This window comes from Xanthomonas sp. NCPPB 1325, from assembly GCF_041477645.2.
GTDB classification, from domain to species: domain Bacteria; phylum Pseudomonadota; class Gammaproteobacteria; order Xanthomonadales; family Xanthomonadaceae; genus Xanthomonas; species Xanthomonas cannabis.
Genome location: NZ_CM192985.1, coordinates 1895721 through 1952310, shown reverse-complemented (window position 1 = coordinate 1952310; position 56590 = coordinate 1895721). Strand labels below are relative to the sequence as shown.

53 protein-coding genes and 1 tRNA gene (2 of these 54 only partly in view) are annotated in these 56590 nt (G+C 66.2%); 25 read left to right on the top strand and 29 right to left on the bottom strand.

Going from position 1 to position 56590, the window contains the following annotated elements:
• A protein-coding gene (locus tag ACCQ10_RS08225) for a hypothetical protein (protein WP_166743408.1) crosses the window boundary here: on the bottom strand, positions 1-104 show its 5' portion. The gene continues 766 nt to the left of window position 1, outside the view; 104 of the gene's 870 nt are visible here — the first part of the coding sequence; the start codon lies at positions 102-104; the stop codon falls past the left edge of the window.
• Between the two features lie 168 nt (positions 105-272).
• The gene (locus ACCQ10_RS08220) at positions 273-983 is read right to left on the bottom strand and encodes a hypothetical protein (RefSeq protein ID WP_372363083.1); all 711 of its coding nucleotides are present in this window, start codon (positions 981-983) and stop codon (positions 273-275) included.
• A 52-nt stretch (positions 984-1035) separates the two neighbouring features.
• On the opposite strand from ACCQ10_RS08220, the gene ACCQ10_RS08215 reads away from it, so the two are divergent.
• Positions 1036-1224, top strand: a complete 189-nt coding sequence (locus ACCQ10_RS08215) for a hypothetical protein (protein WP_372363082.1) — start codon at positions 1036-1038, stop codon at positions 1222-1224.
• 11 nt (positions 1225-1235) lie between these two features.
• On the opposite strand, the gene ACCQ10_RS08210 is transcribed toward ACCQ10_RS08215, so the two are convergent.
• The 5 genes from ACCQ10_RS08210 to ACCQ10_RS08190 are packed head-to-tail and all read right to left on the bottom strand — an operon-like array spanning position 1236 to position 3797.
• Entirely contained in the window at positions 1236-1709 is a 474-nt protein-coding gene (locus ACCQ10_RS08210) for a hypothetical protein (protein WP_372362731.1), read from the bottom strand.
• Positions 1710-1970: a hypothetical protein gene (locus ACCQ10_RS08205; RefSeq protein ID WP_104580055.1), complete on the bottom strand. Its 261-nt coding sequence runs from the start codon at positions 1968-1970 to the stop codon at positions 1710-1712. It abuts the gene before it with no gap.
• Between the two features lie 47 nt (positions 1971-2017).
• Complete coding sequence (locus ACCQ10_RS08200; protein WP_123137381.1) at positions 2018-2638, bottom strand: DUF2589 domain-containing protein; 621 nt, start codon at positions 2636-2638, stop codon at positions 2018-2020.
• Positions 2639-2687: 49 nt separating this feature from the next.
• A complete protein-coding gene (locus tag ACCQ10_RS08195) occupies positions 2688-3218 on the bottom strand; it encodes a DUF2589 domain-containing protein (RefSeq protein ID WP_039520615.1) in 531 nt (176 codons plus the stop codon).
• 42 nt (positions 3219-3260) lie between these two features.
• The gene (locus tag ACCQ10_RS08190; RefSeq protein WP_372362730.1) at positions 3261-3797 is read right to left on the bottom strand and encodes a glycoside hydrolase family 108 protein; all 537 of its coding nucleotides are present in this window, start codon (positions 3795-3797) and stop codon (positions 3261-3263) included.
• A gap of 155 nt (positions 3798-3952) precedes the next feature.
• Here ACCQ10_RS08190 and can point away from each other — a divergent pair, with 155 nt between their 5' ends.
• From can to ACCQ10_RS08150, 8 genes are all read left to right on the top strand, one after another.
• Positions 3953-4615: a carbonate dehydratase gene (gene can, locus ACCQ10_RS08185; RefSeq protein ID WP_039411402.1), complete on the top strand. Its 663-nt coding sequence runs from the start codon at positions 3953-3955 to the stop codon at positions 4613-4615.
• A gap of 210 nt (positions 4616-4825) precedes the next feature.
• Positions 4826-5356, top strand: a complete 531-nt coding sequence (locus tag ACCQ10_RS08180) for a 3-hydroxyanthranilate 3,4-dioxygenase (protein ID WP_039411400.1) — start codon at positions 4826-4828, stop codon at positions 5354-5356.
• A gap of 295 nt (positions 5357-5651) precedes the next feature.
• Positions 5652-7781 carry an FUSC family protein gene (locus ACCQ10_RS08175; RefSeq protein WP_039411397.1) on the top strand — a complete coding sequence of 710 codons (2130 nt, stop codon included), beginning with the start codon at positions 5652-5654 and terminating at the stop codon, positions 7779-7781.
• Between the two features lie 33 nt (positions 7782-7814).
• Entirely contained in the window at positions 7815-9089 is a 1275-nt protein-coding gene (kynU, locus tag ACCQ10_RS08170; protein WP_372362729.1) for a kynureninase, read from the top strand.
• A 171-nt stretch (positions 9090-9260) separates the two neighbouring features.
• Complete coding sequence (locus ACCQ10_RS08165; protein WP_166743213.1) at positions 9261-10628, top strand: FAD-dependent oxidoreductase; 1368 nt, start codon at positions 9261-9263, stop codon at positions 10626-10628.
• A 309-nt stretch (positions 10629-10937) separates the two neighbouring features.
• Positions 10938-12383, top strand: a complete 1446-nt coding sequence (gene sbcB / locus ACCQ10_RS08160; RefSeq protein WP_039566500.1) for an exodeoxyribonuclease I — start codon at positions 10938-10940, stop codon at positions 12381-12383.
• On the top strand, positions 12380-13066 hold the full coding sequence (locus tag ACCQ10_RS08155) for a DUF2461 domain-containing protein (RefSeq protein WP_372362728.1): 687 nt from the start codon (positions 12380-12382) through the stop codon (positions 13064-13066). Before sbcB ends, ACCQ10_RS08155 begins: the two co-directional genes overlap by 4 nt.
• A gap of 112 nt (positions 13067-13178) precedes the next feature.
• The gene (locus tag ACCQ10_RS08150) at positions 13179-13745 is read left to right on the top strand and encodes a DUF2939 domain-containing protein (RefSeq protein WP_372362727.1); all 567 of its coding nucleotides are present in this window, start codon (positions 13179-13181) and stop codon (positions 13743-13745) included.
• Positions 13746-13895: 150 nt separating this feature from the next.
• Here ACCQ10_RS08150 and ACCQ10_RS08145 read toward each other — a convergent pair whose 3' ends face one another.
• From ACCQ10_RS08145 to ACCQ10_RS08105, 9 genes are all read right to left on the bottom strand, one after another.
• Complete coding sequence (locus ACCQ10_RS08145) at positions 13896-14639, bottom strand: spermine/spermidine synthase domain-containing protein (RefSeq protein WP_372362726.1); 744 nt, start codon at positions 14637-14639, stop codon at positions 13896-13898.
• Positions 14636-15601 carry a 5'-nucleotidase gene (locus tag ACCQ10_RS08140; protein WP_047696635.1) on the bottom strand — a complete coding sequence of 322 codons (966 nt, stop codon included), beginning with the start codon at positions 15599-15601 and terminating at the stop codon, positions 14636-14638. Before ACCQ10_RS08140 ends, ACCQ10_RS08145 begins: the two co-directional genes overlap by 4 nt.
• A gap of 180 nt (positions 15602-15781) precedes the next feature.
• Complete coding sequence (locus ACCQ10_RS08135) at positions 15782-16558, bottom strand: NAD kinase (RefSeq protein WP_039412455.1); 777 nt, start codon at positions 16556-16558, stop codon at positions 15782-15784.
• A gap of 138 nt (positions 16559-16696) precedes the next feature.
• Complete coding sequence (rlmKL, locus tag ACCQ10_RS08130; protein ID WP_372362725.1) at positions 16697-18832, bottom strand: bifunctional 23S rRNA (guanine(2069)-N(7))-methyltransferase RlmK/23S rRNA (guanine(2445)-N(2))-methyltransferase RlmL; 2136 nt, start codon at positions 18830-18832, stop codon at positions 16697-16699.
• Entirely contained in the window at positions 18829-19020 is a 192-nt protein-coding gene (locus ACCQ10_RS08125; protein ID WP_082925879.1) for a hypothetical protein, read from the bottom strand. Before ACCQ10_RS08125 ends, rlmKL begins: the two co-directional genes overlap by 4 nt.
• The gene (locus tag ACCQ10_RS08120; protein ID WP_372362724.1) at positions 18999-20612 is read right to left on the bottom strand and encodes an ABC-F family ATP-binding cassette domain-containing protein; all 1614 of its coding nucleotides are present in this window, start codon (positions 20610-20612) and stop codon (positions 18999-19001) included. The genes ACCQ10_RS08125 and ACCQ10_RS08120 overlap by 22 nt, the downstream gene beginning before the upstream one ends.
• Positions 20613-20798: 186 nt before the next feature.
• The gene (locus tag ACCQ10_RS08115) at positions 20799-21305 is read right to left on the bottom strand and encodes a GNAT family N-acetyltransferase (RefSeq protein ID WP_372362723.1); all 507 of its coding nucleotides are present in this window, start codon (positions 21303-21305) and stop codon (positions 20799-20801) included.
• A gap of 40 nt (positions 21306-21345) precedes the next feature.
• A complete protein-coding gene (locus tag ACCQ10_RS08110) occupies positions 21346-21873 on the bottom strand; it encodes an alpha/beta hydrolase (protein ID WP_047696642.1) in 528 nt (175 codons plus the stop codon).
• Positions 21870-22361, bottom strand: coding sequence for an MOSC domain-containing protein (locus tag ACCQ10_RS08105; protein ID WP_039412437.1), 492 nt, complete (start codon positions 22359-22361; stop codon positions 21870-21872). The genes ACCQ10_RS08110 and ACCQ10_RS08105 overlap by 4 nt, the downstream gene beginning before the upstream one ends.
• 23 nt (positions 22362-22384) lie before the next feature.
• On the opposite strand from ACCQ10_RS08105, the gene ACCQ10_RS08100 reads away from it, so the two are divergent.
• Positions 22385-22960 (top strand): N-acetylmuramoyl-L-alanine amidase, encoded by a 576-nt coding sequence (locus tag ACCQ10_RS08100; protein WP_039412435.1) that lies wholly within the window; start codon positions 22385-22387, stop codon positions 22958-22960.
• A gap of 38 nt (positions 22961-22998) precedes the next feature.
• Here the strand turns inward: ACCQ10_RS08100 and ACCQ10_RS08095 are convergent, their stop codons facing one another.
• From ACCQ10_RS08095 to ACCQ10_RS08080, 4 genes are all read right to left on the bottom strand, one after another.
• On the bottom strand, positions 22999-23952 hold the full coding sequence (locus ACCQ10_RS08095; protein WP_372363081.1) for a DUF1684 domain-containing protein: 954 nt from the start codon (positions 23950-23952) through the stop codon (positions 22999-23001).
• An 88-nt stretch (positions 23953-24040) separates the two neighbouring features.
• On the bottom strand, positions 24041-24913 hold the full coding sequence (locus ACCQ10_RS08090; protein ID WP_372362722.1) for a sulfurtransferase: 873 nt from the start codon (positions 24911-24913) through the stop codon (positions 24041-24043).
• Positions 24910-25707 carry a CoA pyrophosphatase gene (locus tag ACCQ10_RS08085; protein ID WP_372362721.1) on the bottom strand — a complete coding sequence of 266 codons (798 nt, stop codon included), beginning with the start codon at positions 25705-25707 and terminating at the stop codon, positions 24910-24912. Before ACCQ10_RS08085 ends, ACCQ10_RS08090 begins: the two co-directional genes overlap by 4 nt.
• 118 nt (positions 25708-25825) lie before the next feature.
• Positions 25826-26524 (bottom strand): FKBP-type peptidyl-prolyl cis-trans isomerase, encoded by a 699-nt coding sequence (locus ACCQ10_RS08080; protein WP_047696647.1) that lies wholly within the window; start codon positions 26522-26524, stop codon positions 25826-25828.
• Between the two features lie 164 nt (positions 26525-26688).
• Between ACCQ10_RS08080 and ACCQ10_RS08075 the strand changes: the two genes are divergently transcribed.
• From ACCQ10_RS08075 to nth, 3 genes are read left to right on the top strand one after another with little or no spacing between them, the layout of a single operon-like run.
• A complete protein-coding gene (locus tag ACCQ10_RS08075) occupies positions 26689-27471 on the top strand; it encodes an enoyl-CoA hydratase/isomerase family protein (RefSeq protein ID WP_372362720.1) in 783 nt (260 codons plus the stop codon).
• An 8-nt stretch (positions 27472-27479) separates the two neighbouring features.
• Positions 27480-27860 (top strand): hypothetical protein, encoded by a 381-nt coding sequence (locus ACCQ10_RS08070; RefSeq protein ID WP_372362719.1) that lies wholly within the window; start codon positions 27480-27482, stop codon positions 27858-27860.
• A gap of 41 nt (positions 27861-27901) precedes the next feature.
• Positions 27902-28606 (top strand): endonuclease III, encoded by a 705-nt coding sequence (gene nth, locus ACCQ10_RS08065; RefSeq protein ID WP_372363080.1) that lies wholly within the window; start codon positions 27902-27904, stop codon positions 28604-28606.
• 170 nt (positions 28607-28776) lie between these two features.
• On the opposite strand, the gene ACCQ10_RS08060 is transcribed toward nth, so the two are convergent.
• The 3 genes from ACCQ10_RS08060 to ACCQ10_RS08050 all read right to left on the bottom strand — a co-directional run bounded on the left by ACCQ10_RS08060 (position 28777) and on the right by ACCQ10_RS08050 (position 31494).
• Positions 28777-30345 (bottom strand): SulP family inorganic anion transporter, encoded by a 1569-nt coding sequence (locus ACCQ10_RS08060; protein ID WP_372362718.1) that lies wholly within the window; start codon positions 30343-30345, stop codon positions 28777-28779.
• A gap of 11 nt (positions 30346-30356) precedes the next feature.
• The gene (locus tag ACCQ10_RS08055) at positions 30357-31037 is read right to left on the bottom strand and encodes a carbonic anhydrase (RefSeq protein WP_047696657.1); all 681 of its coding nucleotides are present in this window, start codon (positions 31035-31037) and stop codon (positions 30357-30359) included.
• Between the two features lie 115 nt (positions 31038-31152).
• Complete coding sequence (locus ACCQ10_RS08050; protein WP_047696658.1) at positions 31153-31494, bottom strand: hypothetical protein; 342 nt, start codon at positions 31492-31494, stop codon at positions 31153-31155.
• A gap of 317 nt (positions 31495-31811) precedes the next feature.
• Here ACCQ10_RS08050 and ACCQ10_RS08045 point away from each other — a divergent pair, with 317 nt between their 5' ends.
• From ACCQ10_RS08045 to rnt, 8 genes are all read left to right on the top strand, one after another.
• Entirely contained in the window at positions 31812-33062 is a 1251-nt protein-coding gene (locus tag ACCQ10_RS08045) for an OprO/OprP family phosphate-selective porin (RefSeq protein ID WP_372362717.1), read from the top strand.
• 196 nt (positions 33063-33258) lie between these two features.
• Positions 33259-34278: a phosphate ABC transporter substrate-binding protein PstS gene (gene pstS, locus ACCQ10_RS08040; protein ID WP_372362716.1), complete on the top strand. Its 1020-nt coding sequence runs from the start codon at positions 33259-33261 to the stop codon at positions 34276-34278.
• Between the two features lie 261 nt (positions 34279-34539).
• Positions 34540-35631, top strand: coding sequence for a phosphate ABC transporter substrate-binding protein PstS (gene pstS, locus ACCQ10_RS08035; protein WP_372362715.1), 1092 nt, complete (start codon positions 34540-34542; stop codon positions 35629-35631).
• A 112-nt stretch (positions 35632-35743) separates the two neighbouring features.
• Positions 35744-36718, top strand: coding sequence for a phosphate ABC transporter permease subunit PstC (gene pstC / locus ACCQ10_RS08030; protein ID WP_355608444.1), 975 nt, complete (start codon positions 35744-35746; stop codon positions 36716-36718).
• Positions 36718-37587 carry a phosphate ABC transporter permease PstA gene (gene pstA, locus ACCQ10_RS08025; protein WP_039412875.1) on the top strand — a complete coding sequence of 290 codons (870 nt, stop codon included), beginning with the start codon at positions 36718-36720 and terminating at the stop codon, positions 37585-37587. The genes pstC and pstA overlap by 1 nt, the downstream gene beginning before the upstream one ends.
• Positions 37588-37609: 22 nt before the next feature.
• Positions 37610-38440, top strand: a complete 831-nt coding sequence (pstB, locus tag ACCQ10_RS08020) for a phosphate ABC transporter ATP-binding protein PstB (protein ID WP_039412872.1) — start codon at positions 37610-37612, stop codon at positions 38438-38440.
• A 111-nt stretch (positions 38441-38551) separates the two neighbouring features.
• Positions 38552-39262, top strand: a complete 711-nt coding sequence (phoU, locus tag ACCQ10_RS08015; RefSeq protein WP_039412869.1) for a phosphate signaling complex protein PhoU — start codon at positions 38552-38554, stop codon at positions 39260-39262.
• A gap of 157 nt (positions 39263-39419) precedes the next feature.
• Positions 39420-40061 carry a ribonuclease T gene (gene rnt / locus ACCQ10_RS08010; RefSeq protein WP_184386992.1) on the top strand — a complete coding sequence of 214 codons (642 nt, stop codon included), beginning with the start codon at positions 39420-39422 and terminating at the stop codon, positions 40059-40061.
• A 235-nt stretch (positions 40062-40296) separates the two neighbouring features.
• Here the strand turns inward: rnt and ACCQ10_RS08005 are convergent, their stop codons facing one another.
• From ACCQ10_RS08005 to rnr, 4 genes are all read right to left on the bottom strand, one after another.
• Complete coding sequence (locus ACCQ10_RS08005; protein WP_372362714.1) at positions 40297-43329, bottom strand: diguanylate cyclase domain-containing protein; 3033 nt, start codon at positions 43327-43329, stop codon at positions 40297-40299.
• A gap of 260 nt (positions 43330-43589) precedes the next feature.
• The gene (rlmB, locus tag ACCQ10_RS08000; protein WP_039412860.1) at positions 43590-44339 is read right to left on the bottom strand and encodes a 23S rRNA (guanosine(2251)-2'-O)-methyltransferase RlmB; all 750 of its coding nucleotides are present in this window, start codon (positions 44337-44339) and stop codon (positions 43590-43592) included.
• 436 nt (positions 44340-44775) lie between these two features.
• Complete coding sequence (locus ACCQ10_RS07995) at positions 44776-45249, bottom strand: GFA family protein (protein WP_039412856.1); 474 nt, start codon at positions 45247-45249, stop codon at positions 44776-44778.
• Positions 45250-45375: 126 nt separating this feature from the next.
• Complete coding sequence (rnr, locus tag ACCQ10_RS07990; protein WP_372362713.1) at positions 45376-47922, bottom strand: ribonuclease R; 2547 nt, start codon at positions 47920-47922, stop codon at positions 45376-45378.
• Positions 47923-48042: 120 nt separating this feature from the next.
• On the opposite strand from rnr, the gene ACCQ10_RS07985 reads away from it, so the two are divergent.
• A tRNA-Leu gene (locus ACCQ10_RS07985) sits at positions 48043-48129 on the top strand.
• 269 nt (positions 48130-48398) lie between these two features.
• Here ACCQ10_RS07985 and ACCQ10_RS07980 read toward each other — a convergent pair.
• Positions 48399-49922 (bottom strand): platelet-activating factor acetylhydrolase IB subunit, encoded by a 1524-nt coding sequence (locus ACCQ10_RS07980; protein WP_372362712.1) that lies wholly within the window; start codon positions 49920-49922, stop codon positions 48399-48401.
• Between the two features lie 333 nt (positions 49923-50255).
• On the bottom strand, positions 50256-51404 hold the full coding sequence (locus ACCQ10_RS07975) for an acyl-CoA dehydrogenase family protein (protein WP_372362711.1): 1149 nt from the start codon (positions 51402-51404) through the stop codon (positions 50256-50258).
• A gap of 123 nt (positions 51405-51527) precedes the next feature.
• Here ACCQ10_RS07975 and ACCQ10_RS07970 point away from each other — a divergent pair, with 123 nt between their 5' ends.
• From ACCQ10_RS07970 to metH, 3 genes are all read left to right on the top strand, one after another.
• Positions 51528-52523 carry an ArsR/SmtB family transcription factor gene (locus ACCQ10_RS07970; protein WP_372362710.1) on the top strand — a complete coding sequence of 332 codons (996 nt, stop codon included), beginning with the start codon at positions 51528-51530 and terminating at the stop codon, positions 52521-52523.
• Complete coding sequence (locus ACCQ10_RS07965) at positions 52520-53659, top strand: homocysteine S-methyltransferase family protein (protein WP_184369996.1); 1140 nt, start codon at positions 52520-52522, stop codon at positions 53657-53659. The genes ACCQ10_RS07970 and ACCQ10_RS07965 overlap by 4 nt, the downstream gene beginning before the upstream one ends.
• Positions 53660-54200: 541 nt before the next feature.
• Positions 54201-56590, top strand: the 5' portion of a protein-coding gene (gene metH / locus ACCQ10_RS07960) for a methionine synthase (protein ID WP_372362709.1). The gene runs 364 nt beyond the window's last position; only the first 2390 of its 2754 coding nucleotides appear in the window; the start codon lies at positions 54201-54203; its stop codon lies off the right edge, out of view.

The following is a 56590-nucleotide window of genomic DNA, read 5'->3' as shown; positions in this document are numbered from 1 at the left end:
GATTCGCCGTGCAAGGAGGCGCCAGGCATCACGCGCAGCTCTGCCAGCCGGCCGGGCAGATCGGGAGACATTGCCATCCCTTGCTTCAGTGCATAGGACACCATCGCCCGGCATTCAAGCTCCAGTTGTTCGAATACGCTGCAAAATGCCGGCCCGCCGAATTCTGCCGGCGGGATGGGCTGGGCCACTGCGCGTCGCCGTAGGCCGGCGCGCCTGCTGGCTCGCTTCCACATAGATGACGTCCTTGCTGGCAGATACGCAGCTACGACACCTCAAGGCATCCGCTGGAACAGCGCCGTATCCCGCTGACCTTTCAACAGCAGTGCAAGCTCGGCGCTGCCATCAGCACGAACCTGCAGACTGGCCTGGACATCACTGAGCTGACGGCAATAGCCCCTATCGTTGGCCATGACCCAGGCATTCAACACGCCTGCCGCACGTCCGGCATAGCGCAATTCCACTTGGCAATCGCGCGGGGCACCGTAGCGCAGGCGACCGAGCACATCTCCCGGACGAACGGTGGTCGCCACGATTTCCAGCTGTGCAGACATCAGGCCCGCCGCGCGCCAGCGCCCGGCTTCGGCCAATCCGGCATTGCCTTGATCCAGGGCGACGACGAACGGCGAGGCGCTGCCAGACAACGTGAGCTGCATCCCAGGCGCGCCCCCATCGGCTACCTGGAGTTGGGCAAGACCGCCGGTCAGCGCCTCGCAAAACTTGCCGCCATTGCGCGACAGCAACGCGTAACCGTCCGGCTGCGCTCGTAACTCGAGCGCGCAATTGTACGGAGGCCCGAATCGCAGATCCGCCACCTGGGTCCCCTCGACTCCAGCGGCGCGCGCACTCAGACGGACGTAGACCGGGCCTGCGCTGCCGCCGGTGGACAGGATGCCGCGCCAGTCACCGGCCGGAATCCCCCCAGCGGGGGCTGCCTGCGCTGCAGTCAGCGACAGACACAAGGCCAGTGCCGAAGTGATGCGCAAAATGTGATGTTGATGACGATGTTGACCAGACATGAAAAAGCTCCGATAAGAAATTGGAAACGGTGGAAAGATCGATCACGCTGCCAATCAGCAGACCAAACGCAGCGGTGACCAGAACAACAACCAGGCAGATGATGAAGATGGATCGCCGCTCGCGCCGGGACTGCCGACAGAGATCCGCATGCAAGGTGGCCACATCAGTTCCCAGCCGCTCGGCGAGCGCGCGGGCATCGGCGTCTGACAGCAGCAACCTCACGGCACCACTCCGGAATCGGACGGTGGCACGTCCACGAACGGATGAAGCGTCCATTCCTTCAGCGCGATGCCATCGAACCAGAGCACGCCACGCGGACACTCGCTGCCCTGATACCCGATTTTCAGCGTGTGGCCCGACGTACGGCTGCGTGGCGGCGCAAGACGCAGCGCCAGTCCGGGAGCACCGTCGCTGTGCGTGACCGCCTCTATCTGCACTTCCAGCGTCAACGAAAACTCGCTGATTTGCGATAGCCGCAGCGCGCGCAAGTGGCAGACTGGAATGGACAGCATGGTTTCCATTCCACCTTGGGCCGTTCCTTCCTCATCCACGCAGCGAACCTGCATCCCGCAGGCAGCCACCGCAGCATCCACCAGTGCGGCGTGGCGCTGGTGGCAGCGCAGTTGCGCTCGTCGGACGGCCTGGTCGAGCAACTCCACGAAGGCGTCCAAGGAATAGCTCGCGTGTGCCATCTACGACTCCGTCAGCCAGATCGGCTTGCGCTTGAACCCAACGTGGTAGCACAACCATTGCAGCACCACCTGGTGCTCGCCCAGCTGCAGGATATTGAAGCTCTTCTCGATCCCGAGAATCGCTCCCTTGGGCGCTTCGCTGAGGCAGCGATTGAGCAGTTGCTGCGCGGCCTCGACCTGCTCAGCGGTCTGCATCTTTGCCGGGTTGTCGCTGCCGACGACGATGCGCTTGATGTAGCTCACTTCTGAAAAATCGATCATCGGCAACGACTCGGGTGATAGAAAGGTGCAGGACTCAGCAGCGCCGCTTACGGTACCTGCACAGGCGCTGAGACTTTGCGTGGCGCTGCGGCGGTCTGCAGGATGTCGAGCACGCGCGACAGCCCTTCAGGGGTACCGCGATCTTCGGCGTGCAATGCGACGTGATACTTGGCCGAGTTATCCGAAGAGCGCGTGTTTTCCTTGTGACTGGACACCGATCCCTGCACGTTGACCTTGGCCTTGAACACGCCCCAGCCGACGCTTGCCTCCAGATCCACCTTGAGGCTCTTGTCTTCGGCTTCCTTTTCCGAGAACGAGGATTTGACTTCCATGTCAAAGGTCACGTCCACGGTCTGAATGCTCAAATTGGGAACATTGACCAAGGTCAGCAGCGGCACAACGATCTCGACTTCCTCCTCGGCCATCCCGACACCGCTGGGGTCTTCGACCGGGCGTTTGAACTTGAACTGCGCGGTCCGTGTGCCGCCGTTTCCGTTGGGATCGGTAGCCGGGTCGGTCGGCGGCAGAAAACCGATGACTTTGATGAAGTCGGCGGTGGCGCGGGCTAGCATGACCTGCGCATCGCAGGCTGCACGTAACGGGGCGCCGATCAGGTCCGCCATCGGCAGGCCCTTGAATTGGTCGGACATATTGACAATATCGCTCATGGTGCTCTCCTGAAGAGTGATTGTTTAGAAGAATCGACGACGGCGGGAATCAATCTCCCTTGACCGTCTTGAACACGCCTTGCGACTGCGCAAGGCGATTGATGAGACGTGCCACGCCTTCGGTCGGCTCGCTGCCTTCCACGCGCAACACGACATGTACTGCACTGTGCCGCGCACTTTTTGCGTTGGAGCCAAGGTCGATGCCGATCTGGCCGGGCAGCGCCGGCGGCTTGGGATGCCAGTCATCGACGGCGGCTGGAACCGCCAGCGACGCCGGCAACGCTGCTTCGTCCAGTTCGCTGAGCTCGCCGAGTTGCGCATCGAAGCTGATCTCGACGTCCTTGATACGCAGGACGTTGGACGACACCAGCGGCAACAGCGGTGCGCGATACAGGTCTTCGTCGTTCTCGCCCGCTTCCGGATGCTGCGACGGCAAGCGGATCAGAACGCTTCTGGGACGATTGTCCTCGTCGAAGAACGCGCCCAGATTGGCCATCTGGTGCTGTTCGATCCGGTCCTGGGCGTCGATGACCGCCCCAGCCAGCGCTTCGATCAGATCATTGAGGGAGATTTGCGCCATATTGGGCTCGTTGGTCGGAGATGTCGCTGGGCCGGTACTGGCTCAGACCGCGTCGGGAAAGCTATCCACGCGTGCCAGCCATCCCTTGAGAAACCTGCCAAGCGCAGGTCGCGCGGCGACCAGTCGCTGGTAGTAGTCCTTGCGGCCGGCCTTGTAGCGTGCATAGAGGTCTTGCTGGTTGCTGGATGCCAGTGCGGCAAACGTCGCCGGTCCCATTCGCCCATCCGCCACCAGCGCGCCGCCGGTCTGCGCGTTGAGCACGGTCTGCAGCAGCTTGACGGCGTTGCTGCCGGCGTTGACATAGAAATCGAACAGGATGTTGGCCAACGGCTGCAGTGCGATCTGGTCGGCGCGCAGCCGGTCCCAGTACTGCGCCTTGTAAATGACCCCGGCCTGGGCATCCGTCAGGGCACGCAGGTTTGCCAGGCTTGGCTCCACGCCCAGCAGGTTCTGGGCGCAGGCCTTGAAGGTCAGCAGCGTGATGCCCTTGTTGGTGGCCCCACCCGGATCGGCGGGATCGTTGACGAAGCCGCCTTCGTGCTTGAGCAGGGTTGGAAAAAACACGTTGAAGTCAGCCATCGGCGCCACCTGTGGAATTGATCGGTGGCGCCAGTTTCCGCATCGGTGCAATAGCCGGGCATCGGCCGTTCACCGATACTACGCTGCCTGAAAGCTGATTCATTCCGGGTCCCGGCAGGGGCCACCAAGACCGCGTTTTCTGGAATACTGCCCCCATGAACGAGCTCAACCATCTGCTAGACAACAACCGTGCCTGGTCCGAGCGTATCCGCCGCGAAGACCCGGAATTCTTTTCCAAACTTTCCACCCAGCAGACGCCCGAATACCTGTGGATCGGCTGCTCTGACTCGCGCGTGCCGGCCAACCAGATCATCGACATGGCGCCGGGCGAGGTATTCGTTCATCGCAACATCGCAAACGTGGTGGTGCATACCGATTTGAACTGCCTGTCGGTGATCCAGTTCGCGGTGGACGTGCTCAAGGTCAAGCACATCCTGGTGGTGGGCCACTACGGTTGCGGTGGCGTGTTTGCCAGCCTCACCCAGAAGCGCATGGGCCTGGTGGACAACTGGATCCGTCACGTCACCGATGTGGCCGACAAGCACGAGGCCTGCCTGCACGATGCCGGTGATCTGCCGGTGCAACACGCGCGCCTGTGCGAGCTCAACGTGCTGGAACAGGTGGTCAATGTCTGCCGCACCACCATCGTGCGCGATGCCTGGGAGCGCGGCCAGGCGCTGTGTGTGCATGGCTGGGTGTACAGCCTGCGCGACGGGCATGCGCACGACCTGGGCATGTCCATCGATCGCCCGGAGCTGCTGCAGGAGCGTTACGACGCCGCGCTGGCGCAGATCCAGGCCGATCACGAAGAACGCTGAGGCCCAACCGGACGCGTTCACGGCGACGCAAGGAACAGTCGTCGCACGCGTCCGGACAAGGCGTCCGGAACCGGCATGGCCTCAGTGGTACGTGCCGGCTCTGCGCAGTGGCAGCGGGGACCTCGCCTTTCGCGATCGCGCCAGTCACCGCGTCACCCAACGGCGCCATGGGTTGGCTATGCTGGACGTCTTCTTTATCGAGGAACGTCGATGCTGGTCCCGCCGATCAACCTGCATGCCTGGATCGAGCAACACCGCCACCTGCTCAAGCCGCCGGTGGGCAACAAGTGCATCCAGCAGGACGGTTTCATCATCATGATCGTCGGCGGGCCGAACGCGCGCACCGACTATCACTATGACGAAGGCCCGGAGTGGTTCTTCCAGCTCGAAGGCGAGATGGTGCTGAAGGTGCAGGACGAGGGCGTCCAACGCGACATCCCGATCCGCGCCGGCGAAATCTTTCTGCTGCCGCCGAAGGTGCCGCATTCGCCGCAGCGTGCTGCCCGCTCGATCGGCCTGGTCATCGAACGTGAGCGCCTGCCGCACGAACAGGACGGCCTGCAGTGGTATTGCCCGCAGTGCAATCACAAGCTCTACGAGGCGATGTTTCCGTTGGGCAATATCGAAACCGATTTTCCGCCGGTATTCGATCATTTCTATCGCTCGTTGGCCTTGCGCACCTGCACCCAATGCGGGCACCTGCACCCTGCGCCCGAGCGCTACGCCGCAGTCGAGGCCTGAGGGGACAATGGCATGCCATTGCGGCGAGCACGTGGAGTGCGATGCGGTTGATTGTCTGTGCAAGGTCTGATGCTGCAGGGGCAGCGGGCGTTGCCTGCGCATACCGCGATGATGCTGCAGCGCTGCGACGATGGGCGCGGCCGGCAGGTTCTTCCTGCCCGCTGCCTGACAGGAGAACTGCCATGACCTGCCCGATCCGGCGCAGCGCAAACCGGAGCGCGTTTCGCGCGCGGCCGTATGCGCGCAGCGATCGCGCGCAAGCGATGCACCGGGCCGCTGCACGGAAACAGCCACCATGCTGCGCACCCTGATCGACCTCAAGCCGCGCGATGTGCCGCTGCGCGTGGCCCTGCGCAACACCGCCGCGGTGGTGCTGCCGCTGGCGATCGGCGTGGCCACCGGGCATGTCGCGGCCGGGCTGGCCGTGTGCAGCGGCGCGCTCAACACCATGTTCTCCGACCAGCCCGGCCCCTACCGCGCGCGCCTGCAGCGCATGCTGATGGCGGCACTGGCGGCCGGCCTGGCGGCCTTGCTGGGCGTGTGGGTCGGTCACAACACGCCGGCGCTGGTGCTGGCCGGTCTGTTACTCGGCCTGGGCGGCGGCCTGCTGGTGGCGCTTGGCCCGGTGGCGGCACGAGTGGGCCTGACCAGCATGATCCTGCTGGTGGTCAGCGCGGATATGCGCCTGCCTGTCGCACAAGCGCCGGGCGTGGCGGCGCTGATCTTTGCCGGCGGCCTGTTGCAGGTGTTGCTGGCGCTGGCGGCCTGGCCGCTGCAACGCTACCGCCCGGAGCGGTTCGCGCTGGCCGAGCTGATGCGCCAGCTGGCCGGCATCGCCCGCCAGCGCCCGGAAGCCAGCGCTGCACCGCCGGCCACGCAGGAAGTGCTGGATGCGATGGTGATGCTGCATGGCGAACATCGTTCGCGTGCGATCGCCGTGCAGAGTTTTCGCATCATCGCCGAGCTATGCGAGCGCGTGCGGCTGGAGCTGCTGTCGCTGGCCGATGCCGACACCCGCCTGACCGAATCGCAGGCACGCCCGGCCATCGAGCGCGTACTCGAACGCAGTGCGATCGTGCTGGAACAGCTGGCCCACGCAATGACGGTGGGCGAAGACCCGGTGGCGGCGAACGCATCAATGACCGGCTTCGACGACCTGATCGCTGCGCTGGCGCAGGTGCAACACGACAACGCCGATACCCGCGAGCGCCGGCTGGTGCGCGTGGCGGTCGCCCGCGCGCAGGGCCTGGGCGGCCAGTTGCGCGCGCTGATCCGCAATGCCCACTGGGCCAGCAGCCGTGGCGAGATCCAGGCGCAACTGGCCGAAGCACGCCTGCCGGCAGCGCTGCGCCCGGCCGCCACCTGGGCCACCCTGCGCGCAAACCTGGATCTGTCGTCGGTGGCGTGTCGGCATGCGCTGCGTTGCGGCGTGTGCCTGGCCCTGGCGATCGCGTTCCAGCGCTGGCAACAGATCCCGCATGGGTTCTGGATTCCGATGACCACCGCCATCGTGCTCAAGCCGGATTTCGGCGGCACCTTCAGCTTTGGTGCGCTGCGCGTGGCGGGCACCTTCGTCGGCCTGTTGGTCGCCACGCTGCTTGCCCATCTGGCGATGGATGGCGCCAGCGTCCGCATGGCCTTGCTGGCGCTGTTCTGCCTGGGCTTTCGTTTGTTGACCCAGGTGAATTACGGCATCGGCGTGGCCTTCCTCACCGGCATGCTGGTGCTGCTGCTGTCGTTCGAAGGGGTGACGCCCGGCGAGGCGGTGGTTGCACGTTTGCAGGCCACCGTGGCCGGCAGTGCGCTGGCCCTGGTCGCCTATGCGCTGTGGCCCACGCGCGAGCGTCGGCATATCCGCAGTTCACTGGCTCACCTGCTCACTGCCTACCGCGAGCATCTGCGCAACCTGCTGCTGGGCCGGATGGACCACCTGGGCGACAGCCGCGCCGCCGCGCGCGTGGCACGTACCAATGCGCAGGCCTCGATCGAGCGGCTGCGCGGGGAGCCACGCAGCCGCCGCAACCTGCAGGAACTCAAGCTTGCCGAATCGCTGCTGGCCAACGGCAACCGGCTGATCCGTGCCACCTTGCTGCTGGAGGCGGTGCTGCGCGATGGCCACCAGTTGCCCGCGCTGGACACGTTGCCCGCATTTGCCGACCACGCCGACCAGGCGCTGGCGGAATTGATCGACTGTCTGGTCAACGGCGGCACGCCGGCCGCGGCCACCTTGCGCAGCGCCGAGCGCAAGCTTTCCGATGCGCTGGCCGCGCTGCCGGACGGCACGCCCGGCAGCGCGGCGCTTGCCGACACCATCGACCGCGTCACCGACAGCATCGGCACCCTCACCCACCTGCTGCGGCCTGCCCGACCGGCCCCGGCCGAGACAGCGGGCGTGCATGACGGCGCGCGCGGTGCCGGCGGGTAAACTGCCGCATCGTTCCAGAGCGTTGCATGCCCGATGACCACCGACCCGCTGTCCCGTTCCCACGCCGCGGCAATGGACGCCGCCGACCCGCTGCGCAACCTGCGCGAGGCGTTCGTGTTTCCGCAGCACCACGGCCAGGACCAGACCTACTTCGTCGGCAATTCGCTGGGTCTGCAACCGCGACAGGCCCGCGCAATGGTCAGCGAGGTACTCGATCAGTGGGGCGCGCTTGCCGTGGAAGGCCACTTCACCGGTCCCACCCAATGGCTCACCTATCACCAGCTGGTGCGCGACGGCCTGGCGCGCGTGGTCGGCGCGCTGCCCAGCGAAGTGGTGGCGATGAACACCCTCAGCGTCAACCTGCATCTGATGATGGCCAGCTTCTATCGCCCCACGCCCGAGCGCGGCGCGATCCTGATCGAAGCCGGCGCGTTCCCGTCCGACCGCCACGCAGTGGAGTCGCAACTGCACCTGCATGGGCTGGACCCGGCCACGCAGCTGATCGAGGTGGAGGCCGACGAACCCAATGGCACGGTGTCGATGGCGGCCATTGCCACGGCGATTGCGCAGCACGGCTCGCGGCTGGCGCTGGTGCTGTGGCCGGGCATCCAGTACCGCACCGGGCAGGCGTTCGAGCTGGGCGAGATCGCGCGGCTGGCGCGGGCGCAGGGCGCTGCGGTGGGTTTCGATCTGGCGCATGCGGTGGGCAATATCCCACTGACCCTGCACGACGATGGCGTCGATTTCGCGGTGTGGTGCCACTACAAATATCTCAATGCCGGGCCGGGCGCGGTGGGTGGGTGCTTCGTGCATGCGCGTCACGCCACCAGCGACCTGCCGCGCATGGCCGGTTGGTGGGGACACGAGCAGCAGACCCGTTTCCGCATGGATCCGCAGTTCGTGCCTGCGCCGGGCGCCGAAGGCTGGCAGCTGAGCAATCCGCCGGTGCTGGCGCTGGCGCCGCTGCGTGCGTCGCTGGACCTGTTCGACCAGACCGGCATGGCCGCGCTCCGCGCCAAATCCGAGCAGCTCACCGGGCATCTGGAACAGCTGATCCACGCGCGCCTGGCGCAGGTGCTGCAGATCGTCACCCCCGCGCACGCTGCGCAGCGCGGCTGCCAGCTGTCGCTGCGGGTGAAAGGCGGCCGCGCGCAGGGGCGCGCGCTATTCGAGCATCTGCATGCCGCCGGCGTGCTGGGCGACTGGCGCGAACCGGACGTGATCCGCATTGCGCCGGTGCCGCTGTACAACCGCTTCGTCGACCTGCACACCTTCGTGGAACAGGTGGAAACCTGGGCCGCCGCCTGAGCGCAACTCGCTGACTGCAAGGTCACCGGGCCTGGGGGCCGCGACGCAGAGCGGGCAGCGGCCCACGTACACTCCCAGCCCGCCCACGGCTGATGCCCGGGCGGCCGCCCTTGCCAGTCGCTGTCTCCCCCTCTTCGCCGGCGCTGCGTCCGGCCGCCGCCGGATATTGCATTGAGCCCAGTCTCCCCCCGCTCCCTGACCCTGATCGGCGCCGGCCTGGCCGGTTGCCTGCTGGCCATCCTGCTGTCGCGCCGCGGCTGGCAGGTCACCGTCTACGAACGCCGCGGCGATCCGCGCATCAAGGGCTACGAGTCCGGCCGCTCGATCAACCTGGCCCTGGCCGAACGCGGCCGCCACGCACTGCGCCAGGCCGGCGCAGAAGACGCGGTGATGGCCAAGGCGGTGATGATGCGCGGGCGCATGGTGCACCCGGTCAACGGGGAACCGCAGCTGCAGCGCTATGGCCGCGACGACAGCGAAGTGATCTGGTCGATCCATCGCGCCGCCTTGAACGTGGCCTTGCTGGATCTGGCCGAACAGGCCGGCGCCACCGTGCACTTCTACCGTCGCCTGCACACGGTCGATTTCGATGCCGGCTACGCGCGCTTCATCGACGACCGCGACGATCAGCCGCACGAGATCCACTTCCAGAGCCTGATCGGCAGCGATGGCGCCGGCTCGGCGCTGCGCGCGGCCATGCAGCGCAAATCGCCGCTGGGCGAGCGCATCGAGTTCCTGGATCACTCCTACAAGGAGCTGGAAATCCCGCCGCTGCCCGGCGGCGGCTTCCGCATCGAGCGCAACGCGCTGCACATCTGGCCGCGCGGGCGCTACATGTGCATTGCGCTGCCCAACGACGGCGGCACCTTCACCGTGACCTTGTTTTTGCCCAACGCCGGCGAGCCCAGCTTTGCCACCACACGCACCGGGGAAGAAGCGCATGCGCTGTTTGCGCGCGACTTCCCGGACGCGTTGCCGCTGATTCCGCAGCTCCAGGAGCACTGGGAAGAACATCCGCCCGGCCTGCTCGGCACCCTGACCCTGGACCGCTGGCATCTGGACAACCGCGCCTTGCTGATCGGCGATGCCGCACATGCGATGGTGCCGTTCCACGGCCAGGGCATGAACTGTGCGTTCGAAGACTGCGTGGCGCTGGCCGAACAGATGGACGCGCACGACGACATCGGCAGCGCATTTGCCGCCTTCGAGGCCGCACGCCGCGACGATGCCGCGGCAATCCAGCAAATGGCGCTGGACAACTATCTGGAGATGCGCGACCGCGTGGGCGATGCGCAGTTCCTGCTGCAGCGCGAACTCGAACAGCAATTGCAGGCGCGCTGGCCCACCCGCTTCGTGCCGCACTACACCATGGTGACCTTCCTGCGCACGCGCTACTCGATCGCACTGGCGCGCAGCGAGATCCAGCGCGAGATCCTGGTCGATGCCACGCGCGGTCACAGCGATCTGTCGCGCATCGACTGGGCTGCGCTGGAAACCAGCGTGCACGCGCGCCTTGAGCCACTGGAGGGCGCGCACTGACGACTGCGACGGCAGTGGCCCACGGCAACACTGCCTGCGCTGCAGGCCATGCCCTGGCGTCACCCGGGTCTTGGCTGATCTCTCTAGCGTCGCAGTCGGCGGCTGCGCGACAGCTACAACTGCCCTGCGCGTGCCGGTCGGTTAGTCAACGCAAATCGCCGGCGCACCGGGCCACTGCACGCGCGCACCATCCACGCGCACCAACCCTCCGCACAGCCGCGCCTCAGCGTGCCGGTGCTGCGATGGGGGATACTAGGCGGCACCGGCAGCGCATACGCCGTGCGCTGCGCATCTGGATCTTGCACCCGCATGCCTGACAGCTTTCTCTTCTACGACCTGGAAACCTTCGGCCAGGACCCGCGCCGCACCCGTATCGCGCAGTTCGCGGCGGTGCGCACCGATGCGCAGCTGCGGGTGATCGAAGAACCGATCAGCTTCTTCGTGCAACCGGCCGACGATCTGCTGCCCTCCCCGTACGCCACCATGGTCACCGGCATCACCCCGCAGCATGCGTTGCGCGAGGGCGTGAGCGAAGCCGAGGCATTTGCACGTATCGCCGAGCAGATGAGCCGGCCGCAGACCTGCACGCTGGGCTACAACTCGATCCGCTTCGACGACGAGTTCGTGCGCTGTGGCCTGTTCCGCAATTTCTACGATCCCTATGAGCGGGAATGGCGCGGCGGCAATTCGCGGTGGGATCTGCTGGACGTGCTGCGCCTAGTGCACGCACTGCGCCCGGATGGCATCGCCTGGCCACAGCGCGAAGATGGCGCCACGTCGTTCAAGCTGGAGCATCTGGCCGAAGCGAACGCCGTGCGCGAAGGGGATGCGCACGAAGCGCTGTCCGACGTGTACGCCACCATCGGCATGGCGCGCAAATTTCAGCAGCATCAGCCCAAGCTGTGGGACTACGCCTTGCGCCTGCGCGACAAGCGCTTTGCCGCCACCCTGCTCGACGTGATTGCGATGGAGCCGGTGCTGCATGTGTCGCAGCGCTACCCGGCCTCGCGCCTGTGTGCCGCCGCAGTATTGCCGCTGACGCGGCATCCGCGCATCGACAGCCGGGTGATCGTGTTCGACCTGGACGGCGACCCGGAGGTGCTGTTGCGCCTGAGCCCCGACGAGATTGCCGACCGGCTATATATCCGCGCCGCGGATCTGCCCGAGGGCGAGCAACGCATTCCGCTGAAAGAGGTGCATCTGAACAAATCGCCGGCACTGGTGTCCTGGCAGCACCTGCGCGCGGCGGACTTCCAGCGCCTGGGCCTGGACCGCGACGTGGTGATGGCCAAGGCCGCACGGCTGCGCGAGCTGGGGCCCGCGCTCGCCGAAAAGGTGCGCCAGGTCTACGGCAACGACCGCGCCGCTGCCGCAGCGGCCAACGATGCCGACGCCTCGCTCTACGACGGTTTTCTGGCCGAGGGCGACAAGCGCTTGCTGGCCCAGGTCCGCGCCAGTGCGCCAGACGAGCTGGGCGCCCTGGAAGCGCGTTTCCGCGATCCGCGCCTGGTCGAACTGCTGTTCCGCTACCGTGCGCGCAACTGGCCGCAGACCTTGTCGCCCGAAGAACACGACCGCTGGAACGTCTACCGTCGCCAGCGCCTGCTGGAAGACCGCGGGTTGGGCGAAGTCACCCTGGAGCAGTATGACGCGCAGATTGCGGATTTACGGCTCGCTCACCCCGACGATGCTACCAAGCAAGCCCTACTCGACCAGCTCGCCGCCTGGGGTTCGGACCTCCAACGCACGCTATGACCACCTACTTTTCCGACGCCAGCTTCAAATTCCTGCGTGCCCTGGCTCGCCACAACGACAAGACCTGGTTCAACGACCATCGGCACCAGTACGAAGCGCATGTGCGTCAGCCGTTCCTGCAGCTGATCACCGACCTGCAGCCGGCATTGGCGCAGGTCAGCGAGCACTATCGCGCCGACCCCAAGACCCAGGGCGGCTCGCTGTTTCGCATCTATCGCGATGCGCGCTTTTCCAACGACAAATCGCCGTACAAGAACTGGCAGGGCGCGCGCCTGTTCCATGAGCGCCGCCGCCAGGTTCCCGCGCCGTCGTTCTACATCCACCTGCAGCCGGGCGAGAGTTTCGTCGGTGCGGGGCTGTGGCATCCGGAGCCGGATACGCAACGCAAGCTGCGCCAGTTCATCTTCGAAAACCCCGGCAGCTGGAAGGCCGCCGCGTACGCACCCAAGCTGCGTCGCAAGTTTGCGTTGGACGACAGTGAAAAACTGGTGCGTGCACCGCGCGGTTTTCCAGCCGATTTCGAGTTCATCGACGATCTCAAGCATCGCAACTGGGCGTATCTGCGCCACCTGGACGATGCACTGATGACCGGCCCGCGCCTGCGCCAGACCCTCGAAGCCGATCTGGTGACATTGGCGCCGTTTGTCGATTACCTGTGCGCCGCGCTGGATCTGGAATTTTGACAGCGCACGCAGCGCCACCGCTGGGTGGTGCGCTGCAGTCGATCAGCGCGTGCCGGCCATTTGCCGCAGAGTGCAGGCAACCACCACCGCCCTTGGCAACGGAGTGCGAACGATGAAAAAACGCTGGTGGTTATTGCCCTTGCTGATCGTCGCCTTGCTGGCCGGCTACGTGGTGGCAGGGCCGTACCTGGCCATCCGCGGCATCAGTCAGGCGGTCGCCGACCGCGATGCCGGGCAGCTGGATCGCCATGTCGATTTCCCCAGCCTGCGCGTCAACCTCAAGGCGCAACTGGACGATTACCTGATCCGCCAGGCCGGCAGCAGCGCGCAGTCGAGCCTGTTGGGCGGTGTCGCGCTGCGGTTGGCCAGCGGCATCAGCGGCGCTGGCGTGGATACCTTGATCACGCCCTTGGGGATTGGTGCGCTGCTGCAGGGCCACAGCGTGTGGAACCGCGTCATCGGCGACACCGTCAGCGCCGACACCTATGCCGCGCCGTCTCCTGCCCGCCCGCTGCAGGGCGCGACGCAACGCTTCGAATCCACCCGCCGCTTCACCGCCACCACGTACACCGCCACCGGCGCACCGGTGGTGTTCGTGCTCACCCGCCAGGGCCTGCGCTGGCGACTCACCGACATCCAGCTACCGCTCGGTGCCCAAGACGGTTCGCCCGCGCCGTAGGTGTTGCGTACGGATGCGGACGACCGGGCGTGCGAGCAAGCGCTGGTCGACACGTTGCACCGATGGACTGCAACATCGTGCACGCAGTTGGCGGACGCGTGCCGCGTGGCTGCCGCCATCCCCGCTTGGCGCACCACGCAGGCTGACGCCTTATGCAAACCGCCAGGCGCGCTCGGTCCATGCCGCCTGCAGCCGCAGCATCGAAGGTCGTAGCTGCCGGCGTGCTGCCCACGGCAACGGCGCCAAGACCTGTTCCGGGGTTGCCGGGGTATGTCGGCGGTTCCAGGCAAACACCACCTGATTGCGCAGATCCGGCTCGGGCAACGCCAGCACCAGGCCGTCGAATAGCGAACGCAGCTGTGCCAGGTGCCCGGCGATGGGCACGTCGTACAGGTTGAACGCCAGCACGCCGTCAGGGGTCAATGCCGCGCGGCACTGGGCGTAGAACGCCGGCGTGCACAAGGCCGGCGGAATCCCGTCGGTGTCGTAGGCATCCAGCAGCAACAGGTCATAGCGACCGGCACGCGGGCCGATCCACTGCGCGCCATCGCCCAGGCTGATCTCCAGCCGCGCATCGTCGCGCGGCAGCGCGAACGCATCGCGCAGCGCCAGCACCTGCGCATCGGCTTCCACCGCCTCGACGCGTGTGTTGCGCAGATACCGATGGCAGAACTTTACCTGCGCACCGCCGCCCACACCGATCACGCCGATGCGCTCTGGCCGCGGCTGCAGCCACAACGCCGCCAACATGCTGCGCGTATACGGCAGCATCAACCGATACGGCGCCCAGCGCGACATGCGTGTCTGGACCGTCTGCTCGTCGAAGCACAGCTCCAGGGTGCGCCAGCGACGGCGCAGCGCAGCGCGTCCGGGCGGCTGCAGCGGCGCGCTCATGCGCCCGGCGGATCGTTGGCCACGCCGTGCGGCACATGGCCGGCTGCCACGTGCTGATGCTGGCGTGCGCTGTCGATGTTGTGTTGCGAGTCGTCGAAGAAGATGTCTGCACCGAAAGCTTCCAGGAACGGCCCCTTGTGCCGCCCGCCCAGAAACAGCGCCTCGTCCAGCCGCACGCCCCATTCGCGCAGCGTGCGGATCACCCGCTCATGCGCCGGTGCAGAGCGCGCGGTGACCAGCGCGGTGCGGATCGGCGACGACTCGCCAGCCGGAAACGCCGCCTGCAACGTGTGCAGCGCGGAGAGAAAATTACGGAACGGCCCGACCGACAGCGGCTCGCGGGCACGCTCGCGCTCGTGCCGCCCGAATGCCTCGACACCCTGCTCGCGGGAAATGCGCTCGCTCTCGTCGCCAAAGATCACCGCATCGCCATCGAAGGCGATACGCAGCTGGGTGGACAGGCGGCTCTCGTCGTTGTCCACGATGGCCGCAGCCGCCTCGGCACGCTCGCCCGGCGCACGCGGCATGATGGTCGCTGCGGCGATGCCATGGGTGAGCGCGCGCCGCACCGATTCCGGATTGGCCGACAGGAACAGATCGGTGCCGAACGGCTTCACATACGGCCAGGTCGGCTCGCCGGAGGTGAAGGTAGCGCGCACGATGCCCAGGTTGTAGTGCTGGATCGAGTTGAAGATGCGCAAACCGGTATCGGCGGAGTTGCGCGACAACAGGATCACTTCCACCCGCGGGGTCTCCTCGGGCACATCGTGATTGAGCGCCAGCAGCTTGCGCACCACGGGGAACGCCACGCCCGGTTGCAGGATGTCGTCTTCGTGCTCGCGCTGGAACGCCGAATACGCCTCCACACCGCTGGCCTCGAACAGGGCATGACCTTCTTCAAGATCGAACAGCGCGCGCGAGGTCACCGCGACGGTCAGGAGCCTGGGGGAGTTGTCAGCCATTTGGGTGCCGGGATTCGGGATTCGGGAATCGGGATTGGTGAGCAGCAGCGCGTGCGGATTTGGGATCAGGAACACGATGGCGCGAGCCGCATCGTAACGCGTCGACGTGCTCGCAGGCGGCCAGCGTGCGCGGCTCCCGTCGTTGCCAATCCCGAATCCCCAATGCCCAATCCCCGCCCCTCACACCGCAAACTGCTCGCTGAAGATGCGCTCTTCCAGGTTGTGTTCCGGATCGAACAGCAAGGTGACCCGGCGCTCGGTGGATTCGCGGATGGTCACTTCCACCACGTCGCGGATCTCGTGCGAGTCGGCGGTGACGCTGACCGGGCGCTTGTACGGATCGAGCACGCGAAAACGCACTTCGGTATCGGCCTTGAGGATGGCGCCGCGCCAGCGGCGCGGGCGGTACGGCGCGATCGGCGTCAGTGCCAGCGTATGCGAGCCCAGCGGCAGGATCGGCCCATGTGCCGAATAGTTGTAGGCGGTGCTGCCGGCCGGTGTGGCCACCATCACTCCGTCGCCGATCAGCTCGGCGATGCGGGTCTGGCCGTTCAGATCCACGCTCAGATGCGCGGCCTGGCGGGTCTGCCGCAACAGCGAGACTTCGTTGTACGCCAGCGACCCGGCGCTGCTGCCGGATTCGGTCTGCACCAGCATTTCCAGCGGCCGCAGATGCGCCGGCTCGGCACGTTGCAGACGGGCCAGCAAGTCGTCTTCATCGTCGCGATACTGGTTCATCAGGAATCCGACCGACCCCAGCTTCATGCCGAACACCGGCTTGTCGGCGGCGCCGTGGCGATGCAGTGTCTGCAGCATGAAACCGTCGCCGCCCAGGGCGCAGACGACATCGGCCGTCTCCAGCGGATGATCGCCATAGCGCTGCACCAGGCGCGCGCGCGCGTTGGCCGCGGGCTCGGTAGGGCTGGCCAGAAAGGCGATGCGAGGTGGTGCGGTCATTGTCGACTCCAAAGCATGCGAATCAGCATACCGCAGCCCTGTGCTGGGCTTGTTGCCATGCCCCCCTGCCCTCGCGTGCGTCGCCGCTGCGGCGCCTCTTGCCACGGGCACCGCGCCCACCGCCCATCGCGGCACGCCTCAGGCAGTCAACCGCCATGCGCGATGGATGCGTGCATGCCGCTCGAAGTCCGGGTCGATGGTGCGCGGGCTGATCTCTTCGCACTGCGCAAACTCGGCCACCGCTTCTTCGTCCAGCTTGAAGCGGCGGAAGTTGTTGGAGAAATACAGCACGCCGCCCGGCGCCAGACGCGCCACCGCCGCGCGCAGCAGGCGCACATGCTCGCGCTGGATGTCGAAGTCCTCGGCGCGTGCGGAGTTGGAAAAGGTCGGCGGGTCGCAAAAGATCACGTCGAAATGCGCGCGCTCGGCTTCCAGCCACGCCAACGCATCGGCCTGCACCAGCTTGTGCTTGCTGCCGGCCTGGCCGTTCAACGCAAGATTATCCGCGCACCACTGCAGATAGGTGCCGGACAGATCCACGCTGGTGGTGGAGGCAGCGCCGGCCACCGCCGCTTCCACGCTGGCCACGCCGGTGTAGCAGAACAAATTTAGAAAGCGGCGCCCCTTGGACTGCTGCGCCATGGTGCCGCGCAGCGGGCGATGGTCCAGAAACAGCCCGGTATCCAGATAATCGAACAGGTTCACCCGCAGCAACGCGCCGTGTTCGCGCACGTGGACGATTTCGTTGCGCTGTTCGAAACGGCCGTACTTGCTGCCGCCCTTGCCGCGCTCGCGCGACTTCAGCGCAACGCGCTCGGCCGGCACCTCGAAGACCTCGCGCGCGGCAGCCAGCAATTCATTGAGACGACGGCGCACATCGGCTTCCGGGATCGTTGCGGGCGCTGCGTATTCCTGCACATGCAGGAAGATGCGCCGGTCGCCATCGGCTTGCTGGTACACGTCGATGGCAGCGGAATATTCCGGCAGGTCGGCGTCGTAGGCGCGGAAGCATTCGATGCCTTCGCGCGCGCGCCATTTCTTGAATTTCTGCAGGTTCTTGCGCAAGCGGTTGGCCACCATCTGTGCGCCTTCGCTGAGCGCGGTCGGCGCCGCCAGCGGGGTGCGCCGCGGCACCGCGATCGGGTCGCAGACGATCAGCGCGCACTCGATCGCGCCATTGAACAGCTGGTACTTCTTGGCTGCGCGCAGGCCGGTGGCATACGCCAGCTCGGCAGTGCCGCACAGCAGGCTGGCACGCCACTGCGGTACGACACGCTGCAGGGTATCGCCGAGCCTGCGGTACAACGCCGCATCGGCCGCCAGGCGCTCGTCATAGGGCGGATTGCACACCACCACGCCGGTGGCCTGCGGCGGGGTCTGCAACTCGCCCACCTCACGCACGCCGAACCAGATCGCCTCGGCCACACCGGCCACTTGCGCATTCTCTTTCGCGGCGCGGATTGCGTGTGGGTCCATGTCGCTGCCATGGATCACCTGCCTGAGCGCAGCGCGGCCGACGCTGTCGCGTTCGCGCGCTTCGCTGACCAGCTGTTGCCAGGTCTCGCGATCGAAACCGCGCCAACGGCTGGGCACATCGCTGCCGTAGCGCTGCAGGCCCGGGGCGACGTCGGCGGCCATCAGTGCGCCTTCGATCAGCAGCGTGCCGCTGCCGCACATCGGGTCCAGCAGGCCGCCGCCATCGGCATAGGCGCGCGTCCAGCCGGCGCGCATCAGCACCGCCGCAGCCAGGTTTTCCTTCAATGGCGCCTCGTTCTGCGCCATGCGCCAGCCGCGTCGATGCAGCGGGCCGCCGCCCAGGTCCACCGAAATGGTGGCGCGGCCCTTGCGCAGCGACAGGTTCAGGCGCAGGTCCGGGCTTTCCACATCCACCGACGGGCGCTCCAGGCCCTGCCGGCGCATGGTGTCCACCACCGCGTCCTTGATGCGCTGCGCCGCATAGCGGGCATGGGTGATGGCGGTACCGGACACATGCGCGTCCACCGACAGCGTGTGCCCCACCGACAGGTGCTCGTCCCATGGCAGCTCGGCCACGCCGGCGTACAGCGCGTCTTCGTCCGGGCAATCGAACTCGCTCAGCGGCCACAGCACGCGGCTGGCCAGGCGCGACCACAGCACGGCGCGCTGCGCATCGCGCAGTTCGCCTTCGACGTTGACGCCGGAGATGGTGGCGGTGGCCTTGCTGGCGCCGAGCGCGAGCAGCTCGTCGGCAAGCAGGTATTCCAGGCCCTTGGCACAGGATGCGAAGAATTTCACGTAGGCAGGTATCGATAAAGACGCTGGCCGCGGCGGCGAGCGTGGGAGCAGGACAGCGGGCCGGCGCCCTGGTGGGCAATGCCGTGGCCGCCGTGGACGGGCCGCAAATGGTCGGCCATCGCGGCCGGCATTACCAGCCCGGCGGCGGGATCGGCCGCCGCACGGTTCACCACGGCACCAGCCGCCACTGCGGCTGCGCGGTATCCAGCCGCTGCTGCAGGCCCAGCCGTTGCAGGAAGGCGGCGTCGTGCGAGGCGACGATCAGCGCCCCCGGGTGGCGACGCAGCAGCGCCTCGATCGCTTCCACCGAGGCCAGATCCAGGTGGTTGGTCGGCTCGTCCAGCAACAGCAGTTGCGCCGGCTGCGCCCGGTACAACGCGCAGGCCAGCGCCGCCTTGAGCCGCTGGCCGCCGCTGAGCTGGCCGCTGGGCAGGTCGGCACGCGCCTGGTCCAGCCCCAGCAGCGCCAGGCGCAGCCGCTGTGCGTGGGCCGGCGCACCCGGGTCTGCATCGCACAGTTGCGCTGCGGCCGAGCGCGCCGGGTCCAGCAACTCCGGGTCCTGATCCAGATAGGCCACCGGCACATGCACCTGGCAGTGCCCCGCACTTGGCTGCAGGCGGCCTGCCAGCAGTTGCAGCAACGCGGACTTGCCGCTGCCATTGGGGCCGACCAGACCGATCCGCGGCTGCCCCTGCAGCAGCAGGTCCACCCGCCGCCCGCCCAGCCGCCCGCCAGCCAGTTCCACCTGCCGCAGCGTGGCCAGACGCCGCGATGCGCCGGCGGGTGCGGTTGGCGCCAGCACAGCGATCGCGCGATCTGCCTCCACCTGCGCTGCGGCCTGCATCACCGCTTCGCTCAGCCGCAGCTGTTCGGACTGACGTTGCTGCTGCAGCCGCCCCGCGCTGACTTCGCTTCGTTGCTTCTGCCTGCCCAGCAGGATCGGCGCTTGATTGGCCTGCCCCGCAGCGCGCGCACCGCGTGCTTGGCGTTGCTGTTGACGCTGCAACTGCTCGCGCAGTGCCTGCTCGCCGCGTGTGCGCGCATGTTTGCGTTGGGCCAGCAGATCGGCGGCCGCCTGTTGTTCGATGGCGCGCTGCTGCGCATGGAACGCGTAGTTGCCGCCGTAGCTGCGCAGCCCCTGCGCGGACAGCTCCAGCATCCGCTGCATCGCGTCGAGCAGGCTGCGGTCGTGGCTGATCACCAGCAAGCCCCCGCTCCACGCCAGCAACTGATCCATCAGCCGCTGGCGTTGCGGGCCATCCAGGTGATTGCTGGGCTCGTCCAGGATCATAAAATCCGGCCTGGTCACAAACGCACCGGCGAGCGCCACGCGCATCGCTTCGCCGCCGCTCAGGTGCGCGGCCGGCGCACGCGGATCGCGCCCACCCAGGCCCTGCCGCTCGAGCTCTTCGGCAAATTGCGCATGGGCGGTCCAGCGCTCGCCAACGCGTTCGAAATCGGCCGGCGCAACGCTGCCAGCGGCGATGCGGTCCAGCGCATCCAGTAGCGGCGCAGCACCGGCCAGGTCGGCAATGGTCTGGCCCGGCGCAACGCTCACCCGCTGCGGCAGGTAGTGCACGCGACCGCTGCGCACGCAACGCCCGGCGCTGGGCATCAGCTCACCGGCCAGCAGCCGCGCAAGCACGCTCTTGCCCACGCCATTGCGCCCGACCAGGCCGGTGGCGCGTTGGTCGATGTGGATATTCAGATCGGAAAACAGCGGGCTGCCATCGGGCAGCACATACGCAACGCCTTCCAGCGTCAGCGACGGACAGGTCATACAGGTCTCCATTGCATGCCAGCACATGCGCCGATCCAAGCGGACCAGCAGCAGGTAAGGCCGTCATCACGACGGCGGCATCAATGGCGCATTGGACTGGTCCTCAACGGGTTACGTGCAACCAGTCTAACCTGCAGCTCCAGCGGCAATACACGGGCGGCAGACCCGTGCTCATGCAGCCGGCGCTCAGCCCAACCCGAAGGCCGGGTGGTAGGCGACATCGGCCAGCGGCAGCAGACGGTCGCCGAAGGCCAGCGCCTGCAGTTCCGATGCGGGCACACCGGGCAACACCAGCCCGGGTTCGACCGCAAAGCCCAACCGCTTGAAGAACGCCGGCTCGCCCAGCGCCAGGCAACCGGCCGCACCGCGCTCGCGCAGGCTGGCGAGCGCCGCCTGCACCAGCCGCGTGCCCAGACCCTGTTTTTGGTGCCCCGGCCCCACGGCCAGCGGCCCCAGCGCGAACCAGCCGGGCGAATCGTCCGACAGCGACACCGGCGACACCGCCAGGTGCCCCACTACATACCCGTCATGGTCGGCCAGCAGCGACAACGCCAGCGCGCCGTCCTCGCGCAGTGCAGCGATCACATGCTGTTCGTCGTGGCGGCTGTGCTCGTCGCGCATGAATGCCACCATCGTCAGGATCTCGATGGCCGCCGCATCGCCCTCGGACGCTTCGCGGATCAGAATGCTCATTGCCCGGCTCGCCGGCGACGCAGGTGCCCGAGATGGCGCATCACAGGCTCTGCAGCAGTTCGGCAAACGCGCGTGCCGACGCGTCGACATGCGATGCCAGGCGATGTCCGTCGTCGACCAGCAACAGCCGCGCGGCGCGTGCCTGTGCCCAGGCGATCACCTCGGCGGCGGGAATCAGTTCATCGTGCCAGGCATGCACGATCGAAATCGGAACCGCCGCCGCATCCAGCGCCGGCAACGGCCCCATTCTGGTCGGCGGCACCATCAGGAACAGCGCACGCGTGGGCACCTGCAGCGAGACCTGCGCGGCGATATACGACCCCAGGCTGGACCCCGCCAGCACCACCGGGCCCTTGTCGGCCGCAGCACGCGCGATGTCCAGCAACCGTTGCAGACGCCCGCGCACATCGCCCAGCTGGCCCAGATCGCGGCGCGCATCCAGATCGGTGAAGTCCGGCCGCTCGTGGGTCCATCCGAGACGTTCGGCCACCTCGGCCAGCGCGGTGACCTTCAAGGCATCGGGACCGCTCTCGAATCCATGCGCGAGGATGCAGTGCCCGCGGCTCATAGCGCCTGCACCGTATCGCCAATGCGCAGCACGCCGCCGCGCAGGATGCGTGCGCACAAGCCGCCATGTCCGCGCATCGCGTTGTAGCCGCCAGCACCCAGTGCGTCTTCCATGCGCGAGCACGGGTCGCAGGGATCGGTGCCTTCCAGCTCGACCTCGCCGATGCAAAAGCGCCGCCCTTTCAACGCGATCAGCGGGATGCCGGACACCACCAGATTGCGTCGCAGCGTGGCCGGTGCGATCTGCGCATGCCCTGCCAGCGCCGCAATCACCGGCAGGTGCTCGGCCTGGATCAGGGTCACGCCCCGCTTGCCGCTGCCGCCCTTGTAGCGGTCGCCCACCAAGCCAATACCGGTAGTGGCCTGCGCGGCGTCCACCTCCAGCATGTCCACATCACGCGCAGGACGCACGCCGATCCAGGTCACCTGACCGGTCTGCGGCAGCGTCGCCATCAATTTGCCCAGGGGGCTATCGGGATTCAAGGCCATCGTCGAATGCTAGCATTCGCCACATGTCCGATGCCGTCCTGCCGTCGCCGCCGATCACCTACGCGCCGTTGCCCTACGAATCGCGACTGGCGCGGCGCCCGCTCGGGCACATTGACATGGTGGTCATCCACTGCACCGAACTGCCGGACATGGCGATGGCGCGCGACTACGGCGAGCGCGTGCTCTACGACAGCGGCACCGGCAACAGCGGGCATTACTACATCGACCGCAACGGCAGCATCCAGCAGTACGTCGCGCTGGAGCGCGTCGCCCATCATGTGCGCGGCCACAATCCGCACACACTTGGCATCGAACTGGTCAACCGCGGCCGCTATCCACACTGGCTCGACTCGCGCCATCAACTGATGAGCGAGGCGTACCCGGAGCCGCAGATCGGCGCACTCATCACCTTGCTGCAGTGGCTGCAGCAGCAGCTACCATCGGTGCGCCGCATCGCCGGGCATCAGGAGCTGGATACCACGCAGGAAGCGGCCAGTGACGACCCGTCCCGCAAGATCCAGCGCAAGCTCGACCCCGGCCCGTTGTTTCCGTGGTCACGCATCCATGCAGCCGTTGGCTGGTCGCACAGCCTGCGTTGACCGCACGCCCTGCGCTGGAGCAGCGCCTCAGCGGCGCCTCACGGCTCCGGAGCACGATAGGTTTTTTCGCCCGCATTGACGGCCACGGCGAGCCGGTTTTCCGGCGGCGCGATCGGGCAGACCACATGCGGCGTCACCGCGCAGGGCGGGTTTTCCGCGAGATTGAAATCCAGCAACACATGGCCATCGCGCGGCAGCGCGGTGAACAGATAGCGCGCGCCGCCGTAGCTCTCCTTGCCGCTGGTGCGATCGGCAAACAGGAAAAACAGCCCACTGCCGTCCTCCTGCGCGATCGGCTGCAGGCGATAGGTCTGCCCATTGCGCTCGAACACCGCCTCGCCCGGCACGTCCACCGTCAGTGGCGTTCCGATCGAGGTCAGCAAGGTCACGGTCCGCGGCGTGGCATACGGCTGCCAGCGCGCCTGAACACGCCAGTGCGGATCGATCGGAAAATAGTCGAAGCCCTGGAACCGAGCCAATACGGGCGCCGCCGGGTCGCGAAACCGCCAGCCGAACAACGCGCCGGTCTGCACCAGGTAGAACTGCCGGTTGTCCACGTCCAGGCGGTCGCCGGGCTGATCGACGCGCTCCGGCTCCAGGCTGACTTCATCGACCGGCCGACCGTGCAGTTTCACGCCTGCGCCGGCGGCTGCCTTGAAGCGCACGTGGCCGGAGGCGTCCAGGCTCAGCTGGCCCAGGTGCGCAGGACCGGCCGGCAACACCAGGTCGCTGCGCGGATCGCTGCCCACCTGGTACCGGCCCGCGCGGACGCGGCCGGAGCCTGTGTAGCTCAGCCAACCATCCGGCGCCCGTAACCGTGCCAGCCGCTGCGCACGTGCCTGCTCCAGAGCGACCTGATAGACCTGCTGCCCGTCGTCCTCGTCACGGCTGGCGCCCCGCACACCGTTGGTGTCGGCAGTCGAACCCGCCGAGCACGCCGTCATCGACATCACTGCGACGCACAAGGCGCCGGCCTGCAATTGCACCCGCATGTCGCCACCCAACTCTGCAAGAAACTGCGCTCCGCGCAGCGAGCCTGCGTCCCCACAGACCACCATTCCTGCAGTCATTGTGCATGCATCAGGCAGCGGTCGCGACCGGACGCGAGCGATCCTGCAGCCAACCGCTCCAGGAACCGGCGTACACCCGCGCACCGGGCAGCCCGGCCACTTCAAGCGCCAGCAGCAGGTGGCAGGCCGTCACGCCGGAGCCGCACATCACTACCGCCTGCTCGGGCCGGTACGCGCCCAGCAGCGCAGACAGTTCCGCATGCAGTTCCTCGGCCGGCTTGAAGCGGCCATCGCGCAGGCTCAGCCCCAACGGACGACTCATCGCGCCCGGCACGTGGCCGGCCACCGGATCGATCGGCTCCAGCTCGCCGCGAAAGCGCTCGCCCGCGCGTGCGTCCAGCAGCCATCCCGGCGCCTGCCCCAGCCGCGCCAGGATGTGCTCGGCGTCGACCACGGCAGCGCTGTCGAAGCTACCCGGGTACGCAGGCCCCTCGTGCCGCTCCGGCTGCTCGCCGGTTACCGGCAAACCGGCAGCGCGCCACGCAGCCAGCCCGCCATCGAGCACCGCCACGCGCCGATGCCCCATCAGGCGCAGCATCCACCACGCGCGCGCGGCCGCCATGCTGCCGTCGCCCGCGTCGTAAACCACCACCTGACTCGCCGGATCGATGCCCCACCCGCCCAGACGGCGGGCGAAATCGGCGGCATGCGGCAACGGATGCCGCCCCTGACCGGGACGCGACAGGTCGGCCAGGTCGTGGTCCAGATCGGCATGAAACGCGCCGGGCAAATGCCCTTGCGCATACGCCTTGCGTGCGGCCTCCGGGTCCGGGGCAGTCGGTGGCGCGGCGCGCGCATCCAGCACGCGCACCTGCGGGTGCGCCAACGTGCCCGCCAGCGTGCTGACGTCCACCAACGTGGTCCAGTTTGGATCGACACTCATGCAACCTGCTCCAGGCGACGACGAAGATTGAGAAGAATGGCCGCGGTGGCGCCCCAGATGCGCTGCCCGGGCCAGTCGTATTCGAGCACGCGGCGTGGGCGCCCGCGAAATTCCAGTTCCACGCTGCGCAGATTGTCCGGGTCCATCAGGTAGGCCAGCGGCACTTCGAAGACCTCGGCCACCTCATCCGGCTGCGGCACCGCGACGAAGGCAGGGTCGACCACTGCCACCACCGGCGTCACCCGGAATCCGCTCACGGTCAGGAATGGGTCCAGATAGCCCAGCGCGTGCACCTGCTGCGCACCGAGGGCGATTTCCTCGCAACTTTCGCGTAATGCGGCCGCGGCGGCGTCGACGTCGGACGGCTCCATCCGCCCCCCCGGGAAACTGACCTGCCCGGCATGGTGGCGCAGGCTGTCGGTGCGCCGGGTCAGCAGCACCGTCGTGCCCTGCGCGCGTGGCACCAGGCCGCACAGCACCGCCGCTTCGGCAGACGCGCCTCCCTCGCTCAGATCGATCAGTTCGGCATGGTTCCAGCCCGGCCCGGCAGGCGCGGTATCCAGCGGGTACAGCGCGCGTCGCAGCTGCGCGTACTCGGGCAATGCGGCAACCAGGCCCCGTGCCGGCAAGACTGTGTGCAACAACTCCTGGCGTTCGACGTCACTCATGCTCATCCAGCGTGCGATTTCATCCAGGCTGCGCAGGCAGCCGACACAGTGCGATTGCGCGTCCAACGAACATACACCGATACATGGACTGGGCAGAGACCCGGCGGCCGCGTCGGTGGCACTCATCGTTTGCTGCTGCAGACGCGGTGTGGGACGTTCATCGATCTCTTCAGGCACCTTGGCCGGGCCAAAAACGACAACGCCGGCCTGTTGGCCGGCGTTGTCAGTGCAACAGCAACCGCAGTTACTTGACGCTGACCAGCTTGATCTCGAACTGCACGGCCACGTTCGGCGGGAACGGCGTGCGCGGATCGGCGCCATAGGCCTGCTCCGGCGGCAACGTCACTTCCCACTTCGAGCCGGACGGCATCTGCAGCAGCGTTTCGCGCATGGCCTTCATTTCGACTTCGCTGACCTTGATGGCCGGGATCTGCTGCGCCGGGCGCGCCTTCTCGCGGTCGCCGAAAGGATACGGACCGGCCACCTCCAGCTGCACGGTGCTGGCCTGGGTCGGCTTGGCACCCTTGCCTGCTTCGATCACGCGGTACTGCACGCCGCTCGGCAGCGTCTGTACGCCAGCGGTGCTCTTGTTCTTGGCCAGGAACGCATCGCTCTTGGTCTTGTTGGCGGCAGCGGCCTTGTCGTACTCGGCCTTGGCCTGCTGTGCACGGCCCTGCTCACGCTTCTGGAACGCTTCGACAGCCGGCTTCAGCTGGTCGGCGGTGATCGCCGGCTGCTTCTTGGCATAGGCGTCCTGCAGACCCTTTACCACCGAGTTGATGTCGAGCTGCTCGCCGCGACCGGTGAGCTCGGCAAGGTTATTGCCGTAGTCGTAACCGAAGTAATAGCTCAACTTGCCCTTTTCGGACGTCGTGTCCTGGGCCAGTGCATTGCCCGTCAGGGCCAGGGCCGCCACAGCGACCGCGATAGAACGCAACTTCATCAAACAATTCTCCAGGGTGGTGGCACAGGACGGGTCTGCCGCCTGAGATGACGCGCTAGGATAGCGGCCGCGATACCGAACCGCTACTTATCACGAAAGCTAGGACCAGCAAGGCTTTCGGAAGTTCCGCATTTACTATTTTTTTACGTTCTCAAGGGTTTTCGATGTCCAGCCACGTCATTCTGATCGCCGATCACGCCAGTGTCCGGACCATTACGGTCAATCGCCCAGACAAGCTGAACGCCTTGAACCGCGACACCATGCTGGCGCTGGATCAGGCCTTCGCAGACGCCGCGAGCGCCGACGATGTGCGCGTGGTGATCCTCACCGGTGCCGGCCCCAAATCGTTCGTGGCCGGCGCGGACATCGCCGAGATGAGTGCGCTGTCGGCCATGGAAGGCCGTGCGTTTTCGCTGGTCGGGCAGCAGTTGATGCGCCGCATCGAACGCATGCCCAAGCCGGTGATCGCCATGGTCAACGGCTTTGCGCTTGGCGGCGGCCTGGAGCTGGCCATGGCCTGCCACCTGCGCATTGCCGCAGCGACCGCACGGCTCGGGCAACCGGAAATCAATCTCGGCCTGATCCCCGGCTTCGGCGGCACCCAGCGCCTGCTGCGCCTGACCGGACGCGCGGCAGCGCTGGAGCTGTGCCTGCTCGGCCAGCCGATCGATGCGGCGCGTGCGCTGCAACTCGGGCTGGTCAACCGGGTGGCCGAGCCGGACGCCTTGCAGGACGAAACCCTGGCACTGGCGCAGCGGCTGGCCACCGCCGCACCGCTGGCATTGCGCGGCATCCTGGACGCGGTGGTGTTCGGCGGAGAATGCGGGATGGAAGAAGGCCTGCAACTGGAAACCGCGCAATTTGCGCTGTTGTTTGCCAGCGAGGACATGCGCGAAGGAACCCGCGCCTTTCTCGACAAGCGCGCTGCCCATTTCCTCAATCGCTGAGCTTGGCCATGCTGCCCGACTCCACCCCTGCATCGCCCGCGCTGCCATTGCAAATGTTCGCGTGCGTACAGGCAGACGATCTCGATCGCGCGATTGCGCTCGGCCTGATGGGCTACCAACCGATGCAGGCGCAAGACGACCCGAACGCCACGCCGGCAGAGGTGGTTGCCGCCCTGCTCGCCGCGCAGCATCGCCTGCGCACTGCCTGGGCTGCGCGCGAACGCTACCGCGCACGTGACGCCCGCCTGCAACGTCGCGCAGCCGAGCGCGACGCGCGACGCGCGCCTGCCCCGGCGCCCAGCCAGACAGCCGCACCCGCATTGCCGCCACTGGCCGCCGCCATCCTTGCACGCGCCAAGGCCAAGGCCGCCGGAGGCGCGCAGCCGTGAGCGCGGTCCGCCCCACTGCCACTCCGCGCCGCGGCAGCAGCATGCGCAAGCCCGAGATCCAGGAAATGTTCGCGCGGCTGCGCGAACTCAACCCGCATCCAACCACCGAGCTGGAATACACCACACCCTTCGAATTGTTGATTGCGGTGCTGCTCTCGGCGCAGGCCACCGACGTTGGCGTCAACAAGGCTACCCGCAAGCTGTATCCAGTGGCCAATACCCCGCGCGACATCCTGGATCTGGGCGAAGAAGGCCTGAAGCGCTACATCGCGACCATCGGCTTGTTCAACGCCAAGGCCAAGAACGTCATCGCCACCTGCCGCATCCTGCTGGAGCAGTACGGCGGCGAAGTGCCGCACGATCGCGCTGCCTTGGAGGCATTACCCGGAGTCGGCCGCAAGACCGCCAACGTGGTGCTCAACACCGCGTTTGGCGAGCCCGCCATGGCGGTGGACACGCATATCTTCCGCGTCTCCAACCGCACCGGCCTTGCGCCAGGCAAGGACGTACGCGCCGTCGAAGACAAATTGGTCAAGGTGATTCCTGCCGAGTTTCTCCACGACGCGCATCACTGGCTGATCCTGCACGGCCGCTACGTCTGCAAGGCACGCAAACCCGACTGCCCAGGCTGCGTAATCCACGATCTATGCCGGTACCGCGACAAGACCCCCGCACCCGCCCCGAACGGCCGGCAACGCCCACAGGCTGAGCAGTCGCGCCACCGCAACAAGCAACCCACCGCCTGACTCCGAGCAATCACCTCGCCAGCGCGACCGCTGCGTTTGCGAATCCAAATCCCGATTCCCCAATCCCGGCTCAAAAAAAATCGCGACCGGATGATGCGTCTTTCGGCGCCATGCATCATCCGGTCACGATAGAGGGTCGCCCGGCGCGTACGCCGGGCAGGTACAGCAGGTTATGCAGCCTTGGCTTGCTCGACGCGCTTGTCGACCAGCACGCTGTCAACGGTCGGCTGACCTTCGACGCGCCGGTCCAGCTCCTTCCAGTCCACCACCAGCTCGCAGCCACGCGAGGCCGCATTCCGGCTCCAGTCGCGCAGCAACTCGATGCAGGCGTGGTCGACGTGATGCAGCTTGGCCACGTCCAGGTGCAGCGCGGTGTTCGGCGGCACGCTTTCCAGCGTCCGCGCCATGGCCGGCACCTTCAGGAAGGTGGCCGAGCCCTGCAGGGTCAGGTGCATTTCGTCCTTCTTGTCAGCGTGCTCGCGCACTTCGACCTTCAGACGCGAGGAATGCAGGGCAAGACGGAACAGCGACAGGCCGAAGCCGATCAACACGCCGGTCAACAGGTCGGTCGCCACGATCGCAAAAGTGGTCGCCAGGTAGATCGCCGCGGTGCCACGACCGTAGGTCGCAAGCTCCTTGACCTGCCCGATCTTGATCATCTTCACGCCCGTGTAGACCAGGATGCCGGCCAGACACGCCACTGGCGTCATCCGCAGCAGCCACGGCAACAGCATCGCGAACACCAGCAGCCAACCGCCATGCAGGATGGTCGACGCACGCGTGGCAGCACCAGCCTGCACATTCGCCGCACTGCGCACGATCACGCCGGTCATCGGCAGTGCGCCCAGGAAGCCGCACAGCATATTGCCCACACCTTGCGCCGCCAGCTCACGGTCGTACTGCGTGCGCGCCCCCTGATGCATGCGATCCACCGCCGCCGCCGACAGCAGCGTTTCGGCACTGGCGATGAAGGCGAAAGTCACCGCCGACACCAGCAACGTGTGGTTGAACACGCCAAAGATGTCGGAAAGGCTGGGGATGCTGATCGCCGAGAACAGGTTAGTCGGCACGTCGACCTTGTTGACGTTCAAGCCCTGCAACTGCACCGTTGCCGTCACCGCTACCACCGCGATCAACGCACCCGGCAGGAAGCGCAGACGCTGCGGACGCAGCTTGTCCCAGGCCAGGATGATGCCGATCGTGGCCAGACCCACCAACAATGCGGTACGGCCGGTGCCCTCGCTGATGGCCTGCCACAACACGGCCGGCAGTGCAGCGAAGTTTTCCAGACCACGCGCCTTGGGCGCGGCGTCCATCAACACGTGTGCCTGCGAAGCCACGATCAGGATGCCGATGCCCGACAACATGCCGGCCACCACGGCCGGCGACGTCATCCGAAACCACACACCCGCACGGCACAGACCGGCGACCAGCTGGATGGCACCGGCCACCAAGATCACCGGGCCGAGCGCGGCGGCGCCGTGCTCTCGCACCAGTTCGAACACCAACACAGCCAGGCCGGCGGCCGGACCACTCACCTGCAAGGGAGAGCCCGCCAGAAAGCCAACGACCAACCCACCGACGATGCCGGTGATCAGGCCAGCGGCCGGCGGCATGCCGGAAGCGATTGCGATGCCCATGCACAGGGGCAATGCGACCAGGAAGACCACGACCGATGACAGCAAGTCACGCCCGAACAGCCCCTGACGGAAATATCCGCCGATACCTGATGTGTTCATGATCGACTCCGTCAGGCGAGTTCAGCGCGGACGACTTGCTGCAGTCGCGGACGCGGTGTGGCTTCGGGGGTGCTTTCGGCCAGCAACGGACGGAAGCCACCCTTCTCGGCATCGAAGGCGCGGATCTCGCCGTGGGCGATGTCGTAGATCCAGCCGTGGATGCGCAAGGTGCCTGCGGCCAGGCGCGCGGCCACCACCGGCTGCGTGCGCAGATGGTCCAGCTGCGAGACCACGTTTTCTTCGGTCATGCAGCTCAGCGCTTCCTGGCTGTGCGGATCGTGCCCGTGATGCGCGGTGACGTGACGCGCGGCATCGGTGTGCTTGAGCCACGCCGCCACGGACGGGACGTCTTCCAGCGATTCCGGCTTGAGCACCGCCTTCATCGCGCCGCAATCGGTATGACCACAGATCACGATGTGACGCACGCCCAGCACGGCGATGGCGTACTCGATCGCCGCCACCACGCCACTGACATGCTGCGAGTACGGCGGCACCACGTTACCGATATTGCGATAGACGAACAGTTCACCGGGTTGCGCGGAGAAGATCAGCTCCGGCATGACGCGCGAATCGGCGCAGGTAATGAACAGCGTGTGCGGGCTCTGGCCGCCTGCCAGTTCCTGAAAGCGCGCACTCTGGCGCGGATACACTTCCTTACGGAAATGGCGAAAACCTTCTAGCAAACTTTCCATGGGAGATTCCTCTGGGCAACGAATAGCCGTCCGCGGCGCAAACCGCGAATTGCAAAGACAAACAAATCAATCGGAAATCCGACGCAGGAAGCGCCGGGTGCAGCGACAACGGGGATCAGCCAAGCAGTGCGTTTGGAGGACGCAGCTGCGGGATCAGGTCGCGTTTTTGATTTGCCGGCGCGTGATGCGCGTGCCACGAGGGGGAATACCGCGCCAGCATCGGCCAAGCTTGGGAAAGCAAGGGGATATCGTCTGCAGGCTGTGTATCGACTTGGCTTTGCGTATCGCCATCGTCCTGCGGATCTTCTGCTGCATCGCGTTCTTCGCCAGCATCCACCATCACCGCCAAACCATCACCCACCAACGCATCGTGGATGCGTGTGTGTGCATTGGCCGCCGACCACGCCGTGAGCGCGAGCAGGCAGACCAACAGCGTTTGGAGGAATCGAGGAAACATGGCCTCGAAACTAACAATTAAGGACCTGGCAGCGCAAGTGGTGCGTTGCACAAGCTGACATATATGTTCATCCGGTCACGGCTACGGTTCAGGTCGCCTGGCCCGGAAGCGGCAAAACTGTGTGACGCCAAGGGTTGCGCGCATTGTCACAATCTCGACCACGCCCCAGCCATTTGACACACACTGACACAATCAAAGTGCGCGTAAATTATTGTCTTTGCTGACAAAAATGGTTTATTACGTTTCTGTTGTTTTGTCACATTAACGCAACCTTCACGCCATAGCCTGCGCCCACTTTCCCAGGTCGCAAGGCACATATGAAATTCGCTCCCTCCCTGCTTGGCTCCGCGGTGCTGCTGGTGCTGACGGCGCCTGCCGCCCACGCGGAGATCGCCATCGACGTGATCGGTGGCTCGGAGATCTCGCTGGAAGGCCTGGTCCAGGCCGACGGCAACTGGTTTCACAACGATGTGCAAGACCTCAACGGTCCAATCGGTGCCAATGGCGACAATTCCGAATTCAGCATCCGCCGCGCCGAGCTGGTGCTCAAGGGCAAGGGCCCGGGCAATTTCGAATGGGTGGCCGGGTACGACCCGAGCGTGCTGAAGGACGTCACCATCCGCGGCACCACCATCCGCAGCACCGGGCGGTTCCTAGACAACAACATCAAGTACAAGTTTGGCGGCAACGCCAACAACTACCTGCAGGTGGGCCAGTTCAAGCAGCCCAACAGCCTGGAAGAACTGTCCAGCACCAAGAACAACGACTTCGTCTCCAAGGCGTCGGTGACCAATACCTATGGCATTTCGCGCCGCCTGGGCGTGGCCTACGGCATGGGTGACAACAACTGGAGCGTGACGGCCAGTGCGTTCGGCCGTGAACTGACCCGCAACCAGGCCCACGGCAGCGGCTATGGCGCGCGCGGCACCTGGGCGCCGATCAACGAAACCGGCAACGTGCTGCACTTCGGCCTCAGCTACCTCGGGTATGACACCGACGACGACACCCTGCGCCTGCGCGCGCGCCCGGATGCCGACCTGACCACGATCCGCCTGATCGACAGCGGCGCCATCACCAATGTGGACCGCGTGGGCGTGGCGGGGGCCGAGGCGATGTGGGTCACCGGGCCGTTCAAGCTGCAGAGCGAATATTTCCAGGAAACCGCCGAGCGTATCGGCACCAACGCGCAGGACTACAAGAGTGATGGCTGGTACGTCAACGGCGTCTGGAACATCACCGGCGAGACGTGGGGCTACAAGGCCGGCGTGCCCACCACCCCACTGCCCAACGAACCGGCGTCGGGCATGTGGCAGCTGGCGGTGCGCTACGACACCCTCGACCTCAACGATGGCCACCTGATCGCCAACGGCAACACCCCGTTCGTGGACGGGGTGCTGGGCGGCAAGATGGATGTGTGGACGATCGGTGCCAACTGGTACTGGCGCTCCAACTTCAAGCTGGCGCTCGACTACGCCAAGGTGGAAAGCACCCGTTACAGCAGCGCCACGCGCGGACTGGTGGACGACGACCCGTCGATCATCGAGGCGCGCGCGCAGTTCTATTGGTAAGCCTGCGACCGCGCCGGGCGCCAGGCGGCTCGCCAGAGCCCGCAGGGCGCCGCCTGGTTGCCCCGCCCGACCCCGCGTGCCATCGCACGCCCGCGTCACCTGCCTGTCATTTACCCGACATCGCGCGGTCATGCCCCTGCACTGCAATGGCACGACCGCGGGACGTCCCGATCCCTACCCTATCTGGAGCTGTTCCGTGATCCACTCCTTCAAGACCCGCCTGGCCGTCGGCATGCTCGCCGCGTCGCTGGCACTGTGTGCCCAGGCTGCCGATGTCACCGGCGCCGGTGCGTCGTTCATTTACCCGGTGATGTCCAAGTGGTCGGCCGACTACAACGCCGCCACCAAGAAGCAGGTCAACTATCAATCGATCGGTTCGGGCGGCGGCATTGCCCAGATCAAGGCGGCCAGCGTGGATTTCGGCTCTTCCGACGCCCCGCTCAAGCCGGAAGAACTGGCCGCTGCCGGGCTGGCGCAGTTCCCGTCGGTGATCGGCGGCGTGGTGCCGGTGGTCAACGTGTCGGGCGTCGCTGCCGGTGCGCTCAAGCTCGACGGCAAGACCCTGGGCGACATCTTCCTGGGCAAGGTCAGCACCTGGAACGACCCGGCGATCGCCGCGCTCAACCCGGGCATGAAGCTGCCCGACGGCAAGATCACCGTAGTGCACCGCTCCGACGGTTCGGGCACCAGCTTCAACTTCACCAATTACCTGTCCAAGGTCAATGCCGACTGGAAGGGCAAGGTCGGCGAAGGCACCGCGGTGCAGTGGCCGACCGGCATCGGCGGCAAGGGCAACGAGGGTGTGGCCGCGTACGTGAAGCAGATCAAGGGCGGCATCGGCTATGTCGAGCTGTCGTATGCGCTGCAGAACAAGATGGCCTACACCGCGATGAAGAACGCCGCCGGCAAGTTCGTGCAGCCGTCCGATGAAACCTTCGCCGCTGCCGCCAACAGCGCCGACTGGGCCACCTCCAAGGATTTCTACCTGGTGATGACCAATGCCGCGGGCGACAACGCCTGGCCGATCACGGCGACCAACTTCATCCTGGTGCAGAAGAAGCCGAAGAATCCGGCCGGACTGAAGAACACGCTGGAGTTCTTCCGCTGGGTCTACAGCAAGGGCGACGCACAGGCCAAGCAACTGGACTATGTGCCGCTGCCGGACAGCCTGGTGAGCCAGATCGAGGCCTATTGGGCCAAGACCCTTCCCCGCTAAGCGCAGCCAAGGCAGCGGCGGGCAAGAGTTCCACCGTTCGCCGGGCCACTGGGCAAGGCAACAACCTGTCACAGGAACGGCGCCGTCTCTCTCCCCGGCGTCGGGACCGGGACGCGGATCCCGGAGGGTGCGATGCCCTCCGTGGTCCGCGTCTTTTTTTGTGATGCCTTTGCCAGAAGGCACTGTCATGCACGTGTAACAAAAACATCATTTCATAGCGTGGTCTGCCGGACACCCGGCCAATCCAGCCTCGGAGCTTCCATGAAATTGCAGTCGGCCAGCCTGACCGCCCTGTCCCTCACCATCGCCCTTGCCCTGGCCGCATGCTCGCCGGGCAAGGACGCGCAGTCCGGCGATGCCGCCAAGGGCGCGCCGACCGCAGGCGCCGCTGCCAGCGACAGCAAGGGCGCTGAAATCTCCGGCGCCGGCGCCTCCTTCATCTACCCGCTGGTGTCCAAGTGGTCGGCCGACTACAACGCCGCCACCGGCAACAAGGTGAACTACCAGTCGATCGGCTCCGGCGGCGGCATTGCCCAGATCAAGGCCGGCACGGTGGATTTCGGTTCGACCGACAAGCCGCTGGACAGCGCCGAGCTGCAGCAGGCCGGCCTGGGCCAGTTCCCGTCCGCGATCGGCGGCGTGGTGCCGGTGGTCAATCTGGAAGGCATCGCCCCGGGCAAGCTGCGCCTGACCGGCGCGCTGCTGGGCGACATCTTCCTGGGCAAGGTCACGATGTGGAACGACAAGGCCATTGCCGCGGCCAACCCGGGCGTCACCTTGCCGGCCGCCAAGATCAACCTGGTGCATCGTTCGGATGGCTCGGGCACCACCTTCAACTTCTCCAACTACCTGTCCAAGGTCAGCCCGGAGTGGAAGAGCAAGGTCGGCGAAGGCACCTCGGTGCAGTGGCCGGGTGGCGTGGGTGGCAAGGGCAATGAAGGCGTGGCCTCGTACGTGCAGCAGATCAAGGGCTCGATCGGCTATGTCGAACTGGCCTATGCGCTGCAGAACAAGATGCCGTACACCTCGCTGCAGAACGCCGCCGGCCAGTGGGTCGAACCCAATGCCGACAGCTTCGCCGCCGCAGCCGCCAGCGCCGACTGGGCCAACGCCCGTGATTTCAACCTGGTGATCACCAATGCACCCGGCGAGAAGGCGTGGCCGATCACCGCCACCAACTTCATGCTGATGCACAAGCAGGCCAAGGATGCTGCGCGCAGCAAGGCGACCCTGGACTTCTTCAAGTGGGCGCTGGAAAACGGCCAGACCCAGGCCAGCGAACTGCATTACGTGCCGCTGCCGCCGGAGCTGGTGAAGCAGATCCAGGCCTATTGGGGCAGCGAGTTCAAGTAATGCCCTGCACCCGCCCATGCGGCGGGCTGCGCTGCGGCGAGGTACCTGACGGCGCCTCGCCGTTCCTGCTGTCTCACGCTCCCGCCGTTGCGCGGGTGACGAGTTCAATCGAATGAATGCCACCGCACTTCCCGAAGCGATGACCGCACCCCGCGGCCGCGACCTGCGCGATGCGCGCGCCGATCGCCTGTTCAAGCTTGCGCTGGCCGCCACCGTCGTCTTTGTGCTGCTGGCACTGGGCAGCGCGGCGTTGTCGATGTTGTGGGGCGGACGCCATGCCTTGCAGATGCAGGGCCTGAGCTTTTTCTATTCGGCCGACTGGAATCCGGTCGAAAACAAATACGGTGCGCTGGCACCGATCTACGGCACCCTGGTCACCGCAGTCATCGCGATGCTGATTGCGGTACCTGTGAGTTTCGGTATCGCGTTCTTCCTGACCGAAGTGGCGCCGCGCTGGTTGCGCGGCCCGGTCGGCACCGCGATCGAACTGCTGGCCGGCATCCCGTCGATCATCTACGGCATGTGGGGCCTGTTCGTGCTGGTGCCGGTGATGACCGAGCACGTGACGCCATGGCTCAACGACCACCTGGGCACGCTGCCGTTGATCGGCCCGTTGTTCCAGGGCCCACCGCTGGGCATCGGCCTGCTGACCGCCGGTTTCGTGCTGGCGATCATGGTGATTCCCTTCATCTCCTCGGTGATGCGCGAAGTATTCCTGACCGTGCCCACGCGCCTGAAGGAATCGGCATACGCGCTGGGCTCCACTAAGTGGGAGGTGAGCTGGGACATCGTGCTGCCCTACACCCGCTCGGCGGTGATCGGCGGCGTGTTCCTGGGACTGGGCCGTGCGCTGGGCGAAACCATGGCGGTGGCCTTCGTGGTCGGCAACACGGTGCGCCTGTCGCCCTCGCTGCTGGAACCGGGCACCACCATCGCCGCGTTGATCGCCAACGACTTCGGCGAGGCCACCGAAACCTATCGTTCGGCCCTGTTGCTGCTGGGTTTCGTGTTGTTCATCGTCACCTTCATCGTGCTGGCCATTGCACGCTTCATGCTGATGCAGCTGTCGCGTCGGGAGGGCAACTGATGTCTGCGTCTTCGGTGTCGCAATCCCTCTACAACCGCCGCCGGGTGACCAACGCGATTGCGTTGCTGCTGTCGTGCGTCACTGCGTTGTTCGGTCTGTTCTTTCTGGCCTGGATCCTGTGGACACTGTTGTCCAAAGGCGTGCCGGGCATCGACCTCAACCTGTTTACCAAGATGACGCCGCCGCCGATGCAGGAAGGTGGCTTGCTCAATGCCTTCTTCGGCAGTGCGGTGATGTGCGGGCTGGCGCTGGCGATCGGCACCCCGCTGGGCGTGGCCGCCGGCACCTGGCTGGCCGAGTACGGCAATGCGCGCAAGGCTGGCATCGTGGTGCGTTTCGTCAACGACATCCTGCTCTCGGCGCCGTCGATCGTGCTGGGCCTGTTCGTCTACACCTTGTACGTGATGCAGACCGGCGGGCGGTTTTCAGCGTTTGCCGGCGCCCTGTCGCTGGCCTTCATCGTCCTGCCGGTGGTGGTACGCACCACCGACGAAATGCTGCGACTGGTGCCGGCGCAGATGCGCGAAGCGGCATTGTCGCTGGGCATTCCGCAGTGGAAGGTGACCGTGCAGGTGCTGTATCGCAGCGCCTCGGCCGGCATCGTCACCGGCGTGTTGCTGGCGCTGGCGCGCATCAGCGGCGAAACCGCACCGCTGCTGTTCACCGCCTTCGGCAATCAGTACTGGAACAGCAACATCTTCCAGCCGATGGCCAGCGTGCCGGTGATCATGAACCAGTTTGCCGGCAGCCCGTACGAATCCTGGCAGACCCTGGCCTGGTCCGGTGCGTTGGTGCTGACCGTGTTCGTGTTGTTGGTGAGCCTGGGCGCACGTGCCCTGCTACTGCGCAACAAGATTTCCAATGACTGACCTATCTTTCCGGACACCCGACATGAACGATCTCCAAAACGCCACGCCGATGCATCGCATCGCTGTTCCGGCCGCAAAGGGGGCGCCAACGGCGCAGGCGCCGGTGAAGGTGGCCGCACGCAATCTGGATTTCTATTACGACAAGTATCACGCGTTGAAGGGCATCAACATCGAAATCCCCGAAAAGCGCGTCACCGCGCTGATCGGACCGTCCGGCTGCGGCAAATCGACCCTGCTGCGCATCTTCAACCGCATCTACGCGCTGTACCCGAAGATGGAAGCGCGCGGCGAGGTGCTGCTGGACAACGAAAACATCCTGTCGCCGAAGTACCCGATGAACCGCCTGCGCAGCAAAGTGGGCATGGTGTTCCAGAAGCCCGTGCCGTTTCCGATGACCATCTTCGAGAACGTGGCCTACGGCATCCGCCACCACGAAAAACTGTCCAAGGCCGACATGCAGGACCGCGTCGAACAGGCGCTGCGCCAGGGCGCACTGTGGGACGAAGTCAAGGACAAGCTGGGACAGAGCGCGCTGGGGTTGTCCGGTGGCCAGCAGCAGCGCCTGTGCATCGCACGCGCTGTGGCACTGCGCCCGGACGTGCTGCTGCTGGACGAACCGACCTCGGCGCTGGACCCGATCTCCACCAGCCGTATCGAGCAACTGGTGGAAGAGCTCAAGCGCGACTACACCATCGTGATCGTCACCCACAACATGCAACAGGCCGCCCGCGTGTCCGACTACACCGCCTTCATGTATCTGGGCGACCTGATCGAGCACGACCGCACCGAGACCATTTTTTCGCAGCCCTCCAAGCAACAGACCGAGGACTACATCACCGGCCGGTTCGGGTGATGCAAGGCGACGCACCGTAACGCCCGCATTGAAGCAGCTCCGTCTCCTGCCGTGCCCGGCGCATTCGGCGGGGTAGCAGACATCCACCACGGCCATGTAATCGAGACCACGATGAACCAGCACCTCAACGACCATATCGTCAAAAGCTACGACGAGGAGCAGCACCGTCTTGTCGCCGAGATCGTGCGCATGGGCGACACGGCGGTGGCGCAGCTGGAGGCGGCGCTGGACGTGGTGGAACGGCGCGACGACCACGCCGCGCATCGCATCGTGGTCAACGACGAGGCGATCGACGCGCTGGAACATGCGATCAGCCACGACGTGATGCGACTGGCATTGCGCGGGCCGATGGCGCGCGACCTGCGCGAGATCCTGGCCGGCCTGCGCATCCCGGCCGATATCGAGCGCATCGGTGATTACGCGGCCAACGTGGCCAAGCGCTCGATCGCGCTGAACTCGGCGCCACCGCTGCCGCAAACGGTGGGCCTGCGCGCGCTCGGGCAGATGGCGGCCGATGCGGTGCGCGCGGCGGTGCAGGCGTATCGCGACAAGGACGCCAATGCCGCGATCCGCGTGCGCGACGAAGACGCACGGCTGGATGCGCAGTACACCGCGCTGTTCCGCGAGTTGCTGACCTACATGATGGAAGACCCGCGCAACATCACCCCGTGCACGCATCTGCTGTTCATGGCCAAGAACCTGGAACGCATCGGCGACCACGCCACCAACATCGCCGAAAACGTCTGGTTTCTGGTGCATGGCGAACAGCCGTTGCCGCCACGCCTCAAGCGCGACGACACCAGCAGCACCGGCGTCATCTGAGCGCTGGCGGCGCTGTGCGGCAGCGGGCCCTTGCTGGCGGCAGCTGCCGGAACGCCTTGTGAGCTGCAATGGCAGGCCGGTCGCCGACGCGCCGGACCAAAGGCGCACGCAAGGCGCGCCTCGCGCCGTCGAGCCCCGGGGTGTGACCTGCTAGGCTATGTGGATGAACGAACCGGTCGACCCACAGCCTGCCCGCGCCATCCTGCCCATGTCGCGGCGCTTCCGCGGCTATCTGCCCGTCGTGGTGGACGTGGAGACCGGCGGCTTCGACTGGAACCGGCACGCCTTGCTGGAAATTGCCTGCGTGCCGATCGAAATGGACGACGAGGGCCGCTTCTTCCCCGGGCAGACCGCCAGCGCGCATCTGGTGCCGGCGCCCGGGCTGGAGATCGACCCCAAGTCGCTGGAAATCACCGGCATCGTGCTCGACCATCCCTTCCGCTTTGCCAAGCAGGAAAAGGACGCCTTGGACCACGTCTTCGCCCCGGTACGCGCCGCGGTGAAAAAGTACGGGTGCCAGCGCGCGATCCTGGTCGGCCACAACGCGCATTTCGATCTGAATTTCCTCAACGCGGCAGTGGCGCGCGTGGGGCATAAACGCAATCCGTTTCATCCTTTCAGCGTGTTCGATACGGTGACGCTGGCCGGCGTGGCCTATGGCCAGACCGTGCTGGCGCGTGCCGCGCAGGCTGCGGGTCTGGACTGGAACACGGCCGATGCACACAGCGCGGTCTACGACACCGAGCAGACCGCGCGGCTGTTCTGCACGATCGCCAATGCCTGGCCGGGGCCTGTTTAGGTCGGGATTCGGGATTCGGGATTCGGGATTGGCAGGAGCGCGCGGTTTTCGGGCTGCGCGATCGTTCCCGCTTGCGCTACGAACAGTTGCCGACATGCAACTCGCGTCGTCTTATGCAGGCGTGCACTTGCCCTCGGATTGGAGGCCTCGTTCCCTGCAAGGCTCAGGTCTTCCGCCCGCGACAGAGAAGCGCCGACGCAGCGCTTCACGAATCCCCAATCCCCAATCCCGGCCTCTAACCCACCCAGATCTGGTCGCGCCCCGCGCTTTTGGCCTGGTAAAGCGCCTGGTCGGCGCGTTGCATCAACGATGAGCCGGTGTCGTCATCGCGCAGTGCGGTCACCCCGGCACTGAAGGTCACCTGCAGCCCTTCCACGCCGCCCCAGTCGCTGCGCGCATGGAAGCGCGTGCGAATGCGTTCGCACAGCGCCTGTGCATCGTGCAATGCGGTGTCGGCCAGCAGCAGCGCAAACTCTTCGCCACCAAGACGGGCGGGCAGATCCGAGGCGCGTGCAGCGGCGGTGAGCAATGCACCCACCTCGTGTAGCACCGCATCGCCACTGGCATGCGAATGCCGGTCGTTGATGCGCTTGAAATGATCGATATCCAGGATCGCCAGCACCAATGGGCGCCCGCTGCGCCGTGCGCGGCTGATGTCGCGCGCCAGTGCTTCGTCGAAGTGGCGACGGTTGGGCAGCCCGGTCAGTACATCCTCGTGCGCCTGGCGCTCGAACACGTCGGACTTGATGCGCAGGCGAGTCAGCAATTCGCTCTTTTCCTGATTGGCCTGCAGCAGACGCTGGGCCTGCATCTGCAAATCCTGGGTGCGCTTGCGCACCAGTTCGGCCAAGCGCGCGTTGTGGGTCTTGTAGCGATGCAACAGCACCCGGTACAGCAGGGTCAGCGCAAGAATCGCGCCCAGCGCCGCAGCAATGCGCACATCGCGGCGCTGCCACCACAGCGGCAGCACGTCAAAGGTCCAGCGCGCCTCCTGCGGGCTCCACGCGCCGCCCGGGTGACGTGCGGCCACACGCAAGGTGTAGTGGCCCGGCGGCAGGCCGATGAATTCCACGCTGCGCTGCCGGCCGCGCGCGATCCAGACATTGTCCAGGCCGTCCAGACGGGTGCGGTACTCGATGCGCTCGGACAGCAGAAAGCTCATGCCCACATACGAGACATTGAGCCGGTAGCCGCCAGGCAGTTGCGCCTGCTGGCGCCATGCCAGCGGGCGGCCATCCTGTTGCACGCTTTCGATCAACGCCGGCGGCGGGCGACGTTCGCGAAACCGCTGCAGGCGCGCGGGATCGACCGTGCTCACGCCACCAGCGGTGACCATCCAGACCGACCCGTCCGCACGTTCGATCATGCTGGGGCCGGAACTGCCGTTGGCCTGCGCATTGCCCATGCCATCGATCTCGCCATAACGCTCGATGGCGAGCGTGCCGTGCCCATCAGCAACCGCATTGAGCGCGGCAAACCCGGTCCGCAACATGCCACGGTTGCTGCTGATCCAGGCGTTGCCGAAGCGGTCCTCGACGAGCTGGAACACCGTGTCCACCGGCATGCCCTGCTCCAGACCCACGCGTGCGAGGCTGCCGCCGCGTGCGCGGTACAGGCCGCGATCGGTGGAGATCCACACCGCATCGCCAATGGACTGAAAGCCGAACACGCTGCGCGCGCCGCCCAGGCGTTCCAGGTCCAGTTGCCGCAGCGTGCCGTCGCGCAACACTGCCGCGCCATCGACCGATCCGATCCACAGCGCGCCATCGATGCTGGCCAACGCGGTCACCACGCCGTCGGGCAGGCCCTGGACCGTCACCGGCACGCGCTTGCCCTCCACCAATTGCACGACGCCGCGTTGCGTCGCCAGCCACACCACATCCTGCGCATCGACCGCGATGGCCCGGATATGGCCGCTGGGAATGCCTTCGGCGTCGCCGTAATGCCGTAAGACGCGACCATCGCGCAGCACGAAGACTCCGTCGGCGTAGGTCCCGACCCACAGGTCGCCATGCCGATCCAGCGCCAGGCTGAGCACCGACAGCCGCCGCCCCGACGGTGTGGCAACCGGCACCGGCACGACGCGGCCATCTGGCAGCATGCGGTCCAGACCGGCGGTACTGGCGATCCACAGGCTGCCATCGCGGTCTTCCAGCACCGCGCGCGCATAGTCGCCGCTCAACCCATCGCGCTGGCTGTAGCTGCTGAACAAGGTCTCGCGCAGCCGAAACAGGCCACCGTTGGCGCCCACCCAGATGCTGCCTTCGGCATCTTCGCGCAGGCTGACGATCCGCCCGGTGGGCAGGCTGCGGCCTGCTGCCAGATGCTCCACGCCATGACTGCCGATCCGCAGCAGGCCCTGGTTTTCGCTGCCCAGCCAGAGGTCGCCATTGCGGTCCTGCAGCATCGCGGTGAAATGGCCCTGCCCCGGCAGCCGGTGCACCAGCACTGCCCGCTCGTCGTGCAGGCGGAACAGCTGCTCGCCGGCAACCACCCACACCGTGCCGTCCGGCGCGCGATAAGGCCACGCCAGGCCCGGCGGCAGACCGAAGGCCGCCGGCGCGCGGTGCATGCGTCCATCCGGCTCGCGATAGATCAAGCCATCCAGCGTGCCGATCAACAAGCGGCCCTGGCCGTCGAACAGCATGCGCGGAAAACTGCTCTGCAGCGGCACGCCGTCACGCGGCAGGAAATAGTCGAAGCGTCCATCCGGCCACAGACATCCCAGCCCGTGGCCTTCGAACAACAGCCACATGCGGCCATCCGAATCCATGGTCATCGCATGGATCAGCGCCTGCGGCCATTGGCCCGTGCGTTGCCATTGCCGCCACTGCCCGTCGGCACCGTGACGCACCAGATTGCCGCGCGCATCGCTGAGCCAGAGCGCGCCATCGCGGTCCACATACAGCGCACCGACCCCGTTATCGGGCAGCCCCGGGCGCGTGCTGCGATCGATCACGCTGAATTCCAGGCCGTTGTAGCGCACCAGGCCTTCCCAGGTGGCGAACCACAGATAACCGTCGCGGGTCTGGGCGATGTCGCGCAACGAGTTGTGCGGCAGGCCGTTGCGCGAACTCCAGCTGTCGATCGCGTAATTGCGCAAGGACGCCGTGCCGGCCGGCGCGGCGATCGCTGCGGCACAAGACACTGCGAACAACAGGCAGAGGCCGACACCAAGCCAGTGCCGCCACTGCCAATACCGTCGTGCCGACGCCAGGTCGGCGTCCCCGTTCTCGCCCTTGCCGCGGGCGCCCACCCCAAGATTCATCAGACATGACATACCGTTTACTGACGATATGGTAGGCAAAAAGCGCCCGGCGCGCTGAGCGGGTCACCGGCCCGGTGCCGCAACGCCTGCTATGACGGCGTTGCCGCGCCCCGTTTGTTGCTGTGCCAGTCACGGGAATGCCGCAATCTGCGCAGATCGCGGCGTCGGTCCACGCAGCTACGCGACGGTGTCAGCTGCCGCTGGCCGCGATTGCGCGGCAGAATCCACAGGGTGCCGTTGGCTCCCTTTGCCGCTTGCCTTCAGGCGCCCAGCCGCTGGCGCACGGCCTCGAACAGGGTCACGCCGGTTGCCACCGACACGTTCAGGCTCTCGATATCGCCCGGCATCGGAATCTTGACCAGGCCATCGCAGTGCTCGCGGGTGAGACGGCGCAGGCCATCGGCCTCGCCACCGAGCACCAGCCCGACATTGCCGCGCAGGTCCACGCTGTACAACGAGGCATCGGCCTCGCCCGCCAATCCGTACAGCCACACGCCCTGCTTCTGCAGATCGCGCAGGCAGCGCGCCAGGTTGGTGACCGCCACCACCGGAATGCGGTCGGCGGCGCCGGCCGAGGTCTTGCGCACGGTGGCGTTCACCGTGGCCGACTTGTCCTTGGGGATGACCACCGCAGTGACACCGGCAGCCGCGGCGCTGCGCAGGCAGGCGCCCAGGTTATGCGGGTCCTGCACACCATCGAGCACCAGCACCAGCGCACGCCCCTGCGCCGCTTCGACCAGCCCTTCCAGCTCGTTCTCGGCCCACAGGCGCGCGGCGGCGTAGCGTGCCGCCACCCCCTGGTGACGGACCTGCCCACCCACGCCGTCCAACGCCTGGGTATTGACCCGGCGCACGTCGATGCCCTTGCGGCGTGCCTGTTCTTCGATCTCGGTCAGGCGCGGGTTCTTGCTGCCGGCCTCGATCAAGACCTCGCGCACGTTGTCGGCGTCGTTCTCGACGGACGAGGCGACAGCGTTGACGCCGACGATCCACTGGTTCTGCTTGCTCATTGCGCGGGCATACGAAGAAATGTGGGGGAATGGTAGGGCCTGCGGCCTGCCACGTCACGGCCGGGCATGGATCGCCCGCACACGATGGCCAAACGCCGGGCGGTAATGCCGCTGATGCCTGTTGCAGTGGCGAGGCCGGCGACAACACGCAGAGGGGGGCTACGTCAGCCCCTGCACGTCTGCCGCAGCTCGAACCACGGTGATGGCTGTTGACTCTCGCGCTGCTGCAGCTGTTACTGGTGAGCCGCGCCCCTGGCCCGCAACGGGAGGTTAGACAACCGTTGCGCAGGGTTGGCTGCGGCACGCCAACACATCGGTGCTCCACACGTCCTTGCAATGTTTGCAGCTCGCGCAGCGCCGACGACTGGCAGCGAACTGCGCCACGTTGCCGGCAGCGTGGATAGCACCTGGATGCAAGTTGACCTTGGGCCGTTACTTACACCGGCCACCGCTCGGTGTCGTGGTCCGGATGCTGCCGCGAGACCAGCGAAGCCTGGAATGCTTCTGCGGCGGCATCATCTTCCGTGCGTCGTGTCGGCAACTGCGCCAACGCATCGACAAACGGCAGCTTGCGCTCCAGGCCGTACTGAATGTGCGGAGGCAACCGCTCCGGCGTGTCGAATGCGCCGGCGGCGATCGCCACGCCATCGGGCGCTTCATAGGTCAGCGGCGTGCCGCAATCGGCGCAGAAACCGCGCTGTACCACCGACGAGGAGGCGAAGCGCTTGGGCTCACCGCGGGTCCAGCGGAACGCGCTGCCGCGCACCGACACCAATGGCGCGTAATACGCCCCGAAGGCTTTCTGGCACATCCGGCAATGGCAGATCGACGCGTCGTCGAGCACGCCGCGCACGTGGAAACGCACGGCGCCGCATTGGCAACCACCGCTGTATTCGGAAGAGCTGTTCATCCTGCGCCCCGCTTGTCAGCTTGCAACGGATATCGCGGTGACCCCAGCGCTCGCCGCGAGCCACCAGCCTGCACTACCGCGCCGGCACGTTGCGAGCGGCCCGCTCGACCGCCCGCAACGCCGACTTCAATTGGCCTTTTTCCTGCGCTTGGCCGGTTTTTCGCGTGGCGGCAGCGGCGCTTCGGGTGCTGCGCCATCCTCGGCCAGACGGAAGTCGATCTTGCGCTCTTCCATGCTGGCCTTGAGCACCAGCACGCGTACCGGATCGCCCAGGCGGAACTCGCTGCCGCGGCGCTCGCCACTGAGCGTCTTGCGGATCGGGTCGAACTGGTAATAATCCTGCGGCAACTGGGTGACGTGCACCAGGCCATTGACCTTGGACTGGGTCAATTCCACGAACAGACCAAAGCCGGTCACGCCACTGATGACGCCGTCGAACTGGCCACCGACGTGCTTTTCCATCCAGGCGGCGCGATAACGCTCATCCACTTCGCGCTCGGCTTCGTCGGCACGGCGTCCGCGTTCGGAACACTGCAGCGCCAACGCCGACATCTGCCGTGGGGTATAGATGAACTTGTCCGGGCTGGCCCCGGTCAAGGCATGCTTGATCGCGCGGTGCACCAGCAGATCGGGGTAACGGCGGATCGGCGACGTGAAGTGCGCGTACGCCTCCAACGCCAGACCGAAGTGACCGTTGTTCTCCGGCGAATACACCGCCAGGCTCTGGCTGCGCAGCAGCACCGACTCCAGCAACGCCGCGTCCGGGCGCGCGCGCACCTTCTTGAGCAGCTTGGTGTAGTCGCCGGGGCGCACCTTGCTCCACGCCGGCAGGCTGAGCTGGAACTCCTTGAGGAACTCCAGCAGGTCTTCGAACTTGCTCTCCGGCGGGCGCTCATGCACGCGGTACGGCGCGGGCACATGCATGCTCAGCAGATAGCGTGCCGCCTCGACGTTGGCGGCGATCATGCACTCTTCGATCAGCTTGTGCGCATCGTTGCGCACCAGCATGCCGGCCTGGGTCACCTCACCGGTGTTGTCGAGCACGAAGCGTACTTCGGAGGTTTCGAACTCGATCGCGCCGCGCTGCGTACGGGCCTTGGACAGCACGTGATACAGCTGATGCAGGCGCTGCACCTGCGGCAGCAACGGGCCGATGAAGGCCTTGGTATCGGCGTCGTCTTCGCCAACCGCCTTCCAGACCTGGTTGTAGGTCAGGCGTGCGTGCGAGTTCATCACCGCTTCGTAGAACCGCGAGCCGGTCACCTCGCCGTCGCGCCCCACCTGCATGTCGCAGACGAAGCACATGCGGTCGACCTTGGGCATCAGCGAGCAGATGCCGTTGGACAATGTCTCCGGCAGCATCGGCACCACGAATCCCGGGAAGTACACCGAGGTGGCGCGTTTTTGCGCCTCGTCGTCCAGCGGCGTGCCAGGACGCACGTAGTTGGACACGTCGGCGATCGCCACCACCAGGCGGAAGCCGTCGGCATTGGGTTCGCAATACACCGCGTCGTCGAAGTCCTTGGCATCCTCGCCATCGATCGTGACCAGCGGCATCTGCCGCAGATCCACCCGCCCGCCGATCATCTGCGGCTCGACCACCAACGGCACGGCGGCCGCTTCGTCCAGCACTTCCTGCGGAAATTCGTGCGGCAGCTCATGGCCGTGGATGGCCATTTCCACCACCAGCGACGGGGTGAGCTTGTCGCCGAGCACCGCGATGATCTTGCCGATGGCCGGGCGGCGCGCGTCCGGCGGCGCGATCAGCTCGCACACCACCAACTGCCCTTCGCGCGCCTCGCCGATCCCATCCGGCGCAATCTGCACGTTGCGCTGGATGCGCTTGTCGTCCGGATCGACGTACGCCACGCCATGTTCGTAGAAAAAACGCCCGAGCATGCGCGACATGCCGCGCTCGAGCACGCGCGCAATCGCGCCTTCGCGACGGCCGCGGCGGTCGATGCCGGTGACGTTGGCCAACGCACGGTCGCCGTGCATGACCTTGCGCATCTCGAACGGCGGCAGGAACAGATCGTCACCGCCCTCGTCCGGCTTGAGGAAGCCGAAGCCTTCCGGATTGGCGATCACGACACCGGCAATCAGGCTGGTCTGCTGCACCGGCGCGTAGCCGCCACGGCGGTTCTGCACCAGCTGCGCTTCGCGCACCATTGCAGCCAGGCGCTTGCCCAGCGCATCGATGCGATCGCTCAGGTTGAGCTTGTCGGCGATCTCTTCAGCAGTCTGCGGGCCGTCGCAGGCATCGAGCAGCTGCAGGATGGCCTCGCGGCTGGCAATGGGCTCGGCGTAGCGCAGGGCCTCACGATCGGCATGCGGGTCCTTGAACCCGGCATTGCCGGCCTGGACTCCTTTCTTCTGGGCGGCCTCGTTCTGGAAACGTTCCGGCAGCGGCGCGGCAGGCCCGCTCTTGCGCGGGTGTGGTGCGCGGGGAGCCGCCGGCATGGGCAGCGCGTCCGATGGCTGTGAGGCTACGCCGGAGGCTTTATCGGCAGCGCGCTTGTTGGCGGCCTTGGTCGATGCACCGGCGGCGGCGCGAACCAGGAAGTCCGGCATCCAGCCTGGCAACTTCTGCTGCTCGGCGGTGCTGGACTCGGCTGCGCCGGTGGATTTGCGGCGACTCGGCCGATCGGAATCTGGGGTGTTTTTCTTTGTCATTGCCCTAATGGTACCCCCTGCGGTCCTGACGTGGGCGGCAAGGCCGGCCCGTCCATGGCAATGGATGCAGGCAAGTTGTTGACAAGCCCGCCGGGAGTCTGCAAAATTCGCTGCTCACCTGCCCAGGTGGCGGAATTGGTAGACGCACTAGCTTCAGGTGCTAGCGGGGGCAACTTCGTGGAGGTTCGAGTCCTCTTCTGGGCACCAGTTTAAAAAGACCTCCGAGCGATCGGGGGTCTTCTGGTTTTTGGGCTACGGAAAACGCTGGGCCCTGGTCGCTGCCGCGCCGCTCGCTGTTCTGCTGAGGCCCGGCACCGCGGTTGACCATGGTCATCGCAATCACCTCGCGCAGCGCAACCACTCAACCGTCACGTCACCACGTGGCAATCGCTCACCCGTGGGCGGCGATACATTCGCTGCCGTCATCCGCGTCAACGCCGGCAGCGCCCGCATCGCGCATGCTGCCGGTCGTTCGATCACGGAACTGCTGTCATCCCCGCCGCGCGCAGTGCCTGTGCCCAGATCCGGTAGCCGGCCTCGCTGGGATGGGTGCCGTCGGGCATCAGGGCTTCGGGCAGGCTGCCGTCGGGCTGCAGCAGCTGCGGGCCGATATCGACCAGGCGCACCGCCGGGTCGCTGGCATACCGCGTGCGCAGCAAGCGGTTGGTTTCGGCAATCGGAGCACGCTGCGGATCGCCGGCAGAGCGGCCACGCGGCATGATGGCCATCAGGATGAGCTTGCTGTTGGGTAGACGACGGCGCACTTCGCTCACCACCGCTTCGACGCCCTGTGCTGCTTCGGCAGGCGTGCTGGCGCGCGATTGCGCGGTGCCGGTGAGGTTGTTGGTGCCGATATGCACAACCACCCAGCGCGGATCCAGGCCGTCGAGCTCGCCCTGGCGGATACGCCACAACACGTTCTGGGTGCGATCCCAGCCGAAGCCCAGGTTGAGCACCGGCCGCTTGCCATACAACCACTGCCACGACGCCGGCCCGCTGACGCGCGTGGCTTGCGGCGGGCCCGCCCAGAAGTGGGTGATCGAATCGCCGATCATCACCACCTCCGGCTTGAGCGTACGCGCGGCAGCCAGTGCGGCATGGTGGCGTGCGTACCAGTCGTAGGAGTCCTGTTCCAGCCAATCGACCGGCAGCAGCGAGGTCGCCACGTCGCGGCCGAGCTCGGCCACCGGCTTGACCGGCGCCTCCCCCAACAGCCGCGCCAGCGTGGGCTCGATCGCCTCGGCCAGCATGCGTTGGCCCTGGGTGTCCGGATGCAGGGCACCGGCGGCAGGATGGAAGCGCGTGTCGTAGAACAGCTCGGTGCGCAGCGTGCCGGCACGTTGAAACACCGCGCTCACATCCAGGTAGGTCACACGCGGGTTGTCGCCGTAACGCACTGCCAGACTCTGGTTGACCTGCGCGTCGCGACGCGATTTCTCCGCAGAAACACCGCTGGGCAGCACACTCAACAACAGGATGTGGGTGCGCGGCAGCTTTTGTTCGAGCGCGGCAACCACCGCGTCGATGCCGAGCTGAGCCTGCTCCGCGCTTTGGCCGAGATGGCCGGTGTTGTTGGTGCCGACCAGCACCAGCGCGACCTTGGGCTGCAGCCCGTCGACTTCGCCATTGGCCAGCCGCCACAGCACGTTTTCGGTGCCGTCACCGCTGAAGCCCAGATTGAGCGCGCCGCGGCTGCCGTAGAAGGTCTGCCAGGTCGGCTGGAAGTCTTCGTCCGGCGCCTTGGATTTTTCGTAGTTCTGGGTGATCGAGTCGCCGATCAGCAGCAGCTTGGTCTCCGGATGCTGCCTGACCTGCTCCAGCACCTGCGCATGCCGCTGCGCCCACCAGGGCTCCTGCAGGCGATCGGTGGGGACGATCGACGGCGGCGGCGTCTGCGCGCTCGCTGCGGGGCAGATCAGCAGCAGCCCCCAACACACCAGTGCGGGCGCGATGGCGGATAGCGAAAGGCGAGGAAACACAGCGTGCAAGGACCGGAGCATGCGCGCACCAGAGGCTGGAGAAGCCACGATTGTGATCCGCGCGCGCCGCGCACCACAAGCGTGGACACAGCCACCGCCATGTAAGGCTGCGAAGTGCTTGTGATGTGTCGGCGCCAGGCCACTGGCACGACACATCTCTGATCGCAGACCGCTCACGCTTGCGTAGGAGCGCGCTGGCGCGCGATGCGGCGTTATCGATAACGCTTCATCGCGCGCGAGCGCGCTCCTACCTGGCAGTGGGAAGCAATCGCCTAAATCAAGCACTGGATCAAGCGCTGCGCACCTCGGGCCAATGGAGTCGGCAACCGGCGGCGCGCTGCCGGAACCGGCCGCTCAGCGCAGGCCGGTTTCGCTGCGTGCGATCACCAGACGCTGGATCTCCGAGGTGCCTTCGTAGATTTCGGTGATCTTGGCATCGCGGAAGTAGCGCTCCAGCGGCATTTCCTTGGAATACCCCATGCCGCCGTGAATCTGCACGGCCTGGTGGGTGATCCACATCGCTGCCTCGGAGGCGGTGAGCTTGGCGACCGCCGCTTCGGTGCCGAATGACTTGCCCTGCCCCTTGAGCCAGGCCGCGCGCAGCGTCAGCAACAAGGCTGCATCCAGCTTGCACTTCATGTCGGCAATCTTGGCCTGGGTCATCTGGAAAGTGCCGATCGCCGCGCCGAAGGCCTTGCGCTCCTTCGCATACGCCAGCGTGGCTTCATAGGCGGCGCGCGCAATGCCCACGGCCTGCGACGCGATCCCGATACGCCCGGCATCGAGCACGCTCATCGCGGTCTTGAAGCCCGCTCCCTCCTGGCCCAGCACCTCGCCAGGCTGCGCGACGTAGTCGGCGAACTCGATCTCGCAGGTGGCCGAGGCGCGAATGCCGAGCTTGGGCTCGGTCTTGCCGCGGTGGAAGCCGGCACGCTCGGTATCGACCATGAACGCGGTGATGCCGCGCGAGCCCTTGTCCGGTTCGGTCACCGCGAACAGCACGATGTACCTGGCCACCGGGCCGGAGGTGATCCAGCTCTTCTTGCCATTGATGACGAAGCGGCCATCGGCCTGCCTGACCGCGCGGCAACGCATCGCCGAGGCATCCGAACCAGACTGCGGCTCGGTCAGCGCGAAGGCACCGATGTGCGTGCCTTCGGCAATCGCGCGCACGTACAGCTGCTTCTGCGCCTCGGTGCCGTTCTTCAGGATGCCGGTGCAGAACAGCGAATTATTGACCGACATGATGGTGGAGTGCGCACCGTCGGCGGCGGCAATTTCGATCATCGCCAGTGCGTAGCTGATCGGGTCCATGCCGGCGCCGCCGTACTCGGCCGGTACCTCGATGCCCATCAGGCCGTTCTCACCCAGCAGCTGGATGTTTTCCAGGGGGAATTCGCCGCTGCGGTCGAACTGCTCGGCGCTGGGGGCGATCTTTTCCTGGGCGATCCGGCGGGCCACGTCCTGGATCATCAGTTGTTCTTCGGTAAAGCTGAAATCCACGTTCGACCCCTCCCGGGTATTGGCTGAGCGGCCATTGTAGCCACAACCATTCGCATGCGTATGTAGTTGACCCCACACCCCGCCCAGCCGAAAATATCTCCATATCGCGATATAGAGATATTCATGGATCTGGAAGACTGGTCGGCCCGCCTGAAAGTATTCGCCGACGCTACCCGAGTCCGCCTGCTGGCCTTGCTGGAACAGGAAGAACTCACCGTGGCCGAGCTGTCGGCCATTACCCGACTGGCCCAGCCGCGCGTGTCCACCCACCTTGCCAAGCTCAAGGAAGCCGGGCTGGTGCGCGACCGCCGCGCCGGCGTGTCGGCGTACTACCGCTTCGACGAAGTGTCGCTGGACCCGGCGCAACGGGCGCTGTGGCTGGCGCTGAGCACCGGCAGCGACGATCCGCTGCTGCGGCAGGACGCCGAGCGCGTGGCCGCCGTGCTCGCCAACCGCGCCGCCGACCAGAACTGGGCCGATTCGGTCGCCGGTGACATGGAGCGCCACTACTCGCCCGGCCGCACCTGGGAGGCACTGGCACGCACAGCCCTGCCCCTGCTGGAAACCGGCGACGTGCTGGACATCGCTTCCGGCGACGGCGTACTGGCCGAACTGGTGGCCCCGCACGCCACCCGCTACATCTGCATCGACACCAGCGCCCGCGTGGTCGCCGCCGCCAGCGAACGCCTGCGCAAGCTGCGCAACGTGGAAGTGCGCGAGGGCGACATGCATGCGCTGCCGTTCCCCGATGCCAGCTTCGACCTGGTGGTGCTGATGCATGCGCTCACCTACGCCGCAAAGCCTGCGCAGGCGGTGGCCGAATCGGCGCGCGTGCTGCGCCCCGGCGGCCGCCTGCTGCTGTGCAGCCTGGCCAAGCACGAACATCGCGCCGCAGTGCATGCCTACGGCCACGTCAATCTCGGTTTTGCCGCCAAGGAACTGCGCAGGTTCGTCGAGAAGGCCGACCTGGAGGTGTCCAGCCTGGAGACGGTGACGCGCGAAAAACGTCCGCCGCATTTCGAGGTGATCTCGTTGATTGCGGTGAAGCCGGGAATCGGGAATCGGGATTCGGGATTGGTGGAAAACAAAGACACTGCGGCGAGGAGAACCGGGCCATGACGCACGCGCGAATCCCCAATTCCGAATCCCCAATCCCGTTTACTTTGCCGTGGCTGCACCCCGAGCGCGCTGCCTCGCTCACGGCCGCATTGCGCGCGCGCATCCTCATCATCGACGGCGCGATGGGCACCATGATCCAGCGCCACGACCTGCAGGAACCGGATTACCGCGGCACGCGTTTTGCCGACGGCTACGACAGCGCGCACGTGCATGGCCCGGGATGCGATCACGCGCACGCGCCGGAAGGGCATGACCTGAAAGGCAACAATGATCTCCTGCTACTGACGCGCCCGGAGATCATTGCCGGCATTCACCGCGCCTATCTGGACGCCGGTGCCGACCTGCTGGAAACCAACACCTTCAACGCCACCTCGGTGAGCCAGGCCGACTATCACCTGGAACATCTGGTGTACGAATTGAACAAGGCCGGCGCGCAGGTGGCGCGCGCATGCTGCGATGCCGTCGAGGCGCTGACACCGCACAAGCCGCGCTTTGTCATCGGCGTGCTCGGCCCCACCAGCCGCACCGCGTCGATCAGCCCGGATGTCAACGACCCCGGGTATCGCAATACCAGCTTCGATGCGCTGCGGCAGACCTACCGCGAGGCGATCGAAGGCCTGATCGACGGCGGCGCCGACACGCTGATGGTGGAAACCATCTTCGACACGCTCAATGCCAAGGCCGCGCTGTACGCGATCGAGGAAGTCTTCGAGGCACGCGGCGGGCGCTTGCCCGTGATGATCTCCGGCACCATCACCGACGCCTCCGGCCGCACCTTGTCCGGCCAGACGGCCGAGGCGTTCTATGCGTCGGTTGCGCATGGCCGGCCGCTGTCGGTGGGACTGAACTGCGCGCTCGGCGCAAAGGACCTGCGCCCACATGTGGAGACGCTGGCGCGGATTGCCGATGCCTATGTCAGCGCGCACCCCAATGCCGGCTTGCCGAATGCATTCGGCGAGTACGACGAAACGCCGGAAGAGATGGCGCACACCTTGCGCGAATTCGCGCAGGCCGGCCTGCTCAACCTGGTCGGCGGCTGCTGCGGCACCTCGCCCGATCACATCCGCGCCATCGCCGAAGCGGTGGCCGATCTGCCACCGCGGCAATTGCCTGGCGCGCAGGAGCTGGCGGCGTGATGCGGCAGGCGTGCCCTCATCCGCCCTTCGGGCACCTTCTCCCGCAAGCGGGAGAAGGACACAGCATGGCGGGGCTTGGCGCAACGACGCTCCACGCGCCGCACCTTGCCCTTCTCCCGCGGGCAGAAGAAAGACACAGCATGGCATGGCTTGGCACAACGACACTCCACGCGCCGCGCCCGACCCTTCTCCCGCTGGCGGAAGAAAGACACAGCATGGCGGGGCCTGCCACAACGACACTCCACGCGCCGCGCCTTGCCCTTCTCCCGCGGGCAGAAGAAAGACACAGCATGGCATGGCTTGGCACAACGACACTCCACGCGCCGCGCCCGACCCTTCTCCCGCTGGCGGAAGAAAAACACCGCACGGCGTGGCTTGCCACAGAGAGACTCCAGGTGCAGCGCCCTCCCCTTCTCCCGCCTGCGGGAGAAGGTGGCGCGCAGCGCCGGATGAGGGCCGCATTCCATCGCGTTCCCTCATCTGGTCATAAACACCAACACACCCAGACTGATCGCGGCGCCAACCTCCAGCAGAGCCTTGCATGAGCACTCCCCGCTACACCCGCCTGTCCGGCCTGGAACCGCTGGTCATCACCCCGGACCTGCTGTTTATCAATGTCGGCGAGCGCACCAACGTCACCGGCAGCGCCCAGTTCCGCAAGCTGATCAAGGAAGAGCGCTACGAAGAAGCGGTGGAAGTGGCGCGCCAGCAGGTGGCCAATGGTGCGCAGATCCTCGACGTCAACATGGACGAGGGCCTGATCGATTCCGAGAAGGCGATGACCCGCTTTCTCAATCTGATCATGTCCGAACCGGATATCGCGCGCATCCCGGTGATGGTCGATTCGTCCAAGTGGACGGTGATCGAAGCGGGCCTGAAATGCCTGCAAGGCAAGAGCGTGGTCAATTCGATCTCGCTCAAGGAAGGCGAAGCGGTCTTCATCGAGCAGGCACGCAAGGTGCTGCGCTATGGCGCCGCCGCGGTGGTGATGGCCTTCGATGAGGTGGGCCAGGCGGACACCTGCGCACGCAAGGTGGAAATCTGCACGCGTGCCTACAAGGTGCTGACCGAGCAGGTCGGCTTCCCGCCGGAAGACATCATCTTCGACCCGAACATCTTTGCCGTCGCCACCGGCATCGAAGAACACGACAACTACGCAGTGGACTTCATCGAAGCCACCCGTGAAATCAAACGCACGTTGCCGCACTGCCATATCTCCGGCGGCGTGTCGAATGTGTCGTTCTCGTTCCGCGGCAACGAAAGCGTGCGCCAGGCCATCCACTCGGTGTTCCTGTTCCATGCGATCAAGGCCGGCATGGACATGGGCATCGTCAATGCCGGCGGCATGCCGATCTACGACGACCTGGACCCTGAGCTACGCGAGCGCGTGGAGGATGTGATCCTCAACCGGCGCAAGGACGGCACCGAGCGCCTGCTGGAGATCGCCGAGCGTTACAAGGGCACCAAGGGTGCGGCGAAAGCCGAAGACCTGGCCTGGCGCGACAAGCCGGTACGCGCGCGCCTGGCGCATGCATTGGTGCACGGCATCGATGCATACGTGGACACCGATACCGAAGAAGCGCGTCAGCAGTCCACCCGCCCGCTGGATGTGATCGAAGGCCCGCTGATGGACGGCATGAACGTGGTCGGCGACCTGTTCGGGGCCGGCAAGATGTTCCTGCCGCAGGTGGTCAAGTCCGCACGCGTGATGAAGAAGGCCGTGGCGTATCTGTTGCCCTACATCGAAGCGGAAAAATTGCGCACCGGCGATGTCGGCAGGTCCAATGGCAAGATCATCATGGCCACCGTCAAGGGCGACGTGCACGACATCGGCAAGAACATTGTCGGGGTGGTGTTGGCCTGCAACAACTTCGATGTGGTGGACCTGGGCGTGATGGTGTCGGCGCAGGTGATCCTGGATCGTGCACGCGCAGAAAATGCCGACCTGATCGGTCTGTCGGGCCTGATCACGCCGTCGCTGGAAGAGATGTCGCATGTGGCGCGCGAGATGCAGCGCCAGGGGTTCGAGATCCCGCTCCTGATCGGCGGTGCCACCACCTCGCGCGCGCATACCGCGCTGAAGATCGACCCGCACTACACCGCGCCCACCGTGTGGGTCAAAGATGCCTCGCGTGCGGTCGGCGTTGCGCAATCGCTGATCTCGCGCGACCTGCGTCAGGCGTTCGTGGCCGCCAATGACGCCGACTACGCCGAGATCCGTGCCCGCCATCGCAACCGTGGCGATGCCAAGCGACTGGTGTCGCTGGAAAAGGCACGTGCGCAACGCTTCGATGGCGGATGGGACAGCTATGTGCCGCCCGCGCCACGCCAGCCGGGCCTCCACGTTTTCGACGACTACCCGCTGCAGGAGTTGGTCGAGCTGATCGACTGGACCCCGTTCTTCCAGGCCTGGGAGCTGGCCGGCAAGTTCCCGGCCATCCTCAGCGACGAGATCGTCGGCACCCAGGCCAGCGAGCTGTATCGCGACGCACGCCGCATGCTCAAGCAGATCGTCGACGAGAAGTGGCTGACGGCGAAGGCCGTGTTTGGGCTATGGCCGGCCAATAGCGTGGGCGACGACGTCGTCGTCCTGACCGAAGCGGCGGAATCGGGAATCGGGAGTCGGGAATCGCAAAGCGATGCCCCCGCGCTCGACCATTCCCGATTCTCCATTCCCCATTCCCTGCATTTCTTGCGCCAGCAAGTCGACAAACCCATCGACCGCCCCGATTTCTGCCTGGCCGATTTCATCGCGCCCAAGGACAGCGGTGTGCAGGACTGGATCGGGGCCTTCGCGGTCACCGCGGGCATCGGCATCGACCCGCATGTGGCCCGCTTTGAAGCCGCGCACGACGACTACAATGCGATCCTGCTCAAGGCGCTGGCCGATCGCCTGGCCGAAGCACTGGCGGAGCGCTTGCATCAGCGCGT

Bases quoted from the DNA above. Each gene is read 5' to 3' on its own strand.
- ACCQ10_RS08210 (WP_372362731.1), bottom strand. From the start codon at position 1,709: ATGGCACACGCGAGCTATTCCTTGGACGCCTTCGTGGAGTTGCTCGAC.
- ACCQ10_RS08205 (WP_104580055.1), bottom strand. From the start codon at position 1,970: ATGATCGATTTTTCAGAAGTGAGCTACATCAAGCGCATCGTCGTCGGC.
- ACCQ10_RS08200 (WP_123137381.1), bottom strand. From the start codon at position 2,638: ATGAGCGATATTGTCAATATGTCCGACCAATTCAAGGGCCTGCCGATG.
- ACCQ10_RS08195 (WP_039520615.1), bottom strand. From the start codon at position 3,218: ATGGCGCAAATCTCCCTCAATGATCTGATCGAAGCGCTGGCTGGGGCG.
- ACCQ10_RS08190 (WP_372362730.1), bottom strand. From the start codon at position 3,797: ATGGCTGACTTCAACGTGTTTTTTCCAACCCTGCTCAAGCACGAAGGC.
- can (WP_039411402.1), top strand. From the start codon at position 3,953: ATGAACGAGCTCAACCATCTGCTAGACAACAACCGTGCCTGGTCCGAG.
- ACCQ10_RS08180 (WP_039411400.1), top strand. From the start codon at position 4,826: ATGCTGGTCCCGCCGATCAACCTGCATGCCTGGATCGAGCAACACCGC.
- ACCQ10_RS08175 (WP_039411397.1), top strand. From the start codon at position 5,652: ATGCTGCGCACCCTGATCGACCTCAAGCCGCGCGATGTGCCGCTGCGC.
- kynU (WP_372362729.1), top strand. From the start codon at position 7,815: ATGACCACCGACCCGCTGTCCCGTTCCCACGCCGCGGCAATGGACGCC.
- sbcB (WP_039566500.1), top strand. From the start codon at position 10,938: ATGCCTGACAGCTTTCTCTTCTACGACCTGGAAACCTTCGGCCAGGAC.
- ACCQ10_RS08155 (WP_372362728.1), top strand. From the start codon at position 12,380: ATGACCACCTACTTTTCCGACGCCAGCTTCAAATTCCTGCGTGCCCTG.
- ACCQ10_RS08150 (WP_372362727.1), top strand. From the start codon at position 13,179: ATGAAAAAACGCTGGTGGTTATTGCCCTTGCTGATCGTCGCCTTGCTG.
- ACCQ10_RS08145 (WP_372362726.1), bottom strand. From the start codon at position 14,639: ATGAGCGCGCCGCTGCAGCCGCCCGGACGCGCTGCGCTGCGCCGTCGC.
- ACCQ10_RS08140 (WP_047696635.1), bottom strand. From the start codon at position 15,601: ATGGCTGACAACTCCCCCAGGCTCCTGACCGTCGCGGTGACCTCGCGC.
- ACCQ10_RS08135 (WP_039412455.1), bottom strand. From the start codon at position 16,558: ATGACCGCACCACCTCGCATCGCCTTTCTGGCCAGCCCTACCGAGCCC.
- ACCQ10_RS08120 (WP_372362724.1), bottom strand. From the start codon at position 20,612: ATGACCTGTCCGTCGCTGACGCTGGAAGGCGTTGCGTATGTGCTGCCC.
- ACCQ10_RS08115 (WP_372362723.1), bottom strand. From the start codon at position 21,305: ATGAGCATTCTGATCCGCGAAGCGTCCGAGGGCGATGCGGCGGCCATC.
- ACCQ10_RS08110 (WP_047696642.1), bottom strand. From the start codon at position 21,873: ATGAGCCGCGGGCACTGCATCCTCGCGCATGGATTCGAGAGCGGTCCC.
- ACCQ10_RS08105 (WP_039412437.1), bottom strand. From the start codon at position 22,361: ATGGCCTTGAATCCCGATAGCCCCCTGGGCAAATTGATGGCGACGCTG.
- ACCQ10_RS08100 (WP_039412435.1), top strand. From the start codon at position 22,385: ATGTCCGATGCCGTCCTGCCGTCGCCGCCGATCACCTACGCGCCGTTG.
- ACCQ10_RS08095 (WP_372363081.1), bottom strand. From the start codon at position 23,952: ATGCGGGTGCAATTGCAGGCCGGCGCCTTGTGCGTCGCAGTGATGTCG.
- ACCQ10_RS08090 (WP_372362722.1), bottom strand. From the start codon at position 24,913: ATGAGTGTCGATCCAAACTGGACCACGTTGGTGGACGTCAGCACGCTG.
- ACCQ10_RS08085 (WP_372362721.1), bottom strand. From the start codon at position 25,707: ATGAGTGCCACCGACGCGGCCGCCGGGTCTCTGCCCAGTCCATGTATC.
- ACCQ10_RS08080 (WP_047696647.1), bottom strand. From the start codon at position 26,524: ATGAAGTTGCGTTCTATCGCGGTCGCTGTGGCGGCCCTGGCCCTGACG.
- ACCQ10_RS08075 (WP_372362720.1), top strand. From the start codon at position 26,689: ATGTCCAGCCACGTCATTCTGATCGCCGATCACGCCAGTGTCCGGACC.
- ACCQ10_RS08070 (WP_372362719.1), top strand. From the start codon at position 27,480: ATGCTGCCCGACTCCACCCCTGCATCGCCCGCGCTGCCATTGCAAATG.
- nth (WP_372363080.1), top strand. From the start codon at position 27,902: ATGCGCAAGCCCGAGATCCAGGAAATGTTCGCGCGGCTGCGCGAACTC.
- ACCQ10_RS08060 (WP_372362718.1), bottom strand. From the start codon at position 30,345: ATGAACACATCAGGTATCGGCGGATATTTCCGTCAGGGGCTGTTCGGG.
- ACCQ10_RS08055 (WP_047696657.1), bottom strand. From the start codon at position 31,037: ATGGAAAGTTTGCTAGAAGGTTTTCGCCATTTCCGTAAGGAAGTGTAT.
- ACCQ10_RS08050 (WP_047696658.1), bottom strand. From the start codon at position 31,494: ATGTTTCCTCGATTCCTCCAAACGCTGTTGGTCTGCCTGCTCGCGCTC.
- ACCQ10_RS08045 (WP_372362717.1), top strand. From the start codon at position 31,812: ATGAAATTCGCTCCCTCCCTGCTTGGCTCCGCGGTGCTGCTGGTGCTG.
- pstS (WP_372362715.1), top strand. From the start codon at position 34,540: ATGAAATTGCAGTCGGCCAGCCTGACCGCCCTGTCCCTCACCATCGCC.
- pstC (WP_355608444.1), top strand. From the start codon at position 35,744: ATGAATGCCACCGCACTTCCCGAAGCGATGACCGCACCCCGCGGCCGC.
- pstA (WP_039412875.1), top strand. From the start codon at position 36,718: ATGTCTGCGTCTTCGGTGTCGCAATCCCTCTACAACCGCCGCCGGGTG.
- pstB (WP_039412872.1), top strand. From the start codon at position 37,610: ATGAACGATCTCCAAAACGCCACGCCGATGCATCGCATCGCTGTTCCG.
- phoU (WP_039412869.1), top strand. From the start codon at position 38,552: ATGAACCAGCACCTCAACGACCATATCGTCAAAAGCTACGACGAGGAG.
- rnt (WP_184386992.1), top strand. From the start codon at position 39,420: ATGTGGATGAACGAACCGGTCGACCCACAGCCTGCCCGCGCCATCCTG.
- ACCQ10_RS08005 (WP_372362714.1), bottom strand. From the start codon at position 43,329: ATGAATCTTGGGGTGGGCGCCCGCGGCAAGGGCGAGAACGGGGACGCC.
- rlmB (WP_039412860.1), bottom strand. From the start codon at position 44,339: ATGAGCAAGCAGAACCAGTGGATCGTCGGCGTCAACGCTGTCGCCTCG.
- ACCQ10_RS07995 (WP_039412856.1), bottom strand. From the start codon at position 45,249: ATGAACAGCTCTTCCGAATACAGCGGTGGTTGCCAATGCGGCGCCGTG.
- rnr (WP_372362713.1), bottom strand. From the start codon at position 47,922: ATGACAAAGAAAAACACCCCAGATTCCGATCGGCCGAGTCGCCGCAAA.
- ACCQ10_RS07980 (WP_372362712.1), bottom strand. From the start codon at position 49,922: ATGCTCCGGTCCTTGCACGCTGTGTTTCCTCGCCTTTCGCTATCCGCC.
- ACCQ10_RS07970 (WP_372362710.1), top strand. From the start codon at position 51,528: ATGGATCTGGAAGACTGGTCGGCCCGCCTGAAAGTATTCGCCGACGCT.
- ACCQ10_RS07965 (WP_184369996.1), top strand. From the start codon at position 52,520: ATGACGCACGCGCGAATCCCCAATTCCGAATCCCCAATCCCGTTTACT.